Source organism: Paenibacillus sp. FSL H8-0537, assembly GCF_038051995.1.
Lineage (GTDB): Bacteria > Bacillota > Bacilli > Paenibacillales > Paenibacillaceae > Pristimantibacillus.
This window is the reverse complement of the sequence record NZ_CP150290.1, coordinates 1,104,897-1,162,567: the sequence shown is the minus strand read 5'-3', so window position 1 is coordinate 1,162,567 and position 57,671 is coordinate 1,104,897. Positions and strand designations below refer to the sequence as shown.

Below are 57,671 nucleotides of genomic sequence, written 5' to 3'. Positions count from 1 at the left end.
TTTTCAAGCATTACCGTATTCACGCTTTACAGAACAGAAGAGAAAATGGGGGACATCTGCCGTTATTTTTCTGCAAGACCCGTGACATTCGTCCAATCCTTACGTTTGCCTATGCCATAGACTAATACCAAGTGTACACCACTTCACCGCCGCTCTGGCGGAGGAGCCCGCGCTTCACTAAGACCGCTTTGCACAACGCGCCTCGTCTCCCACGAGCAGAGCATTCCACCATGAAGCACGGCGATTCGACTATAAAAAATAAAAGGGTGATCAGCGTGAACTATCGCAATAATCCCGGCGGCTATCCCCAATATCCCCGCTACCCGCATGCTCAGCAGCCGCAGCAATTCCAGCATCGCAGCAGCCGTCAAGGGCAAAGCCAGCTCAGCCCCGCCGTTAACCATAAGGCCAGCGTATCCGGCTTACTGAATGAAAATGCGATCCCAGAGTTCCAGCCGCCGCTTCAATCGGTTCAAGCCGTACAGCCGGAATCCCAAACCATAGTCCCAGCTACCGCAGCCGAGCTTGCTGAATCCGTAGCCCCCGCCAAAAGCGGCGCCTTCTCGCTCGCCAATTTAGGAGAGATTAAAGGCTTCGTCGACCGTATAGGCGGCATTGATGGGATTTTGTCCACCGTGACGAAGGTTCAGAAGGTCATGAGCAGCGTCTCCCAGATGGCTCCGCTTGTGAAGGTGATCATGGGCTCCTTTGGGAAAAAAGGGGCCGCGGATGACGCCACCGATGACGTGGAAGAGTTCATCCCTAAACGCAGGCGCCGCAAGTCCGGCAGCGGCTCAGCCACAGGTCCCGCTAACCGCAGACGCAGAAGAAAACGCCGGCGCTAAGCCACAAGCAGCGGAGAGCAGCGCCGCAAACTCTGCCTGCCTCCGCAGCAACTAAAGCGCGGTAACCGGCGCACTTTCCTTCCCTTCTGCCAGCAGCAAGCCTTGCTGGCAGAAGCTTTATTTTTCACCGTCCACCCATCCCCGCGCAATAAAAAAGCCCGCGTCCACTAACGGACCGGGCCTCAAAACGCTATGCAAGCTTAAATGAACAACCAATCTATTGCCCAGTAGACAGCCATTGCCATCAGTACCGTGATCGGAATCGTAATGACCCAAGCGACCAAGATCCGGCCCGCCATCGACCATTTCACGCTGGAGAAGCGCTTCGCGCTGCCTACACCGAGAATCGAAGACGTGATAACATGTGTCGTACTGACTGGCAAATGCAGCACGGTAGCCGTCAAAATAACGACAGCCGAGCCTACATCGGCAGCAAAGCCATTGATCGGTTCGATTTTGAAAATCTTCGTACCCATCGTTTTAATGATTTTGTAGCCCCCGACGGACGTACCAAGCGCCATCGCCAGAGCAGCGGACAACTTAACCCATAGCGGCACATCCAAGTTATCCTGAACTCCCGCAGCAACGAGCGCAAACGTGATAATCCCCATCGCCTTCTGCGCATCATTCGTACCATGCGAGAACGATTGGAAGGCCGCCGTAATGATTTGGCTGAAACGGAAGCCTTTATTCACCTGATGCGGGCTCGATTTGGCGAAAATCCGCTTGAGCAGCCACATAATGATGAAACCAGCCGAGAACGCAATAAGCGGCGATAAAATGAGAGCTTTAACAATATCCGTAAAGCCCGACGCATTAATCGCGCCCATTCCTGAACCTGCAATAACCGCACCAGCCAACGAGCCGATGAGCGCATGAGACGAGGAGGACGGAATTCCGAACCACCACGTAACCAGATTCCAGATTATAGCCGATATGAGCGCAGCGATAACGACTTCGACACCATTCGGCAAATCAGCAGGATTCGCTACGCCGCTTCCGATCGTTTTGGCTACCCCGGTAAACATAATCGCACCGAGGAAGTTCATCACCGCAGCCATCATAATGGCTACGCGAGGCTTGAGCGCACGGGTAGATACCGACGTCGCAATCGCATTCGCGGTATCATGGAAGCCGTTAATAAAATCAAAACCGAGTGCCAGAATGACAACCGTCCATAAAATATATGAATCCATTCGAGTTGACTCCCACTTTCCGCGTTAGCTATTGCGCATAATAATCGATTCCAGCGTATTGGCAACATCTTCGCAATAGTCGGTCGTTTGCTCCAGCATTTCATAAATTTCCTTGCGTTTCATCAGCTCAATCGGATCGCTTACGTTCGCGAACAAGCTTGTAATACATACGCGAAGCAGATCATCGGCTTGATTTTCCAGCTCATTGAGCGCAATGTTCGGCTCACGAATAGCCAGCAGCTTCTTCTGCGTCAGCAAATAAATGGCTTTCTTGATCTGATGCGCGCAGCGCAGCAAAATGTCGCCAAACAGCTGAATGTACTCATCCTTCTCCTTGATGTTGTACATTTCGAAACGCGAAGCGCAAGCTTCAATTCCATCCAGCACATCGTCAAGCGAGCTTGTCAGCGCCATAATATCTTCTCGTTCAATCGGAGTGATGAACGTTTTGTTCAATTCCTTCAAAATCGTGTGCACATACTGGTCGCACTGGCTTTCGTATTCCTTCATCGTCTTGGCAAAAGTAGAGACATCGGACAAATCCGACAATCCGTTCGAGAAATACTCAACAGCAACAACGAGCGCATCGGCCATTTCTTCAAACGTTTTAAAGAAAATATCTTTTTTCTTGAACATCGTAATCCCCTTTACCCGGCTGGATGTTTTGTTTGGGCATTTTGTCGACCTATGGTGACCTTTGGTGGATAAGCCCAGAATATCTTAACACAGTTTACTTTAAAATTGTTAACGGAATATTAACGTTTATGAAAAAAATTTCTTTTTTTCACTCTATGCCGACACTCCGTTCATTTCCTCCGCTTCCAAAACAAAACGCCGCCTCCTAAAGAGACAGCGTCATAGCTAGCTATTATTGCGGACGCGGAAAGCACTCTTCACCTGCTAAAAGTGTTTCCGAACCGCGCTTATTTTACCCATACATCAGATGATCGGCAATCGTTTTTGTATTCGGGACGATGTGGAAAAAGGTTTTGCCCGGCACCAGAGCAAGCTCCTTGCCATCCTTCACGATCCGAATCATATGGTCCGGCGCCCGTACCCATGACGCCTCCGTCATCCGGCCCTGCTGAAACAGCATCGCATCTCCACCCGATTGCAAATCGACCGCGAGCCGGCCTTCATTGTCCAGCGTCTTATGGCTTGCAGCGAGTACAACCAAATTGGTTGCTGCTAGCTGCTCATTATTGTTGAGATCAATATGCGCTTCATCGTTGATGGAACGCTTATATAGCTTGCTCGCCTCATCATAGGCGTAAGATACCTTATAATCCTTCAGCGTAAAATGAATCGTGACCGCCGTCGCAGGCGTCGTTGCCTCCGCTGCGCCGTTCTCGGCAAACACATAGGCCGGCACCGCTGTATCCTGCTTGTAATTTTTCTTCTCCGCTCCGGAACGAAGCTTCTCCAGATCGGAATACAGATTATGCGGCGCCTTGCGCTCCTTGCTGCGCCAGAAGTATGCGCCCGCATTCGAAATTTCATCCAAATACGGCTTCTTCTGCTGCTGCAAAATCGCATATGCGTCATTGCTGCCGCCCGCATGGGCTAGCACAGCGCCGTAGCTTTCGCCAATATTAATTAAATAAGGCCGAATGCTGCGAATCGGGCCAATCGAATCGGTCAAGGCGTCCGTGCTTTGGAACAGCGCAACGAGCCTCGTAATGCCGCCTTCGGCAAGCACCTCCCACACGACGTCGGCATTCGACAATCCCGATTGCGGGCGAGCCGGCTTCAGGTTGTTGATCATGACGGCAATCGGCCGCTCTAAGGCTTCTGTCTGCCGTCCAACTCCCGTTAGTGGTGCTTGATACGGCAATGCCTCCGGTGACACGCTAGGGCTTGGCAAAGCGCTTGGCTCTGGTGATGCGGTTGGAACCGCTTCCCCTTTAGTGCCTCCCGCACAAGCTGCAAGCAGCACAAGCAGCAGCAGAATGCTGGACGATAAACCGATTCTTTTTCCCAATTTCATGAATGATACCCGCCTTTATCTGAATGATCCAAGGTGAAACGGCTGTGGCCATCCTTTTGAGGCGCGGCGCGTTTCAATCCGAGAAATATACGCATTTATAAGTTGAAACTTATACATGCGTATATTTTTATAATTTCAAATCTATCCTCTAGCATGATAGATAACATGACAATTTACGCAGCAAAAAGCTCGCAAAAGCAGCTTTGCTACCTTTTCTACCTTTCTACTATACCACAGGATGATAGAAGGAGTAACAGATTAAGCAAAAACAGGACCTGCTCACGCGTGAGTCCCGCGTAACAGGTCCTGCCATAAAGCCGGATGCCGCCGTAAGCGGCACTCCCTTTTTTCCAGTTTAAATGCTCCAATGATGCCATTCCTGCTGCTTCTTATCCAGACCCTCCAGCCATTCAGAGCTGATGCGAATCGCTTCCTCCTGATGCTGGCGGTTGGAATACGTATGCATCGCCTGAAAAATAATCTCCTTGTCGCACAGCCCCTCGCTGCGGGTCCAGAATACCTTCTGATAAAGGAAGCTGTAATCGACCGGTATAAGCTCATCACTCGTGCCATGGACGAGCAGAACGTCGCCGGAGAAGCGCGTAGCTGCCTGGAAAGGCTGATGCTCCAGCAGCGAGTCGAAGAAGGCGGGCTTCAGCGTAAAGCCGGAATAATCAACACTGCCGGATTGGACTGCTTCATCATAGCCCTTCCTGCCGACAATTCGGACAATGTCATTGAAGGGATAAGCAACTGGCGACCATAAAAGAAGGCGCTTGACCCGTTTATCCTTAACGGCTGTCATAATCGATACCGCTCCGCCCAGACTATGACCGAGCAATACAATCTTGCGCGGATCTACGCATTCCATGCTCGTGATGTAATCAAGTGCTGTGCGCGTCTGATCGACCATGCTGTCGAAGCCGAGCGAGCCATAATCGCCATTGCTCTCGCCGCAGCCGCCATAATCGAAGCGCAGCACATACGAGCCTTTGGCAGCAAGAGCGCGGGCTGCTTTCACAAACAAGCGGTCCACCCCGATGCGGCTGCCAACAAATCCATGGCAAATAATGATCGCCTGCCGTTTGCAGTCGTCGTTCTTCTTCTCATCCGTCGGATAATGCAGCGTAGCTGCCAGCTCCAAGCCTTCATGGCGCAATACCAGATGCTTCTCCATGTCCAAAACCTCCTGCCGTTTCCATACAGCGTCTTAATTATATTAATTCCTACCCGAATACTTTGAATTTGTTAAAGTCATAATAGCACCCGCAGATGCCGCTGTCAATCCGTTATTTTATACAAGATCGCAAGCTTCAACCGGCATCCAGTGCTCATCCTGTCCATCCCACTTCACGTTGCAGCCAATCGGGTTGGTATAAGGCACCGAAATCTCCTTGCCCAGCGTATGCTCGGTAAGTGCGCGCTCCAAATCATAAACCGTCACTTTGCCTGCGTCCCTCGGCTGGTCAACTCCCCGGCCCGTATAAACGAGCTTGCGCTCTTTATCAAAAACATAAAAATGCGGCGTACGCAGCGCCCCATAAGCTTTCGCTACCTCCTGCGTATCATCGCGCAAATACGTCCAAGGGAACTTCAGCTCATTCATTCGCTCCACCATATGCTCAAAGGAATCATCCGGCTTCGTATGGATGCTGTTCGCATTAATGCCGACGAAAGCAACGCCCTTCTCCTTGAACTTGATGGCAGTCTTGCGCGTGAGCTCGTCCGATCCGACGACATAAGGACAATGATTACAGGTGAAAAATACAACCAGCGTGTCCGCTTCGGCAAAATCCTGCAGCGAATAGCTCTTGCCATCCGTCGCCGGAAGCGTGAAATCCGGTGCTTGCTGACCAATCTGAACAGTGAAAGACATTATAAATCCCTCCCAGTATGAAATGACCATCACCTATAATTATACCACAATTAGGCAAAGCTTTTTTTGATGGCCCGGGAGTGCTTCGGACATATTAATTAAAGCCGCTAATCATGATTCAACTTATATAGGCTGCTTATGATGCCGCCAAGAAAGGAGTGGAGCTTATATGCCTCCATGGATCGTATGGCTTACCGATCACTGGCTTTCCGTTATGCTTACGTTTGGTGTCGTCGTTGCTGTCGTCTGGGTATTTTTCAACCGCAATCTGCTGTTCAATAAAAATTAGCCGCCCTCTCGGGCGGCTGATTTCGTTCCTCTGCGCATATGCCATACATTCATCTGCCTTCATACATACAGGTTAAGTTGTTGGTTTATCCTGATGGCTGATCGGCAGCTTGATCGTAATCACTGTTCCAGCTCCACGCTCGCTGTCTATTTTCATCTCGCCAGCATGCAGCTCGGTAATTTCCCTGCAGATCGCGAGCCCTAGCCCGCTTCCGCCCTGCCCTGTATTTCCCTTATAGAACTTCTCCGTCACATGGGGAATGTCCTCGGCTTCGATGCCGCAGCCGGTATCGGCAACGGTCAGCAGCGCATAGTCTTCGTCAGGCGTAATGGAGATCGATACTCGAATCGTGCCACCTGCTGGCGTGAACTTGAACGCATTGTCAATCAAATTAATGATGACCTGCTTCAAGCGGTTCGCATCTGCATACACCATCACTGGTGACTTGCCTAGCGTCACAAGCAGCTTTACGCCTGTCTGATCCTGCCGGACACCAAGCTGGGCGACCGTCTCTTTCACCGGGCTGTTGAGATCCAGCAGCTCGGCATGAAGCTCCATGCTTCCTGCCGACAGCTTGGAGAAATCGAGCAAATCCTCTACAAGCCCCGACAGGCGCAGCGTTTCGTGGCTAATAATTTGCAGCCCCAGCTTCATTTCCTCATTGTCGGCCGGGTCGCCTTCCTTCAACGTCTCGCTCCAGCCTCTGATCGACGTAAGCGGGGTTCGCAGCTCATGGGAAATGGAGGAGATAAAATCATTTTTGAGCTTCTCGCGGTGATTCAGCTCCACAACCATCGTGTTGAACGTTTCCGCCAGCTGGCCAATTTCATCATTGCTTCGCTTCGTCGCCCGCCTTGTCCAATCGCCATCAGCCATATACCTCGCTGCACGCGTCAGCTCGCGAATGGGGCGGACAATACGCTGCGCCAGCCATAGGCTTAACCCAAGGAACAGCAAAATGACCGCCAGCCCCACAAACGCCGTCATGCGCAGCAGTTGACTAACCATATCATCCACGGCACTGATGGAGGCCGAATAACGCAGCAGAGATACCACATGCGTATCGTTCCAGACCGGTATCGTAATTGACGTAACCCGCTCCTTATAATAAGGATCATTGCCCTGCCAAATGTCCGTCTGCCCGTTCATCGCGGCCTGCACGTCCAGCGTGTTGTACTGTACATTTTCGACCAGCCCGTCCGAGTCCATGCGCACCTTTCCGTACACATCAAGCAGTTGGAGCCGCGTATCGCCCTCCACCATATATTGCAGCATATAATCAGCTTGATCATGCATTTTCAGGGAGGCCATCGTCCGATTATGCGTGGCAAGGGCTGATACAGCCCGCTGTTTAACCGAGCTTTGTGCGCTGCCATAATAATAGTTGGTAATCAGCGTGGCAAAAAGTCCACCGAGCACGACGACAACGAGCGCAATCAGGAGCAAATAGCTCCACACGATTCTCGTCTTGAGACTGTTCATCCGCTGCTGCCCCTTCTCCAGCGGTAGCCGAAGCCCCACACCGTTTCGATGAAAGCAGGCTCAGAGGAATTGTCTTCGATTTTTTGGCGCACCCGCCTAATGTTAACGTCAACAACCTTAAGGTCGCCCACATAATAACGGCCCCAAACCTCGCTCAAAATATCATCGCGGCTGACACTTTTGCCCTCCCGCTCCATTAAAAGCCGCACCAGCGTCCATTCGGTTGGGGTCAAAATAATTTCCTCATCGTTTTTCCAAAGCTTGCGCGCTGATACCGACAGGCGGAATGGCCCAATTTTCAGCTCATCATCCGCTTGTGCTGCTTGTGCAGCCTGCGTCATAAGACCAGCCGCTGCCTCTTGGGCTGCCGCCGCCTGAAGCAGCGCAGCACTCGGCTGCATTCTCCGGTAGAGCGACTTGATTCGGGCAATCAGCTCGCCGGGGCTGAACGGCTTCTGCACATAATCGTCTGCTCCAAGCTCCAGCCCGTGAATTTTATCCTCTTCCTGCGACTTCGCAGTCAGCATAATAATGCCCATGCTCGGAAATTTGCTGCGCAGCTGCTCGCATACTTCAAATCCGCTAATTGTCGGCAGCATGACATCAAGCAGCGCAATATCGAACGGCCCCTCCGAATCAGCCAGAGCGAGCGCCGTTTCACCGTCGCCTGCTTCCGTCACTTCCATCTCGTTGCGTTTTAAATTAATGCGGACAAAGCCGCGAATCGCTTCTTCATCTTCCAGCAGCAAAATACGCATAGATCCACCCACTTTTTCCATTAGTCCGGCTTCGGCACCAGCAATTCCTGCAGTTGCTCCTTGTTCAGCTGCATCGCATAAAACGGCTGGCGATCACTGATATCCATCGTCCCTGGAGGAGTAAGCTGCTGCGCATAAATGTACACCAAGCCCGCATAGTTGAGCACGACATTGTAAGCGCGGTCTGATTCCTTCCACTCTTCCTGAACACTGCCCCACTTGGTTGCTGGAATAGCATATAACGTGCCCAGCTCAGACTTGTAGCCGGTATCTTCATTCCAATACTCAAAGGTGACGACGCCATATTCTTGATCGACGTCCGGGCTTCTCAGCGTATAGCGGCCCTTCCACTGATCCGGAATCGTAAAGCTGATCTGGTAGCTGTAATTCGAATACTCTTCCTTGACCAGCTTAAACGCCTTATCGCCATCCCACTGCAGCCACTCATTTACCCAGAGCATTCCGGCATAAGGCAGATCCGGATAGCCTGCAGGCTCTTTGGGCCGAGATAGCTCGATTATGCCATCTCCGTTAATATCCTCATTTTGCGTCGGCGTTCCAGACACGAGCGCATTTTCATACTCGCCCTGCTCGGATAACGCAACTGGCCGCAGTTTACCTTTCTCCCACACATACATAAACGTATACATCGAATGGGCGCCTACCGCAGCCTCCAATACGACACCTGTCTGCCGCTCGGAAACTTTGCCAATCAACAGCCGGTCGTAGTTAATGACATCATTGCTAAGATCGAGCTGCTGCAGCGCATGAAACTTGCCCTTTGTCCACTCATATACCGTCAGCTTATAGTTCGGCAGCTGTACCTCCTGATTCGCCCAATCCCCCGTGACGACCGCCAGCTCCAGCTTGCCATCTCCGTTCAGATCGCCCGCTTCCGCATACAAATAAGGCAGGGAATCCTCCGGCTCAAGCACAAGCTTTCCATCCTCATTGCGTACTGGCGTTTTTCCAAGCGAATACAGCTCGACCATATTGGAGCCATCATAGGAGCCAATCCAGCCGACTGCCAGATCCAGCTTGCCATCCTTGTCAAAGTCGCTTACCTTCATCCAGTCCATTCGCATGGATAAAGGCTGCTGAATCGTATAATAGGGCTTCCAGGTGTTGCCCCGATACCGGAGCAGCATCAGCTCAGGAGAGTTGTATTCATTGTTAAAAGAAACGAGCGCCTCGTCTACACCGTCGCCATCTACATCGAGCAGACGCACGGCGCCAAGCTTGTCATCGCGCATCGGAAGCGCCAGCTGCGCATGAGGCGGCAAAGCTTTCTGCACGGCCTGAACGAGCGCCTGCTTGTCCGAGGCGATAGTAGGCTTTTCAAGCAAATCCGCAGGAGCCGCTGTATAGCGGCAGCCGGTTGCTAATAAACAAAGCAAGGCGGCTGCAAGCAGCGCCCCGCTTATTTTTGATATAAACAATCGCTTAAGCCCCCTTACTTACGGTTCGAAAGCAGACCGGAATCAAGGCATTTCGTCAATCGTGACGAACGTATAGCCCTTCTTATGCAAGCTATCAATGACGTCTGGCAGCATGTCTACCGTGTTTTTAATACCTTTGCCTCCAAAAGAATGCATCAATATTATACCACCCGGCTTCGTATGCTCGCTAATGTTCTGCTTCATCACAGCTATAGACGTTCCAGCCCAGTCACGGGTATCCACATTCCAGCTTACCAATTCTCTTCCTTTTTCCTTCATTAGCTGCTTAACCGTACTGTTCACAGCTCCATATGGTGCACGCACCAGGTTGGGAGTAAAGCCGACTGCATCTTTAATCAACTTATCCGTTGTGGTGATTTCTTCCCAAATTTGGCTCTTGGTCAGCTTCGTCAAATCTTTATGATGGGTCGTATGATTGCCGATCTCATGGCCTTCGTCCACGATGCGCTTAAGCACATCCGGGTCCTTCTTCACCTGAACGCCGACTACGAAGAAAGTCGCTTTAACGCCCTTCTTTTTCAGGATATCCAAAATAGCTGGTGTATAACGGCTATCCGGTCCATCATCAAAGGTTAACGCGACAAGCTTCTGCTCCTTATCCGGCTTGCTCGCACCATTCTCTCCTTTCGGAGATGCCGAAGGCGTTGCTGTGGGAGCCGGCTTGCTTGTTGGTGTTGGTGAGCTTGCAGGTTTATTTGTATAAGTGCTGTTCGTTACGCTCGTTCCTATTTTGGAACCTCCGCTTTGTGTTTTCCCGCCAGTTCCACCGTTTGTACCGGATGCACCGGAGGTACTAGAACCATTTGCCGAACCGGATGCACCATCCGTTCCTTTCTGAGGGGAATGGGAAGCATCGGTGCTCGCTGGGTGACTTGCCGTGTCCGTACCGCTGTTTGTCCCTTCCGACAATGCCGGATGGTTAATATGGATAGTGTCCTCGGATGAAGCTCCCTGCTGGATGTTTGCGATTCCCTCTTTGCCTGGCATAAGCGCCTCAAGGCTCGAAGAAGCCTTAGTCCCGCAGCCACCAAGCCATAAGGCTAGTGCCACAAGTAGAAAGCTTGCTACTGCTAGTTTTCGTTTTGTTCTTTTGCGCGTCTTCATGCTGCTAACTCTAGTTCGTGTGTTATACTTCATCCGATTCACCCTTCTATTCCCTGCTGATAGATTTATCTTATCGCATTCATAGACGGAGTGCGTTACAAATTAGTTACACCTTTCGCCGGCATTTGACAGCGAAAACGAGGCGCTTAATCGTCACTACTTAATTAATATGAAAACTAATTCCCCCTTTTTAATTTTGAGTTTTTTAAGAATAAGACTGTATCACTCAAACCAATATTCTGTTTCTATAACACCTTTTTATGTAATTATTCCATTTAAAATCTTTCAAAATAAAACTATTGATCACCATTTAATATTATGGTAATTTTTAATAGTATCATAACTTGGAAGGGGAGTAGTAAAATTGAGGAAAAGTTATTAACAAAAGCTATTGTGCTATCTGTTCTGTCTGCTTCACAAATACAGACTTAGCAAATAGAGTACAAACAAAAATAGATAATAACGAAATGATTATTTCGGTTAAATGATTACTTACATTTATTTTAAAATTAATTAATGTAAATATTTTAAACGATTTTCACAATCATATACTACACTTAAATACCAAATACCCAAATGGAGGAGTATATGAAAAAGAAAATAATTATAGCACTAACCGCAGTCCTGATAATTGCTATAGCAGCTTTGGCATTTTTCCTCATTACTTTTGAGACCATTCCGGAAAACACAAAAATTATAAATCAAAATATGTTGAAGCTAAAGGGCGAAAACCGTTCTACTCCGTTTTCTGATGTCACTCCATTTGTTTGGGATAGAGCCTACATCCTTGAAGATCCTTACTATGATGGGGGAGCCATAGATAAAATTGTCGGGGCTGAAACCAATCTGAAAAGACTAGAGACGGAAGTTAGACGCCGAATTGTTTTTGTGAATCAAGGGAAGTTTGTATACGATTATATTTATAACATTAGTGAGTTCACCTTCAGACCTTTTGGGACACTAGAGCTGACGACAAGTGACACGATTCGTATAGCAGTTGGAACATCGAAAGCTTTAATCGTACAAGTAGAGCCGTAGAGCCACCATGTTGATTAACAAAGTCGTCTATAGATGGCTTCCAGCATTAAAAAATAGATGATAGACTGACTGACGGTATGATTCCTCGCTTTCAAAAGGAATCATACCTGTTTTGGTATGCTTAAAGAGTATAAAGATCACTTTAAAGTAAAGCGATGCCTCTTACACAGGTACCTTAGCTGTCTCAAACACAGACTTAGCAAATAGGAGGAGCATATGAAAAATAACATAAAAAGTAGATGGATAGCAGTTGGTCTAATCGCTATAGCGGTTATAGCAGTTTTAGTGTTCTTCCTTATTACGTATGAAAGACTCCCTGAAAATACTCATATTATTAATCAGAATATGATGAAGTTGAAGGAAGACAATCGCTCTGTCCCATTCACTGAGTTGACTCCGTTTGTTTGGGATAAGGCTTATGTACTTGATAATCCTTTCTACAATGGGCAAGCAATAGATGAAATTGTCGGGGTCACCACTCACTTAGATAGGTTAGAAACGGATCATAGACGCAGAATTGTTTTCGTTAATCAAGGTAAGTTTGTATATGATTACATTTATGATTTCAGTGCTTTCACCTATAAACCCTTTGGCATAATCGAACTTACACCAAGCAGCACGATTCGTGTACTAAAAGGAACTTCTAAAGCTCTCATTATAGAAGTAAAGTCATGATGTTAATAAACGCAGTAAAGCCGCACATTGGCGGCTTTACTGCGTTTATCAATACATTTGATAGACTAACAGGTATGATCTCTCGCTATTAAAGAGAAATCATACCTGTTTTTTTCATACTCTGATCAAATAAAGATCGCTTTCTAGCTAAAAGATACTTCTTACACCAGTGCTTTCGCCGCAATATCCGAACGGCTCTGCATACCATCGAAATGGATAACGCCTACCGCATCATAAGCACGAGCACGTGCCTGCGCGATGTCACGGCCGCGGCCGACAACACCTAGCACACGTCCGCCACTTGTTACGAACTGGCCGTCCTTCTCAGCTGTTCCCGCATGGAACACAAGCGCGCCTTGCGCTTCGGCTTTCGCCAGCCCTTCAATGACGCGGCCCTTCGGATACGAGGCCGGATAACCCTCGGAAGCCATAATGACGCAGACCGCTGCCTCATCACTCCAAGTAATATCAAGCTGCTCCAGCCTGCCGTTCAGCGAGGCCAATACGATGTCGACAAGATCGGTTTCCAGACGCGGAAGCACAACCTGTGTTTCCGGATCGCCCATACGCGCATTGAACTCAATCGTTTTCGGGCCATCCTTCGTAATCATCAGACCTGCGAACAATACGCCGCGGAACGGGCGGCCTTCGCTAACCATCGCTTTTGCCGTTGGAATAATGATGTTCGCAATCGACTCGTCGATAATCGCCTGATCAATATGCGGCAGCGGCGTATACGTGCCCATACCGCCCGTATTCGGACCTTTATCGCCGTCGAAAATCGGCTTGTGATCCTGTGCCGGCACCATGGCCCGCACCGTCTCGCCATCTACGAACGCAAGGATGGACATTTCCTGTCCTTCCAAAAACTCCTCAATTACGATTTGGTTGCCCGCATCGCCAAACACTTTATCCAGCATCGCTTCTTTCAGCGCCTGCTGTGCTTCTTCCATCGTAAAGGCCACGGTTACACCCTTGCCTGCCGCAAGTCCATCCGCTTTAATGACGATAGGCGTCTGCTGTGCCTGCAAATAAGCGGAAGCCGCCTCATATTCGGTAAACGTCTCATATTTAGCCGTCGGAATATTGTATTTCTTGAGCAAATTTTTCATAAAAATTTTGCTGCCTTCAATTTCCGCTGCCGCTTTATTCGGACCGTATACCGGAATTTGATGTGCTTCGAACGCATCAACGATGCCGTCCGCCAGCGGATCATCTGGGCCGATAAATACGAGATCGATAGCCGCATCTTTAGCGAACTCTACCAGCTCGTCAAATTGATTGACAGCCAGCGGCACGCATTCTGCCAGCTGCGCGATGCCTGCATTGCCCGGCGCACAATAGATGCTGCGGACCTTCTCGCTTTTTTTCAGCGCCCATACGATCGCATGCTCGCGGCCACCGCCGCCTACTACTAAAATTCGCATCTTGTCAGCTCCCTCTTAATGCTTGAAATGACGAACGCCAGTCAGTACCATGGCAATGTTGTTGGCATTTGCTGCGGCAATCGATTCGGCATCCTTAATGGAGCCGCCCGTTTGGATAATCGCCGTAATGCCAGCTTTAGCTGCCAGCTCAACCGTATCGCCCATTGGGAAAAAGGCATCCGACGCCAGTACAGCGCCAGCGGACTGCGCACCAGCCTGCTCGATTGCGATGCGAGCAGCGCCTACACGGTTCATTTGGCCTGCGCCTACGCCAATCGTCATATTATTTTTCGCCAGCAAAATCGCATTCGATTTCACATGCTTCACGACTTTCCAGCCAAACAGCAATTGCTTCAGCTCTTCCTCAGTCGGCTTGCGGTCAGTTACGAATTGCAGGTCTGCTTCCGTCAGGCTGCGAACATCGCTTTCCTGTACGAGCATGCCGCCGTCAACCGTCGTCACGAGCAGCTCAGGCTTGCGGTCAGCCGCAGCAACGGAAAGCTCGCCGAGCTTCATGAGGCGAATGTTTTTCTTTTTCGTCAAAATATCCAGCGCTTCCGGCGTAAAGTCCGGCGCAATAATAATTTCAAGGAAAATTTGGCCCAGCAGCTCAGCTGTGTCTGCGCCGATTACGCGGTTCGCCGCAACGATGCCGCCAAAGATCGAGGTCGGATCAGCCGCATACGCTTTTTGATACGCTTCATGAATGTCAGCGCCCGTGCCTACGCCGCAAGGATTCATATGCTTAACGGCAACAACCGCTGGCTCATCAAATTCCTTAACAATCGCAAGCGCTGCGTTTGCATCATTAATGTTATTGTAGGACAGCTCTTTGCCGTGCAATTGCTCAGCTGTCGTAATGTTGCCTGTCGAAGCAAGCGGCTTGCTGTAGAAAGCAGCCTTCTGATGCGGGTTCTCGCCATAGCGGAGATCCTGTACTTTTTCATAAGTAACGGTGTAGCTTTCTGGAAGCTCTTCGCCTGTCTGCTTGGACAAATATTCAGCAATCAGCGTATCGTAAGCTGCTGTATGACGGAATACTTTCGCCGTCAAGCGCTTGCGTGTTTCAAGCGTCGTGTCGCCGCCCGCTTTTACTTCCTCCAGCACAGCCGCGTAATCCGCAGCGTCTACGACAACCGTAACGAATGCATGGTTCTTCGCAGCAGAGCGCAGCATCGTTGGACCGCCGATATCGATGTTTTCAATCGCATCTGCGTATTCCACATCCGGCTTAGCAATCGTCTGCTTGAACGGATACAGATTTACGACAACGAGGTCGATGTAGCTGAGGCCCAGCTCTTCCATCACCTTCTGGTGCTCTGCATCGTCGCGCACAGCGAGCAGGCCGCTATGTACAGCAGGGTGCAGCGTTTTGACGCGTCCATCCAAAATTTCCGGGAAGCCCGTTACATCGGAAATGCCGATAACCGGAATGCCCTCTTTTTCCAATAAGCTGAATGTTCCGCCTGTCGAAATAATTTCCACGCCTTGGCTTGCCAGCTCACGCGAAAACTCCACAATACCCGTCTTATCGGATACGCTGATTAATGCTCTACGAATAGCCATTCCACAAAGCCCTCCTTATTTGTCTTAACCCTGTTACGCTCTAACCGCTTTATCGTTATGAATGCCCAATCATTCAGCTTGCTTGCTCACATCAATCTGCACCAAGCGTCCGTCCAGCTGTACCCGTCCACCAGCAATTTGCCGCACGACCTGCGGAAGCAGCAGCTGCTCCGCCGCTTGGATGCGTACCGCAAGCTCATCCTCCGTCTCGCCGTCTGCAACCCCGACCGCCTGCTGGGCAATAATCGGGCCGCTGTCGAGACCGCCGTCCACATAATGCACGGTGACACCCGTCAGCTTCACGCCGTAATCAAGTGCCTGGCGAATCGCATTTATGCCGGGAAACGCTGGCAGCAGTGAAGGATGGATATTGATCATTCGACCATAGAAAGGCTCCACCAGCACCGGCGTAATGATGCGCATATAGCCTGCCAGCACAATCAGCTCAATGCCGCGGCGCTCAAGCTCCGCCAAAATAACGCTGTCATGCGCTTCGCGGGACGGATAGTCCTTCGGTTTAAAAATAAACGTTTCTACGCCAGCCTTGCGCGCCCGCTCGATAACCGGAGCAGACGGCTTATCACAAACAAGAAGCTCGATAGTTGCATCGAGCTCCCCCTGCCATGCCGCATCGGCCAAGGCTTGAAAATTGGTGCCTTGACCTGATGCAAATACGGCTATACGCTTCGCTGCCATTACACCGTCGCTCCTGTAAACGTGACGATGCGGCTGCCTTCCGTTACTGTTCCAATGCGGTAAGCTTTCTCGCCAAGCCCACTTGCTACGCGAAGCGCTTCTTCCGCTTCATCAGCCGGTACAACGACTACGAGGCCAATACCCATATTAAACGTCGTGAACATATCACGATTCGTAATCGAACCTTTTTCCTGCATGAGGCCAAAAATGTTGTGGATCGGCCAAGAGCCGTATTCCACATTCACGTTCACGCCTTCCGGCAATACGCGCGGAATGTTCTCAATGAAGCCGCCGCCTGTAATATGCGCCATGCCTTTCACCTTCACTTGCTCAATCAGCTTAAGCGCTGATTTCACATAAATACGCGTTGGCTCGATCAATACATCGCCAAGCTTCGCGCCATCAAGCTCTGCCAGCTCCTGATCCAGCGCATAGCCGCTCTCTTCCAGAAGCAATCTGCGAACGAGCGAATAGCCATTGCTGTGAATGCCGCTTGACGCAAGTCCAATTACTGCGTCTCCGGGCGCAATGGTCGTGCCATCGATGATTTTTTTCTTATCGACAACGCCGACCGTAAAGCCCGCGATATCGTATTCGTCGCCTTGGTACATACCTGGCATTTCCGCTGTCTCGCCGCCAATCAGTGCACAGCCAGCTTGAACGCAGCCGTCTGCGATGCCTTTAACGACCGCTTCGATTTTCTCAGGCACGACTTTGCCGCAAGCGAGGTAATCGAGGAAGAACAAAGGCTCAGCGCCTTGTACAATGATGTCATTGACACACATGGCAACCGCATCGATACCGATCGTGTCATGCTTATCCATTGCAAAAGCCAGCTTCAGCTTCGTGCCAACGCCGTCTGTACCCGATACGAGCACCGGCTCATCATATTTATCCTTGTTTAGGCCGAACAGGCCGCCAAAGCCGCCAAGATCTGTCAGTACCTCAGGACGGAACGTTTTCTTGACATGCTTCTTCATTCTTTCGACCGCTTCGTTGCCAGCCGCTATATCGACGCCAGCTTTTTTATACGCTTCTGCCACATCGTTCAACCCCTTTATCGTAGCCGCCAAGCTGGCGCGCCTGAATCAGGCGCGCAAATGGCAGGCAGCACTATTATTTCTAACTTGCACTATTACAGCTTCATGCTGCAGCCAGACTGCTAAAGTCTAGCAGCTGCAGCTTTTGTCCGATTCCTCATCAACAGGCGTCGGGTAATCATTATCAAAGCAGCCGAGGCACATGCCCCGGTTATAAGCGCCGTCATTGCCGCCAACCGAATCAATAAAGCCGCTGTCGCTAAGGAAGGTCAGCGAATCCGCATTAATCAGCTCGCAAATTTCCTGCACCGTGCGGGAAGATGCAATAAGCTCATCGCGGCTCGGCGTATCAATGCCGTAGTAGCAAGGGTTTTTGAAAGGCGGCGATGTAATCCGCACATGCACTTCCGTTGCTCCCGCTTCACGCAGCATATTGACGATCCGGCGCGACGTTGTGCCGCGAACGATCGAGTCGTCAATCATGACGACGCGTTTGCCTTCTACGACTTTGCGCACGGCGGACAGCTTCATCTTTACGCCCTGCTCACGCAGCTCCTGCGAAGGCTGGATGAACGTACGGCCGGTGTATTTATTTTTGATAAGTCCAAGCTCATACGGAATACCCGTCTGCTCCGCGTAACCGATTGCCGCGGATATACTGGAGTCCGGCACACCCGTTACGATATCAGCATCGACGAACGATTCCATCGCGAGCTGCTTGCCCATCCGCTTGCGCGCGGAATGAATGTTGATCTCATGAATGTCACTGTCGGGACGGGCAAAATAAATGTATTCCATCGCGCAGGTCGCCCGGCGCGTTACTTCCGCATAACGATCCTCTTTCATGCCATCCTGATCGAAAATAAGCAGCTCGCCCGGCTGAACGTCACGCAAATACTGGGCACCAATCGATTCAAACGCGCACGACTCGGAAGAAAAAACATAGCCCTCGCCGATGCGGCCCACCACGAGCGGACGAAGTCCGTTCGGATCGGAAGCGACCAGCAGCTTGTCGTTTGTCATAATCAGGAAAGCGAAGCCTCCAACGATACGCTGAAGCGCTTCTTTCGCTGCCGTCACAAAATCCTTCGGCGAACGGGCGATCAAATGCGCAATAACCTCGGTATCGCTCGTCGTCTGGAAAATAGAGCCCAGGTTCTCCAGCTCCTTGCGGATTTCCGGCGCATTTACGATATTGCCGTTCGTCGCTACCGCAAGATCGCCATCCCGATAGCGGAAGATCAGCGGCTGCGCATTTGCCAGCTTGCTCTCTCCTGCTGTCGAATAGCGCACATGCCCGATAGAGCGATCGCCAGGGAGCCCCGCTAGGCGCTCCTTGTCGAAAACTTCCTTGACGAGTCCCATGCCGCGGTGATAGCTGAAACGATTGCGGTCCGTCGTGTCGACGGTGCAAATGCCCGCAGATTCCTCGCCGCGATGCTGCAACGCATGAAGGCCATAGTAGGAAAGCGATGCTGCGTCTGCATGATTGAAGACGCCGAACACGCCGCATTCCTCGCGCAGCTTGTCGAAGAAATCCTCCCGACCGCCGCCTTGATTATAATAATCGCCTGACCAAAGCTTAGGCTGCTTTATTTCATCAGACATGGAATCGCATCCTTCCAGACCTTCTCCAGTTGTTGTACCGGCGCCTGAATGCCGGATTTGCCATTGATGCTGATCGAAAGAGCAGCTCCTTTAACCGAACCAATTGCCGCATGGGCAACGCCTTGCTCAGCCAGCAATGCTTGCAGCGCTGCTGCTTGCTCCGGCTTCGCTGATAGCAAAATACGCGATTGCGACTCGCTGAACAATGCATGATCGGCGCGCAGCTCTGTATTTACATTAACTTCTGCACCAAGCTTGCCGCTTATGCAGGATTCTGCCAGTGCAACCGCAATACCGCCTTCGGACAAGTCATGCGCCGAAGCGACCAGGCCGCTTTGAATCGCGCTCAGCACAGCGCCAAGCATCTTTTTCTCAACAGCTAGATCAATAACCGGAGGACGGCCTTCATTCACGCCTTGCAGCACGTATTGCAGCTCGCTTCCGCCCATTTCGGCTTTCGTTTCGCCGACGAGAATGATGACGTCGCCTTCGTTTTTGAAGCCTTGAGTCGTAATATGATCGATATCATGAACGAGACCTACCATGCCGATAACCGGCGTCGGGTAAATCGCACCTTTTGCATTTTCATTGTACAAGCTGACGTTGCCGCCGATAACGGGCGTTTCCAGTACGCGGCAAGCCTCGGACATGCCGTCTGCCGATTTCTCGATCTGCCAGAATACATCCGGCTTCTCTGGGCTGCCGAAGTTCAGGTTGTCCGTAATGGCCAGCGGCTCTGCGCCGGAACAAACGATGTTGCGCGCAGCTTCCGCTACAGCAATGCGTCCGCCCACTTCTGGATCAAGGTATACATAACGGCTGTTGCAGTCCGTTGTCATCGCGAGTGCCTTGCGTGTACCGTTAATAGTAACGACTGCTGCGTCCGAACCCGGTTGTACCGCTGTCGACGTACGCACCATATAGTCGTACTGATTGTAAACCCACTCTTTGCTGGCCACCGTTGGCGAAGCGAGTACTTTCTCAAGCGCAGCCGTCAAATCCGTTACTTCCGGATAAGCCGTTGTGTCGATTGCCGCATTCGCACTGTAATATGCAGGCTCCTGCGAGGGCTTGTCATAAACCGGACACTCGTCAACGAGTGCTGTTACCGGCATATCGGCCACTTGCTCGCCTTGGTGGAACAAGCGGAGACGTCCGTCATCCGTTACTTTGCCGACTTTGGCGCAAATAATGCCCCAACGCTCGAAAATTTCTTTCGCCTGCGCTTCATGCTGCGGCTCTACAACGAAGAGCATGCGCTCTTGCGATTCAGACAGCATCATTTCGTAAGGCGTCATGCCTGTTTCGCGCTGCGGTACTTCATCGAGATATAGCTCAAGACCGTTGCCGGCTTTCGATGCCATCTCGGCGCTGGAGCAAGTCAGGCCAGCTGCGCCCATATCCTGAATCCCAAGCACAATGCCGGAATCGATCAGCTCAAGCGTCGCTTCCATAACCAGCTTCTCCATAAATGGATCGCCGACTTGAACCGCCGTACGCTTCTCTTCGGATTCCTCAGACAGCTCGACCGAAGCGAAGGTTGCGCCGTGGATGCCGTCGCGGCCAGTTGCCGGACCGACATAAAATACCGGGTTGCCTACGCCTTTAGCGACGCCGCGTTGGATTTTATCATGGTCGATGAGGCCTACGCACATCGCGTTAACGAGCGGATTGCCCTCGTAGCTCTCGTCGAACATAACTTCACCGCCGACAGTCGGGATGCCGATACAGTTGCCGTAGCCAGCGATGCCGCTAACGACATTTTCAAACAAATATTTAACGCGATCATTTTCAAGACGGCCAAAACGCAAGCTGTTCATCAAAGCAACAGGACGTGCGCCCATCGAGAAAATATCGCGGATAATGCCGCCTACACCTGTAGCTGCGCCTTGGTAAGGCTCAACCGCGGAGGGATGGTTATGCGATTCGATTTTGAATACGACCGCTTGATTGTCGCCAATATCTACGATACCTGCGCCTTCGCCTGGTCCCATTAGAACTTTAGGTCCAGTGATCGGGAATTTTTTCAAAATCGGCTTGGAGTTTTTGTAGGAGCAATGCTCCGACCACATGACGCTGAATACGCCAATCTCCGTATAGTTTGGCTGGCGGCCAAGAAATCCGCAAATCAGCTCATATTCATAATCCGTTACGCCGAACTGCGTATAAATCCGCTGATCCGCGATTTGTTCCGCTGTCGGTTCCTTAGCTGTTAACTGCTGCGCCATGCTGTTCCCTCCATGCATTCAAAATCGATGTAAACATTTTTTTGCCGTCCTCTGAGCCGAACAATTGGTTAATTGCACGCTCTGGATGCGGCATCATGCCGACTACGTTGCCACGCTCGTTGCTCACGCCCGCGATGTTCGATACCGATCCGTTCGGATTGGTGTCGCCCGCATAGCGGAAAATAATTTGCTTGTTCGCTTCCAGCTGTGCCAGCGTCGCGTCGTCGCAATAGTAGTTGCCTTCGCCGTGGGCGATCGGAATGTTGATGATATCGCCTTCCGCATACTGGTTCGTGAACGGATTGCCGTTGTTCACGACCTCCAGCGGCGTCTGATGGCAGCGGAATTTGAGGCCGCTGTTGCGAATCAAAGCGCCTGGCAGCAGGCCCGCTTCCGTAAGAATTTGGAACCCGTTGCAAATGCCGAGGATGAACTTGCCTTCCTCCGCTGCTTTCTTCACTTCATTCATAACAGGAGCGAAACGGGAAATCGCGCCGCAGCGCAGGTAATCGCCATAGGAGAAGCCTCCTGGCACCAAAATCGCGTCATAACCGGAAAGATCCGTCGATGTATGCCATACATACTCTACCTTTTGGCCAATCGCTTCCTCTACCGCCTTGTAACAATCAATATCACAGTTGGAACCTGGAAAAACCAGAACCGCAAACTTCATCGCCTATCCCTCCAGCTCAAAACGGTAATCTTCTACGACCGTGTTCGCAAGCAGCTTCTCGCACATTTCCTTGATGCGCTTCTCTGCCTCGCTGCGGTCAATATCGCCCAGCTCAAGCTCCAAATATTTGCCGATCCGAACCTTTTCCACTTCGGCAAAGCCCATCGAGTGCAAAGCTCCTTGTACAGCTGTTCCTTGTGGATCAAGTACATTTTCCTTGATTGTTACGTAGACGGTTGCTTTCATTGTTGGCCTCCTGATAATGAAAATAATAGTGTAGCGTTAACGCTGCTTCGCTTTTCTTCTGCTTTTGGCGAGCACCCCACAGGCTCCCTCCAGCAAAATCGCTTTGCTTTTATCGTTGTGCTTGAATCGTTGATCTATATCTCTAAGTGCACGAAATAGCTAGTAGCTTTCCGAACCGGTCAAGCGGCGGTAAATATCCTGATACCGCTTCGTCGTCTCTGCAACAACCGCTTCCGGCAGCGGGTCCGGCTTGCTGTTTTTGTCCCAATCTGAGCCGAGCAAATAGGTGCGCACCGGCTCCTTGTCCATGCTGTCGATCTCAATGTCATAGGCGAAATTGCCCTCTGCCCAGAAACGCGAGGAATCCGGCGTGAAAATCTCGTCAATGAGAATAACCTTGCCATCAATCAGGCCAAATTCAAATTTGCAATCGGCGAGAATGATGCCGCGCTCGGCGCAATAAGCGTGAGCGAACTCATAAAGCTTAATGCTGCGGTCGCGCAGCTCTTCGGAAAGCTCAGCGCCAACCAGCTCCTGCATCCGCTCGAACGGGATATCCTCATCATGGCCGACGTCGTTTTTCGCCGCTGGCGTAAAGATCGGCTGCGGAAAACGTTCATTTTTGCGCAGGCCTGCCGGCAGCTCAATGCCATTGATCGCAGACGTCTGCTGATATTGTCTCCAGCCGCCGCCTGTGATATAGCCGCGCACGACGCATTCAATGTCAATACGCTCTGCTTTAAGAGTCACCATAATTCGGTTCCGCAGCAGCTCAGGCTCGGTAATGAGCTCGCCCAGCTTGTCCACATCGGTATGCACGACGTGGTTCGTCTGGATCGAAGCCGTCTGCTCAAACCAGAACGCCGACAGGCGGTTAAGCACATTGCCCTTCTCCGGCACAGCCGGATCAAGCACATAATCGAACGCCGAGATGCGATCCGTTACAACGATGAGAAAATGCTCGCCCAGATCATAAAGCTCTCTAACCTTCCCCTTGTATAGAAGGGGCGCTTTTACATATGGAGCAGCAGTAGACAAGCTTTGAGATGATGCAGTCATTCGCCAGTAAGCCTCCTTAGTTCAATCCAAGACGGGTGAAAATCGTATCCACATGCTTCAGATGCCATGTTGGGTTAAAGCAATCGTCGATGTCTTCCGTCGACAGAAGCTCGGTAATTTCCTTCGTCGATTCAATAATGTCGCGGAATTGGCGCTGCTCTTCCCAAGCTTGCATGGCGCGCGGCTGAACAGTGTCATAAGCCTGCTCGCGGCTGAAGCCTTTGTCGATCAGCTTCGTCATGACGCGGCCGGAGAACGGCACGCCGAACGTACGCTGCATGTTACGCTTCATATTTTCAGGGAATACTTGCAGATTATTAATGATGTTGCCCAGACGGTTCAGCATGTAGTTCAGCAGCATCGTTGCATCTGGCAAAATGACGCGCTCTGCGGACGAGTGGCTAATATCGCGCTCATGCCACAGCGGAATGTTCTCATAAGCCGTCAGCATATGTCCACGAATGACGCGTGACAGACCTGAAATGTTCTCGCAGCCGATTGGGTTGCGCTTGTGCGGCATAGCCGATGAACCTTTTTGACCTTTAGCGAAAGGCTCTTCCACCTCGCGGAATTCGCTCTTCTGCAAAGCGCGGATTTCCGTAGCGAACTTGTCCAGCGACGAAGCAACGAGTGCCAGTGTGCCCATGTATTCAGCATGGCGGTCACGCTGCAGCGTTTGCGTCGAGATTGGCGCAGCCTTCGTGCCGAGCTTGTTGCAGACAAATTCTTCTACGAATGGGTCGATATTCGCGTAAGTGCCGACAGCACCGGAAATTTTGCCGTATTGCACGCCGTCAGCTGCATGCAGGAAACGCTCCAGGTTGCGCTTCATCTCTTCATGCCACAGTGCCATTTTGAGGCCGAAAGTAGTTGGCTCAGCATGAACGCCATGCGTACGTCCCATCATCGGCGTATCCTTGTACTGAATCGCTTTCTCGCGCAAAATCGAGATGAAACGCTCAATATCCTTTTGCAAAATCGCATTGGCTTGCAGCAGCAGGTAGCCCGTTGCCGTATCTACAACATCCGTCGATGTCAGGCCGTAGTGCACCCATTTGCGCTCAGGGCCAACTGTCTCGGATACAGCGCGCGTAAAGGCGATTACGTCATGGCGTGTATCCTGCTCGATTTCATAAATGCGGTCGATGTTGAAGCTGGCGTTTTTACGAAGCTCTTCTACGTCTTCCTTCGGAATAATGCCCAGCTCCGACCAAGCCTCGCATGCGCAAAGCTCAACCTCCAGCCATGCTTGGAACTTATTCTCCTCGGTCCAAATTGCTCTCATTTCCGGTCTGCTGTAACGCTCTAACATGTAGCTACTCCACCTTCCAAATTGTTGTTTCATCTATCCATTGCAGCGCTGCTTCCACATCGGGAGCAAGCACGTTAATGTGGCCCATTTTTCTTTTGTGAACGGCGTCCTTCTTGCCGTACAGATGCAGCTTCGGTGTTACGCCGAGGCGCACTGCCGCTTCATCCCGGGTTCCAAAACGCTGAATGACCGGCTCTACATGCTGGCCGAGCACATTCACCATCACGACTGGCGTCAGCAGCTCCGTACGACCAAGCGGCAAATTGCATACCGCCCGCACATGCTGCTCGAACTGCGACGTATGTGCCGCTTCCATCGTGTAATGCCCGCTGTTATGCGGCCTTGGTGCCAGCTCATTCACATACAGCTCTCCGTCAGCCGTCAAAAACAGCTCAACGGCGATTAATCCGACCGCGCCCAGCCCTTCGGCGATTTGCATCGCCAGCTGCTCCGCTCGGCGCTGAATGCCTTCCTCGATCCGGGCCGGCACAATCGACAAATGAAGAATATTGTCAATATGGATATTTTCCGCCGCCGGGAATGCTTTGACCTCGCCCTGCGGGCTGCGCGCCGCAATGACCGACAGCTCTTTTTCAAAGGAGATGAATTTCTCCAGCACAAGCTCGGTTCCAGCCCGGCTCAGCGTTTCGTACGCCTCGTCGATCTCCTCCGCGGCGCGGATGACCCATTGCCCTTTGCCGTCGTAGCCGCCAGTCGCTGTTTTTAATACGCATGGCAGGCCTAAACGTTCTGCTTCTATATGAAGCTCCGCGCTGCTGCGAATTTCGCTGTAAGGCGCAACCTTCACGCCAGCCGCCTCAATCGCCCGCTTCTCCCGCAGCCGATGCTGCGTCGTATAAAGCAGCTTGCTGCCTTGCGGCACGTAGGATTCCTTCATCAGCATCGCGGCAACTTCGGCATTCACATTTTCAAATTCATACGTAATGATATCTGAACGCTGCGCCAGCTCGCGCGCTGCCTCATGATTGTCATAGGCGCCGACCACTTGATCTGCGACTTGTCCGCAAGGCGAATCCACCGCTGGATCAAGCGCGACGAATTTGTAGCCCATCGCGCTGCCTGCGAGCGCCATCATCCGGCCCAATTGCCCGCCGCCGAGCACGCCGATTGTGCTGCCTGGCAGCAGCGTCCGGATATTATCCGGCCGCTGCTTGTCCGCTTCGACCATCATAGCGTCTCACTGCTTTCCAGCACTTCCTGCTTGACGCGCTCGCGCCTTGCGATCACGCGTGCCTGAATGTCCGGATCGAACGCGCCCAGCATCTGTGCCGCCAGCAGTCCAGCATTCGTGCCGCCAGCATTGCCGATTGCTACTGTAGCTACAGGAATGCCGCCCGGCATTTGAACGATAGACAGCAGCGAGTCGAGACCGCTTAGATTCGAAGATTTGACAGGAACGCCAATAACCGGCAGCACCGTTTTGGCGGCGACCATGCCGGGAAGATGTGCAGCTCCGCCAGCCCCCGCGATAATGACCTTAAGTCCGCGCTCCACTGCCGTTTCCGCATATTCAAACATTAAATCGGGCGTTCTGTGCGCCGACACAACCTTTTTCTCATAAGGAATTTGAAGCTCTTCCAGCACATCGCAAGCCAGTTTCATTGTATCCCAATCCGACTTGCTGCCCATGATGACGCCTACCTTCGCAGACATGCGTTCAAACCTTCTTTCATCTATATAATAGGTAAACCATATAAAACCGTAACTTGATGCTTTCCTTACCCTCTAAACTGCCCGATTTCAACAGAAAAATCCCGACAGCTACCGTAAGAGTATTAATCATACGTATGCTGCGGGACCCGAGCCGAGCGCACAGCGCAGCCTCCCGACTTCCGGGAACCGCTTGGCGCTCTTTATGCCTGAAGTAAGCCGCCACTTCCGCAACCTTGCAAAATACAAGGCACAAAGTAGCACAAGGCTGCCCTAAGGTGAAACGGCAGACGCCATCCTTGGCGGCGCGGCGCGTTTCATTCCGAGAAATATAGAGAAAGGATAACGAAATGATATCCCTGCCTATATTTTAAGGTGAAACGGCTGTCGCCGTCCTTGAACGGCAAGCTTCGTTTCGCGGAGAACCAGAAGCCGAATATAAGTGTAATACTTATACTACTTATATTTGCTTCTTGTTCAAAAAAGGCAGCTCAAGCATACCAGCTTCAAGCTTGCTCGTAGTCCGAAAATTGTGGTTTTCGGGTAGAAACTTTCGGGCCAATCCCCGAGATTATACGAGACCAACACTATAATAAACGGATTGCTCCGCTACTGACCTCTTCCAGTTTATCTAATCCCCACGGGGCTGTCAACAAAATACGAACGTTGAAAAGAGTAGCTTTTATTAAAGTTCGTTTTTGGCAGGTAAAATATCATAATATGACAGGAATCTACTCGGGATTACGCGCAGACAGCTATAAGTGAAGTGGATTTATGGGAGGAATATTCGCAGGGCCCTGCTTATTTGTAGAGAGGGTTTTCAAGGCCTCCGCAGAATAACACAGTACGAATGTAAATTTCATTAATTTATGAAAAAGGAAGCGGAGGAAATAGAGCTACCTTTACCCGTCCCCTTATAGGAAACCAAAAAACAGATCAAACATGGCAAGCAATACCTGACCATATTCAACCTGTTTTTTAATTTATAAACTGATGCTATATTTTATTCGGTTAACATTGCTAGAAACTCTTCGAAACTCGCACTAGTAAAATATGTGACCGGTTCTAAGTCTGCTGATTCTTCATGATTCCAAACACATACAGAAGGCTCCTTAGCATTATCACGATAGTCTAAACATACAAAATCACCTGCAAATAAAACCGCAATCGGCAACAACTCGGTACCTACTAAATCCTCATCTGAAACAATTCGTTCATCCAACTGGGTTCTAACTACACCAATATCATAAAACTCATCATCTCTATCCCCGGTTACCTTTAGTATGCACAAAAACCTATCAATCGTATAACTATGACCATTACATACAAAGCTATCTTTTATTGGAGAAGAACCATTATATTTTGAAATAAATTGTTTATATGCTTCTGGTAATTCAATTCTCCATTTACGCTCTTTTTCAGCTAGTAAAGTATTATCTGGCAATGGATAAATGATAAACCCATCCTTAAATTCCATACCTATACCTCCCGAAATTATTTACCTTGGGGCATCTGCCCACATGCCTGCTGTTCTTCCACCATAACTGCTCTTTGTCAGATAGCTTCCAAAAACTTTCTGGCATATGGACTGTTTTTTCAACAACGCCTGCTCCTGCAAAATCAGCAAATCCATATCTCATTCCATCTACTTTATTTACTTTAATATCAGGTATAAGGCCTTTTGACACTGCCAATTCCTTTATTTTTCTTTTTTGAGAAGCAGATAAGCTATCTCCATTTGGGATGGTATCATCCCAAGACCAAGGCTTATTGGAGTCAATGCATTCTTTGTAGATTTTGGCATAGTCTTCAATGACCTCATCAAATTTCTTTATGCCATTAATAAAATCATCTATATTTTTATGATTGACTGTATTGCCAATATGCCCCGTCCCCTCAGCCTCTCGCTTCAGTCGATCCATCTCTTCCAAATATCGCTTCTGCACGTCTGTTTTAGGAACTTCGATAGGCGACTTATCGTTGGGGAAAGAGTCCATGAAATGTATTCCATCAGGGGTCACAAGCTGATTGTCAAATCCTAGTCCACGTCCACTTCCTGCACCCTCCGGTTTGACCTCTGGGCTTTTCGGAACCGTCGGTTCCATTCCTCCTGACCCCTTTATTTTAACCGAGAACAATAAGCCGAGCACTCCGATTACATCCTGCATATGCTCCTTGGAATTCGGATCTTCTGGGGCAAAGGCTCCCTGTACCATCCCCGTTAGACCCAAGCTCAAATAATCCAAATATGCAGACACTGACTCATTCCGATTCGCCGTTCGATCAACATGTTCCTCCCATAGCGCTCCGGGTACACTGATCAAGCCCATCGTCGCATTGTTAAAAAAATCATAGACCGAGTCGTTGCTCTTCGCTGCTCTATCCGCATGGGCATTGTATAAATCCGTTGCCACTTCAGCTATGCTATTTCCCGTCTTCTTGATCGCAGCCCATTCCACTGCCGCTTGGTTTTTCAATACACTCCAGTTGATCTCAAGGGTTCGCATGGCATCCTGCCCAAACTTCTCCAGCACGCCCGGCTTTTCCTCGACGACGACTTCCTTTGCCGGGGGATCATACTTACTTAATGCCTGCATGCTCTGCAAAATCGTCAGCACGTTCAGCAGCCCGCTTTTTACTTGCCCCTGCTGTACATCCGTTACTAATCCTCCCGCCGCTGTTCGAATCGTTTGCTGCAGCGCATGAATCATCAACTTGATGATTGCAGATTTTACTTGATTGTAAGTTCAACATATAAACACGCTCCGCTATTTATTTACCTTTTATCCGGCTTAGAACGTCTATCTTCTTTACAATGGTTTTCTTCTCTGTTTGATTTTGAGTATACAAAGAAGCTCGTTCCTAACTTGTGGTTCAAGTTGGAACAAGCTTTTAAAAGTTTATTAAGTATCTTTAAAGTTGATTTATTGTTGAGTTGTAAACGACGGACTGTAATATGAAGTGCGACAAATAAAAGAACAGCTCGTGCCTGATTCGTACAAAATGAAGCTACCACCCACCACTTACACAGGAGAATCAGTCCGAACATGTTTATGGCTTTTTTTGACGCTGCTTTCGATTCGTTTATGGCTCAAATAGGTTTGCGTACAGGCCCTAGTAATCCCCATGTACTTTTGAAAATCCTTACATTTTATGATGATGCGTGTTCTCTTCTTGATTGTATGATGAGTTCATTCGACACTGGGCAGCCCACCAAAAGTAGAAGTCTGAGAGTTACTTAGGAGGTTTCATCTATTATGGACTTAAAAGGAGCGTGTCCAGTTTCTACATTCCTCAATAAAGTTGGCTTTCTAAACCTTAGACTAGATCGCAACTTAAAAATAGCTGTATTTTCATTCATCTCGACAAAAAGTACATCTATCCATATTGGTACTAATGGTTGCAATCCACAAAGTATATTTACAGTGTTATTCAATGTTAGTTGCTTGTTTCCTATATTATCTTCGCTTAAAATGTTTAGTCTCATCATATCATCTGCACCGTTTAAAGGCTTGTCTTTTTCTTTCACAGGCTCTATAACAAATCTGCAATCGGTAAAAGTCACTCCCCCCTTTTTCGAAAACTCCTCAATAGTTTTCAACAAATTCCCTCTAAAAATTTCTTTATTCATCTGTTTTAATTCTTCCAAGATATTCACCTACTTTATCTTAATACTAGAAACCTTAACAAGTTCGTTAGTGTTAACGTAACCCGAAGGAGTGGTCTCTATGGTGTAAATTTCAAGCCAAGCGTTCTTAGTTTTTATCCCTGCTTGCTCAAGAACTTGTGGAAAAAGTTTTGCTTGGTCAACTGTAGGAGTATAGTGACCGGATAAATTAGATATACTTCTGACCTGTCCTTGGCCATTAATCTTTAGCTTTCCTGCCGCTTGAACAGACTCACCGTTTGCTAAAAAGGAATGTCCTCTCCCAATATGAAGTTTTCCATTCAAGTCTACAACAAAATCCACCTCGGTAAGACCATTGGTATTTTTCAAGTATCCATTTTCGATATTGAAAGAAAACTCTTTTCCAGTTTGAATATCCTCAGGAAACCTATTGTTGATTTGTTGAACAGGTTTAACATGTCCCGTCCCCTCAGTCTCTCGCTTCAGCCGATCCATCTCTTCCAGATATCGTTTCTGCACGTCTGTTTTAGGAACTTCGATAGGCGACTTATCGTTGGGGAAAGAGTCCATGAAATGTATCCCATCAGGGGTCACAAGTTGATTACCAAATCCTAGTCCACGGCCACTTCCTGCACCCTCCGGTTTGACCTCTGGACTTTTCGGAACCGTCGGTTCTATTCCTCCTGGCCCCTTTATCTTAACCGAGAACAATAAGCCGAGCACTCCGATTACATCCTGCACATGCTCTTTGGAATTCGGATTTTCTGGGGCAAAGGCTCCCTGCACCATCCCCGTTAAACCCAAGCTCAAATAATCCAAATACGCAGACACCGACTCATTCCGATTCGCCGTCCGATCAACATGTTCCTCCCATAGCGCTCCGGGTACACTGATCAAGCCCATCGTCGCGTTGTTAAAAAAATCATAGACCGAGTCGTTGCTCTTGTTCGCTCGATCAACGTGAGCATTGTATAAATCCGTTGCAATTTCAGCTATGCTATTTCCCGTCTTCTTGATCGCAGCCCATTCTACTGCCGCTTGGTTTTTCAATACACTCCAGTTGATCTCAAGGGTTCGCATCGCATCCTGCCCAAACTTCTCCAGCATACCCGGCTTTTCCTCGACGACGACTTCCTTTGGTGGAGGATCGTATTTGCTTAATGCCTGCATGCTATGTAAAATCGTCAGCACGTTCAGCAGCCCGCTTTTCACTTGCCCCTGCTGCACATCCGAGACTAATCCTCCCGCAGCGGTTCGAATCGTTTGCTGCAGCGCATGAATTTCCTTCAATTGCACCCTCGCCAGTTCTCCCATTGGACCCTGTGTTTGCGCCATCATCACCATAAATAAGTAACGAGCGTTGTCCGGCAGCGGCACCCGCGTCGTCATATCCCCTTCCAGCGCAAACGATGGATCATAGTCACACGCCAGCAGCGGCACCTGCTTGAAATAGCTCGTCATATTCACGTTGGGGGCAAAATAGCTCTCTGCTACACCAAGCTCCTTCAGCTTCTCTCGGCTGATTTCCGCCTGTTTTTGCATCTCCGTCATCAGCAGATGATTGCCAAACTGCTTATACACCGCATACGCCGTTTGCGCCTTCGCAATCAGATCCCTCTCGGCGAATATCGCCTCCAGCTTCATTTCCGCATCCAGCTTTTCCGCCGCCGTCGCGCCTTGCAGACCAGCGACCCTCCGCAGCTCCTTCACCAACGGATCGCTCGACCAGCGGTCCCGGCTGGCCTGCGGCAAAATCCGGTCGATTAGGTTTGTTACCATCGGACGGAAGGTGACGGGTACGGGCGTGTAGCTGCCACCGCCTGTCGTCCCTACCCGCTTCAACAGATCAAAACGCTCCAGTCCGCTGAGCCCCTTCGCCAGTTGCTTCGCTTCCTGCGCCGCTTCCGCCTGCACCCGCTCGATGCCCTTCAGCGCTTTGCTGATCACTTCCGTCATCTGCTCCGCTTCCTGCGTCAAACTCGTCAACTGCCTTTGGATTTGCTCCATGCTCCCAAGCACTGGCAAGGGGCGATCCCAACTCGCTATCTTCCCGCTCACCCGCCGCCGTAGTTCATCCGTGTCTGCTCCGATTCGAACCATCTGCTGCTGCAGGCGCCTCACTTCATCCGGTTTAAAGACAACCTGCTTTCCAGCCATTGTACACCTCCTCGCTTATCCGCTCTATCTCCCCGTGCCTTGGAAGTCATTGCGCACCGAGAAGCTTGATTCAAACATCGCGATATCCCCGTATTGAAAGCGGTACGTCTGACCGCTATAGCTCACACTGCTGAGCGGCTGTCCTTCAATTTCCCACATATTCGCCATTGGCGCGTCATACCGGATTTCCGGATTCGCCTTCCGCTCCTGCTGGTACGCACTCAGGTCAAAATGAACCATCAGGTAGCCATTTTTCAAAAACGCTGCCTCACTGCCATTCAGTGCCCCGCCGTTTTGCCTTGCCACCTCTAAAATATTCGTGCCCTTCGGCAGCACATACGGCGCGATCGGCAGACTGTACTCCCCATACCATCGCTGCACACTCCGCAGCGCTTGCACCGTATTCACACTTGCCGGTACCTGCGAGCCGCTTGGGCCCACTAACGTGCGGGACGCATACGATAGCTCTTCCAAGCTGTAACCTGCACTGATGACCGTTTTCCGCGTAATGTAGTGCTTCCAGAACTTCTCCCACGAAGCACCAAATCGATTCGCTGGGGATAACAGATAATCATATTCATAGCTCGCCGTTTGGCTCAGCGAGGTCGTCGTCACCCCGCGTAGCAGATCAGCAAGCTGATACGTTCGGCTGTACAGCTCCTGATCGCGCGCCGAGCCGACTTTAATCAGCTTATTCCGTGGACCGGATACATCATAGTACAAGTCCACCTCCTGCGCGTTTCCTCCCTGCTTGCTCACAAACCAGAAGCTTGGCTGGATTTGGATGCCTGCGTCTTTGCCACTATAGCTCCCGATGGTTTCAAAGTAGAACGAGATGGGATAGCCATTATGCGGCACCGTAGCCGCTTCTCTTGGATGCGAGCCTGGCCGAATCGGCAATAGCCGTGAGGGCTGGCTCGCTAGATTCGTTTCTTCTCGGTCCTTCGTCCGTCCACCGGATTCATAGACATAACCCGAATGCTGCTTCGAGCCTTTCGCAGTGCGAAACACCGATTCATAGCGCAGGTCGCCAATGTCCGTGATGGTGAAATCCGAAATCCGGCCTTGCACTGTGAAGAGCAGCGTCCGGCTCGCTCCGTAGTTCGCGAGATCCCCATTGAAGTCGGTCTGATACGCCGATGAGCCCTCTGGCGTATTAATCGCCCACGCCTGCGTCACCGCATCGTAGTTCCCTTCCGGTACCCAGACCGGAATCCGGTACGTTTGTTTGGCTGCTCCGACGGGATAATCGATCCACGTTTGCGCCGGGTAGAAGGTGCTGCCGTGATAGACATCAAATGGGAATACAATCCGTTTGTTTCGCGTATATCTCGCATAGTCCCGGTTGCCGTATCCGAGTTGGTTCAAATGCGGCGCCGTCTCGTCAAAGTCGACGGAAAACTCCCGCCCCAGTACAAGCACCGTTCGCGCCATATTCGGGATGACGCTCTGGTCAAAGCCGCGGTTTTCATCCGGTGCTTCGGAATCATTAACCACTGGGGTATGGACGGTCACTGTATTGAGCCCTTCAATCGGAAACGTTTGAACATCCCCTTCGCCATTGATGCTCAGCAGGCTCTCGTACGACAGGATGCCATCACTTGGCTCATCCCGGCTGTTCGCCCGGGTGCCGGGTATGATCAAGCCGCTCTCGTAGAGCACATCTTCCCCGATCTCCTCGGCTTCTACGATGTCGATCGGCTCTGGGGTTTCATCGTCCTGCTGCACGTCGTCCATGATCACGGAGCCGTCGAAATCCAGACGATCGTTCCATACTTTAATTCGTCCAACCTGTCCTTCTGCCTCTTCGGTCCAGTCCTCCGACGGCACGCTCGGACGCTCGCTGCCGCCATCAAGCGTTTCGCCCGCCAACACTTTCGCACTGTATGGCGGCTTCTCCATATGCTCAGCCGTCACGCCCCCTTGTACATCCGGCGCGGTATAGCCGTTAGGCAAAAGCGTAATCGCCCCATAAGGCAGTGCATATTGATTCAGCGTCGCTTGCTTCAGTCCCCACGCATCGAACGTCGTGATTTCCCAGTAGGCAAACGGCCGTTCCACGTCATATATATTCGTTACCGTTTCGGTTTCCTGATGACGGACCGTTCTCGTTCTCGGATTGCCGTCCGCATCTTCACCATCCGATTCCTCGGTTTCCCACTTCAACGTATATGTTTTGGACACGGGTATTTTAAACGTACAGGTGCCGATTTCTTGATCAAACGTATAGTCAAAGAGATACGCTTTGCCGAATACATTGGCATACAGCGCATCACTGCTCGGAATCCCCTTGCTTACATCGAATTGCTCCGCTCCTCGCGCATCTGCCCGAATCTCGCCTCGAGCATCCGGCGTAATGGAGGTTTGGCTAAGGCTTTGGCCTGGCTGCGGAACGCACATGTCAGAAGCCTCGCAGCTATCTCCGGCGCAGCCCACTCTAATGACACGACTGGCAATGAGGTCATATCCATCCTTTTGCCAGCGTACGGTTATTTTTGCTGTCCCCTCACGATGTGCTTCAATCGTTCCGCTTGGGGTCACACTAACAACAGCGGAACGATCTGAACTCCAGACCGCCGCAGGGGGATTAACTGCATACCACGTATCTGAGCCCTCGAAGCCTTGCGTCAACACTTCTCCTCGCAGCAAGGTACTTTCACCGACCTGGGTAATTTCATCCCCTACGATTCGTATTTCTTTCGTTTGCTTGTCCTCGCCTCGCCATGTTATTTTTGCTCTAAATTCATATTCGACGGTATATTTAGTTGGTGTGCCTGGCGTAGTCACCGCAAAAGGGATCTGCCTCGTATAGCTAGGTCCACCCGTTTTTACCTTATACACTAGTTTTTTGCTCAAATCTCCATTTGGGTACAAGCTTATCCCCTCATAAGCATCATCATTTTCATCATTCACAAAAACATGCTCGTCTCTATTTCCTGATATATACCATTTCTCCAAATCATTTTGAGCATGTTGATTATCATTGGCATCTCTAAAGACAGTAGGAGCATATGGTTCCATATCCGTTACTCCTGTAAAGCTGGTGATGGCGGGATAAGGATTATTGGTTGATCCAATATTTCTAGCATCCACATAGGGTGCATAACCAGCCCTTCCCGCCTCCTCAGATTCCGCCCTGAAAAAGCCATTATCCAATTGAGACCATGCCACTTTAGGATGGACATCTTGAAAATTGATGACAGGATAAGTTTTGGTCTGTTTGCGAACTGGGCCAGCCGGGCTTACCGTAGGAGGTCCAGCTGTAGGAGCTACTGAACTAGCAGTGATTTGAGCTTCTGCTGCTGCAGCCCTCCATTCCTGCAGTACCCATACCCCAGTAATTAGAAAACTAAAAAGAAACAAAACCTGAATAGTCTTTTTTAAATTCATAGTTTTCATCCTTCATTACCGATTAAGACGTATAATGCCCCATGTGCCGTCTGCCGCCTTAATATCAATAGCTCCGTCTGGATAACTCGATTTCTGCCAAAATCTCACTGGTTCACCTATTGGTAAAAAATCTGCAAACGTTTGATGTTTCTGTAAAGGCCCGAATCGATTTGGCACTGTTGTATAACCATATAAATCAAACAAATCTTCCTTACTATGAATTCGGGATCCTCCTATCCAGTCAAATGAGTTCGAATAGGAGGTAGGATCAGCAAACTCTACTTTTGCCGTGACTGTAACTTCCGTATAAATACTAAATGAGGTCCCTTGTACACGCGTAAACATATCTGCAAAAATACTCCGATCCTCACTGCCTAACGGCTGCAAGTTATCCACAACAATAAAACGATTCATAACCATCGTGCCTCTGTTATATTTCAACGCCAAATCTTTCCCCATGACATCATAGATGGTAGCAGGCTTCTTACTTAGCGATATCCCGCCTGTGGCTTTACCCAAGCTGATCGCATTCGTCCCGTACACACCCACTTCTCTTAGCTCATTTAAACCTTTATAACTCTCAGCCTTGCTTCCCTCTATTTTCAAATATCGATAGATCATTACAGCCACTTCCGCACGTGTGGTCGTATCATTTAGCCCGAAGCTATCATCCGGTTTTCCTTTCATCAGACCCGTTCCGCGTGCTATCGCTATGTAAGGTACTTGAGTCTTGCTAATCCCAACTTTATACGTTTCCGTAAATGGCAAAAGCGTACCTTCCACTTCCTTTAGTGCTGTTGCAAAGCTTTCCTCACTGCGAACTAGACCTTGCGTGAACCACTTCGCCATATCATATCTAGTCATCGCTTGATTGGGATTAAATTTCCCGCCCGTTGCATCACCGGCTTTAATAAAGCCCGCTCCAACTGCACTATTAATCGCACTGGCTGCCCAGTAGCTGCTTGGCACATCCGTAAAGCTAACCTTGTTGCCGTCATTTTTATTGTTCGTTATACGCACCAATACGCTAGCTAATTCTGCTCGTGTAATCAGTCCATTAGGCTTAAACGTTCCATTTGCATACCCTTTTAAGTAGCCATCTGCTACCGCCTGCTTAATCGTCGCTTCTGCCCAATGCCCCTTTATATCTGTAAAAACAGGAGTGACAGACGCACTTGCATACGTTTGTCTTAAACCTGACTGACTTGAATCGCTAATTGCTTGTTCTTTAGCTTGGACGCCTCCACTTGAGACAAGCATTCCTGCTACTAGCAGCCCTGCTGCTATGTTTAATTTGTATTTATACATTGTTATGTTCTCTCCTTTTGAGCTCTAATGAAATGTCCCATACAAAATAAAAAACGAGCCTATACCATCAAATCTTTTTCCAGCATGCTCTATTGGGCCATACTGACTTAAGTTTGTGAGTAGGCTCTAGTTGATGAAAAATCTTTTAATGGCTGGACAGTCTGATCATAAACAATTCAGTCATTTGCTCTGCTTTTTTATGGTTAAAGTTCTGACAACCAGAATTCCGTAAAAAAGGCTTCTGTAGCCACTGGAAGAAAAAAGTGCTTTTCAAAATCATCTCGCGGATCAAGAATGATTACACCAACCGACATTTGCAATCCACCTTTTTTTTCGAGGGGTTACAACTTACACGCGTGGTTATGTACGACTCTTGGGCCTGATTGTCACCGTTAGATTCTTCTATTCCTTAGCATTAGAGCTCGCTGGATAGACTGGAAGGATGACTCCCGAGCTTACGTGCAATGGCTCTAGCGAACCATCCCCAGTGTAGAGGTAGTTTGATAACTTCATTCAAAACACGAATCTGACATGGGTCATTTTTATGTGTCTCACTTAATATTACAATTCGTCACTTACAATTCCTTATAAATAAATGGAGTTTTGAGGTAATTAATTAACTTGCTTGAAAGATACTTTTTCTGGTACTGATCCAAGTCTGTATTTATGATTACATTATCATTCTCTTTTCTGAATAATTGATCCGTACCATTTTCCACAAACACCATATCAGGGTTAAATTCAATCAAAATATTTCCGAAAATTTGAAATAAAACATCTAATCCTTCCTCTAATGTTTTCCCAAACAGTTGTATTCCTATTTCCGCATTTATTTCCATTTTATACTCTTCTCTTATGTAATCAATGCTAGTAATATCATCAATTTCAATATCCATTGTGAAGTATTTACAGCTAAGACGAGAAAAATTTTCGTGGTTAGTTACTGTTACTTTATCTTTAATTATCTCGCATACAATATTATAAATTGTTCTTTTTAATGTTTCGATGTCCAAATTTGAAACTAAAAATAATGCACAGTCCATCTCATCTACCCGCCTATTCATATCAGAGGTCGAAAAAGACCACAACACTGATTACTCGTTTTTAAAAACAGCCCCCATTTGTTCCAAACTTATATCTTTAGACCAAATAGTTTTATGATTGTAAATAGCTCCTTGAAAAATAACATTGTTTATCTCTACGTCCGATAAATCTACTTCAGATAGATCAGCACCAGTAAAATCTACATCTTTAAGGATGGATTTTCTAAAAGATGCTCTCGATAAATCACAATTAATAAATTTTACATTTTTGAGGGTAGAATACATAAAACCCGCCTTCATCATACTAGAGTTAGAAAAGTTCACTTCCTCTATTACGGATTCATAAAACGTAGCTTTTATAACTTTAGAGTAAGATGCATCACATTTCTTAAATATTGAGTAATCCAAATTTGACTTTGTCAAATTCACACTATTCATACTGACCTCAGAAAAATTAATTGATGCCAAATTAGAAAAATAGAAGTCAGTATTGGTTAATAAACATTTCTGTAATGTTGAGTTTACCAGTACCACATTCGTTAAGTCTCTATCAACAAAATCTAATTCTATTAAAGTAGCATCCTCTAAATGCAGTTGTGCGCCCTTAGATTTTGATTCAGTGATCCATAATTGGTGATCCTCAATTATTTTATTTAGTTCCTGTTGAGTTAACATGCATGATCTCCTTTCTTTCTATTCAGGGCCACCAACGTATTTTCCCCTTCCATTCCATCATACTTATAGCATTTCTTAATTGCTCAATGTGATCTTGGGATAACTTGGTGGTATCAAGAATAACATTTTCTCCTTTACGTAATTCATCCTCAATGTCTGCCATTGCCCTATCTAATCTAAAGCCGCCTTTCTTTGGAGGGTAATTTGAATTGAATCCCTTTACATCCCATACTTGTCCATTTCTATCGATGAACTCACCCCGACCCTTAACTGGATCACGTATAATTGGTCCCGTAAGTTCTCCTCTAACTTCTAATTCAATCCCAGCCTGACGTTCAATTCTAGTTTTGTCATCAATGTTAAAGTTATGATCGGGGTCTCTTGCCAAATCTTCATAATCATCTGGTGTTCTAGCATGATAAGTACCCTTATCACCATACTTATCCATTAATACCTGGTAGTAATCTGGGGCATCCTTCCTGATTATATCTAAATCACCTTTCCCCGTCTCCTCAGCCTCTCGCTTCAGTCGATCCATTTCTTCCAAATATCGCTTCTGCACGTCTGTTTTAGGAACTTGGATAGGCGACTTATCGTTGGGGAAAGAGTCCATGAAATGTATCCCCTCAGGGGTCACAAGCTGATTGCCAAAGCCTAATCCACGGCCACTTCCTGCATCCTCCGGTTTGACCGCTGGACTTTTCGGTACCGTTGGTTCCATCCCTCCTGGTGCCTTTATTTTAACCGAGAACAATAAGCCGAGCACTCCGATTACATCCTGCACATGCTCCTTGGAATTCGGATTTTCCGGTGCAAACGCTCCCTGCACCATCCCCGTTAGACCCAGGCTCAAATAATCCAAATAGGCAGACACCGACTCATTCCGATTCGCCGTTCGATCTTCATGTTCCTTCCATAGCGCCCCAGGTACACTGATCAAGCCCATTGTCGCGTTGTTAAAAAAATCATAGACCGAGTCGTTGCTCTTGTTCGCTCGATCAACGTGAGCATTGTATAAATCCGTTCCCACTTCAGCTATGCTATTTCCGGTTTGCTTAATCGCAGCCCATTCCACTGACGCTTGGTTTTTTAGCACGCTCCAGTAGATCTCAAGGCTTCGCATCGAATCCTGCCCAAACTTCTCCAGCATGCCCGGCTTTTCCTTGACGATAACTTCCTTTGGTGGGGGATCGTATTTGCTTAATGCCTGCATGCTCTGCAAAATCGTCAGCACGTTCAGCAGCCCGCTTTTTACTTGCCCCTGCTGTACATCCGTTACTAATCCTCCAGCCGCTGTTCGAATCGTTTGCTGCAGCGCATGAATTTCCTTTAGCTGCACCCTCGCCAGTTCACCCATTGGACCCTGCGTTTGCGCCATCATTACCATAAACAAATAGCGCGCGTTGTCCGGCAGCGGCACCCGTGTCGTCAGATCCCCTTCCAGCGCAAAGGACGGATCATAGTCACACGCCAGCAGCGGCACCTGCTTGAAATAACTCGTCATATTCACGTTGGGTGCAAAATAGCTTTCCGCTACCCCAAGTGCCTTCAGCTTCTCTCGGCTGATCTCCGCCTGTTTATGTATCTCCGTCATCAGCAGATGATTGCCAAACTGCTTGTACACCGCATACGCCGTTTGCGCCTTCGCAATCAAATCCCGCTCGGCGAATATCGCCTCCAGCTTCATTTCCGCATCCAGCTTCTCCGCCGCGGTCGCGCCTTGCAGGCCTGCGACCCGCCGCAGCTCCTTCACCAGCGGATCGCTTGACCAGCGGTCCCGGCTGGCCTGCGGCAATATTCGGTCGATAAGATTCGTCACCATCGGGCGGAAGGTGACCGGCACGGGCGTGTAGCTGCCGCCACCTGTCGTCCCCACCCGCTTCAACAGGTCAAAACGCTCCAGTCCGCTGAGTCCCTTCGCCAATTGCTTCGCTTCCTGCGCTGCTTCCGCCTGCACCCGCTCGATGCCCTTCAGCGCTTTGCTGATCACTTCCGTCATCTGCTCCGCTTCCTGCGTCAAACTCGTCAGTTGACGCTGAATCTGCTCCAGACTCCCCAGCACCGGCAAGGGACGATCCCAGCTCGCTATCTTTCCGCTTACCCGCCGTCGCAGCTCATCCGTATCTGCCCCGATCTGTATCATCCGGCGCTGTAAATTTCTCACTTCATCCGGTTTAAATACGACCTGTTTACCAGCCATCTTCCCCCTCCTTATAGCAAATTAAGTATAAAAATAGCTATGCAAATTTTGCATAGCTATTTTTATATAATCTGCATGAGTTGTCTAAACACTATTTTTAAAAAACTAGTATTTAGAATTTTTGAGAGCTGATGACGTTATTGGAAAGCTCTTCGTATTTATTCGAAACGTTAATCATATGCTTGGACAGTCCTTCAAGAGCTTCACCAAACTTTTTAAACGTTGGCTCCATGCCGCGAACCTGATCCATAAAATCTTTAGCCGCTTTATCGCTCCATACGGATTCCAATTGATTGATCGTGCCCATAACACTTGCCAGAAGAGCATCGAATTGCTCTTTTTGACCATGTACCTTTTGGCCTTGACCTTTCAAACCGTCATAACTCAATCTAACCTCTGCCATTATGAACACTTCCTTTTCATATAATTACTTATTTTACTTCTTTTGTATTATAATACATAAACACATTTTTATCTACACTTTTATTATATTTAATTGAAATATTTTCTTTATGTTTTAGCATTCATTTAAAAAATAACCCTTTCTAACTGCTTCTTCCGCATCGTATATCGTTTCAATTACCGTTATTCCAGTTGACGGCACGCATTGCTCAGGATACGCATTATGCCTGCCGCTTGAAGCAATTGTGCCTACCCATGCCTTACGTTGAACGACCGCACTGCCTGCGAATGAATAAGCATCCAAACGCTCCCCACCCGGCAGAGGATACCCTTGAATAAACGCCATAAATCCCATATCTTTGATTGACTGCTGATCAATGCCTTTAGGCAAAGTAAACTGCACAGAAAGCCCTAGCCGCTTAGCAATCTCCATATGCCTGTTAATCGCCGTCGCCATATCTTGTTCAATCAAGGATGTAATCGTGCTTTGCCTGATCTCTTTAAACTGCTCAATGGTAAGAAGCGGGGCCAGATTCGTCTGCGCACTAAGAGACTCATAGTCGCCCTGATAAAAACGATTTTGGCCCTTGTCGTAGACAAGCGCGTTGTTGTCCATGGTGAAATAAATGGTATTGCCATTTCGCAGCTGATATAGAAAGGAGCGTGCAGGCCAGAAAACCGAAGTTAGCTCCTGTCCCCCTTCATAGCTAGCCGTATCATCCAGCGTCACCATGACATAGCCGTTATAACGAATCATGACTAGGGCAGGAATATGCAGCTTTAGGTTTTGAATAGCTACGGCATTATTTTCAATGCCAAACTTTAATGCCAAATTTTCATAAAAAACATTGATCATCTCTTGATCCAGATCTAATTGCTTTTCCTGCTGATATCTGACCGATACCGTCGTTTGCTGTGATTCCAGACGGGATAAATAAGCACCCGTGTCATCAACCGCAGCTTGAAAATCGCTCGTATATCGCCTATGCATTTCCTTGTTAAAGCTCTCTAAATCTTGCTTGGCATCATTTAATACAACTAGAGGAATTGCAAGCACAAGAAATAGAAGCAGCACGCTAAGGGGCCTCATTTCTTACCATCCCCCCATACTTGATGTTGATGGGTACATTTTGACTCTTAAATAAGAAGGTTCGAAAATTAGATGCTAGCGTCGTCCCTTTAAGGGACAGACGCACATTAAATAAATCTCCGACGAACATATTAAAGCGGCGATTCGGATCGTCCTCGGCCAAAGCGGCGTTGCCGTATAGCTGATTCAAGATTTCTTTTGTGTAATATCCGTCATACCGAACGTTAAAGCTGTTTTGAAACGTTGAAAAGTCATTCGGGTCTGTATAGTTTGGCTGCAGATTTTTTTTGTAATATTCAAGCTGAACCTCAAATACGCCATAGGATGCGTCCAGTGAAGAGAGGAATAATTTATAATCATACAAGTCCACATAGCCCTTCGAGCGTACCGTGTCCACAAATTCAATGGCCGCCGCATTCGCACGCTGCTTAATTTCCTCTTCAACGTTTTCCGACTGACGATAGGCAGGATATATAATGAAAGCAAATACAAGTAAAATGACGACCACGATTCCCTTTAATGCGTCAGCCACACTTGTCCCTCCTTTCCATCAGTGACTGGCGCGAACTGCTGTAATTTTGCCATTCGTTCTCGTTACTGATAAGGTATAGCTTAAACCTGACACCCCTCGAAGATCGATTTCCTCAATATCCGTATCAGCATCCACCCTAATGCCATCAATCGATAAAGTGTACTCGCCATTCAGAGCAAAAGGCACCATGCCTATCACCTGGTCTCCGCTAATTTGATTCAGGTTTCCTGTACCTTTATATAAAGCTGAAGATACATAAGGTGTTGTGGAGTCAAGAATTGGCAGCTGCTCCAGCTGGCTGCTCTCATTTTTCAAAAAGATAAAGCCGCCAATCATAAAGAGAATCCAAGCAAACAAGGTAAATAAAAATTGACGTGTTGTATTCATGGATCAACCTACTTCTTTTGATCAAAATATATTAGCCTAACTTCTCCATTGTTATCCCTATATGTTTTCGAAGTAAACACCGCTGTAGTATTAATATAGTTAGTACTTTTAGTTTGATCTTGCATTGTAGATACATCTATTTGTTCTCCAGCTGCACACTTCACTTCTCCCGAAACTTTTACAGTAAAATCAGTCGTCGTGCTATAAGGAGCATCATAACAAATATCATAGTTATTTTTAGCATAAAATCCTGTTGTATTTTCACCCGTTTTAATAAAAATAGAAAATTGCGGGCGGCCGCCATAGCGAGTAGAAGCATTAATAACATCCTGACCAGATACGTCTTTATTATCATAACCGCTGAATTCTGCCTGATTAATCAGCTTCGTCTGGGCGAGCGTCTGCTCTTGTGCCCGGTTGAAATATCCATTAATGACAAGATAAATACTGACAGCCGCAGCTATAATGAGAATCGTAACGATAACTCCAATAACCCACTTTAACCCTGTTGAAATATTTTCCATTTCACTCATCCTTTATAAATATAGTGGCCTTGACCTACTCTTTCATTTAAGCGATTGTTGCATAAGCACTATTGCGATCGAAAATAAATAGCCTGAATCGTGTTGTTCGCATCCTTAATCAGCGTCGCCCGGAACCGAGACTGGGGAGAGATATAATACGAGCTGTAACTGCTCGTCAAATCATCCTCATCGGCATAACAATTATAGGAGGTGCCTTCCGTAACTTGCCCAGACGAATAATTAAAATTTCTGCAGGCACTCGATACTTCATCTGGCCTCATACCGAAATTGGTGTATGCCCCATTTTTATAAAACTGAACATACAGGACAAGCCCCTCATGCGTTGCATATCGTCGATAGGCGGTTACAATTTGCGAACCGCTGACGAGTTGATTGTCATACGCTGAGTATTGCTGCTCTGTTAACTCTCTCGCCTGAGCAGCAGCTTGTCCATTGGCAAGCTGCAGCACCGGCTGCGAGGCACTCCATAAAAACATGCCGGATGTAATAATCGCCAGCGTAATAAGTATGGATATCGTTGTTTTCAGGAATACCGATATATTTTCCATCGAATTCCCTCCTCTACATCTTGCTTGTTAGTATCGTTAAATCACTAAGCTGTTGGAATGCCATATAAGCAAAAGGAAGCAATAAATATAAAGCAAATGTCGCCTGAATAGGCAGGAAGCCAAACATTTTCCCCAATGTGCTCTTCGTACTAATCGTTTTCTCATAATGTTCCTTGCGCTGATCCATAGCAAAGGCTCTTTCTGCTTCCATATCATCGAAGGCCTCTTTCACAGGAATCAAATCTGCTGCAACCTGCAAACGATCTGCCAGCCGTTCCAATGGCACAAAGCGCGCATCGTCTTTCAGCTGCTCTATTGCTCCCCATGCTCCGGCCTCGTAATCAAGCATGCAGCGCAGCAATTGTCTTTCGAAAATATAACTATAGCGATGAAGCCACTCAATGATTTCGTACACGCTAATATTCGGGAAATTGGATAGCATCATAGACAGCGTATTAAATCCATCCACCTCATTTTGCATTTCCCACTTCCTAATTTGCTTCCGAATAACCAAGTAGACGTCAGGAGCGTAGAAAAAGGCCAGCGCTATGCAAAAGGCAATAATTAACTCATACCATTTATAATATTCACTCTTGTATGCCTCTACCCGTTCCATAAGGCCAGCGGCGTATTTAGCTTCATCCAAGCCCTCCGGCAAGTAGTTTTTATTTTGAAGATTTTTATAAATATAGGCTGATGCTTCATCCGTAGAAACATCTTTAGCTACCAGCTCGCCAACAAGCGAATTTTCAAACCGGTAACGTTCCTCGCTTAGCAATCTTTGCGATTCAGGCTGGTTTCCCCCTGTAGTAATGGCTATATTGGGCTCCAGCACGTTATGCTTAATCGTCTGATGAATGGAAACCTGGAATACGATAATGACCAAAAAGGCGACTACAGAGACGATTATTTTTTGCAGATAATAGGCGTGAATCGTAAGCGATGAGTTTGCTTCTTTCAGTCTATTCAGCGCCTTTAGATGGAGAGAATCGTGTTCGGCGGGCGTAATCCGTCCAACAAACTGCTTTACTCCCTTGATCTTCAGTAAACGATTCAGCCATTTCCCCTCGTCTTTAACAGCCTGCGCATCTCCATCTACCCCTTTCAAAATTCGCAAGGCAATAAAGGAGGTTGCAAAAATAATGTAGAGCAGAATTAGCGAATACAAGCCCCAGGCAGAATTATAATAATCCGATACAATCGGAAACATGCTTTCGGCCCAGTTCCGGATTGGATCTAGCATAAAAATAGGCGAAACGGCCACAAAGACAATCCCAGCCAATAAACGGTCAATTCGCTCTCTGCGATTAATATCCAGATGAATTTCTTCACGAATATTTCCGAGCATCGCTAAATAAATGGATTTCTCGCCTTTATGTATATCTACATCGCCATACTCGCCAATTTTGTAGCTGACACCCGCTAGCTGCTTCATGTACCGATTTGGCGCCGTATCATAATATTTCTGCAGCTCGTCTTGGGGATCGACAGCACTTAATATGCTGGCGATTCGCCTCGCATGCTCCGCAACAAGCGGCTTCGAACGCTCAGCCGAATTTTCTAAGCTTACCAACACCATATGGGTTTGATGGTACTGATGCCTGATATCCAAAATCATTGAAGACTGATCATATAAAATTTGCTTGCTTAAGCGCCCAATAAAAATATCGCTCAGCACACCGCTTAAATAAACGGAGACCAGCACAATCGACATTCGGCTGAACCAAGAGGAGGTCCATAAAAAAGAAACAATACTAAGTAAAAGCACACAAGCCATTATGCCTATAGTCAGAGCAGCCGCTTGGCTTCTTATGACCGTGTCATTGCCTGCATGAATAACTGTCAATCTCACTCTCATGCGATGAAGCACATTACGCACAAAAGGAATTTCGTCCAATATAGGATAAGCAGCAAGCGCAAGCTCCAGCCATTTGCGTTCTTTGGGCTTAGAAGGGAGCAATGCTTTTAATCTTCTCTGTTCCTTATATTGCGAGCCCTTCAGCTTGTTTTGAACCCATACATAAACAGCTAATAAGGCTAAAAGCAAACCAACTGAAATCAAAATGATGATCAGCAATATGGATTGCAAACTCATGCCGCTTCCCCCCAATGGGCCAATAAAAAGGCTTTAAAGCTTTCGGCATCATCATGATCCATATTTTTGAGCATTTCTTCCGCTTTACGCGCTGTTATTCTGTCCTTCACCACATACTTATCATTTTCCCAAACAATCACGTCTCTATATTGATAGGATTGTCGATCCGTAACGCGGCCAAAATATTCGGTCATCGTATCCATAAAAGCATCCAGCTTATCGGTTACATTTTCAGCCTCTTTATACGTTTTAGGATATTCATATTGGGTATCGACAGGAATGATTTCCGTGACTCGCTCAACGAACCGTTTCCCCGAACGAAGGACCAAATGAACATTAAAGCCCAATGCCTCAACGACCTGACTTTCAGCTATTTTCTCATTGGAAAATGCGCCCGAAGCAATCAAGCTGTTACGAAGGGCATTAATCAAATTCGCTAATGTTTTGCCATGATGCGTGAATAAGGTATATTCGGAAGCAACCTGTGCTGCCTGAATGACATAACTAACGACAGAATGTGTAGCCGCCTCACCGACAATGTTAACCGCACCATCCGTCTTTTTCTGAACATCCAGCCCATCTTGCCCACTAACGGTTGGCGTTTCTCTGAAGGACAAAATATTTTTGTGAGGATACATTTTTCGCGCCCAAATTTCAAACGATGTCTCCTGAATCCGAATGTTTTTAGCATAAATATATTTGATTAACGCCTTAAGCAGTGTGGTTTTACCGGAACCCTGCCGACCGGTTATAGCTGTGACCTGATGCCCCAAAATAAGATAAATGAGCATATTAATAACGAGCTCAGATCCTTCATCCTTAATCTGTTCTTCCAAATCAGTAAGCGAATCATTGAATTTACGAACGAAAAAGGCCCAGCTTTCCGCCATTTTCGGTCTGACGACAACGACCCGGCTGCCATCCGCCATATCGTTAATAATGTAGCCTCTAGCCTCATTGAGCTGTCCCGGATTACCAAATCCATAAATATTTTGACAAACACGCTTTAATTCTTGCTCGGAGCCGAAGCTGAGAAACTCCAGCTGCAAGGATTTCCCCCGATAAAATATCCATATGGCATCATAAGATCGAGCAATAAATCTTTGCTGATTTACATAATGATTAATATCAATATTTTGTACGACATCTGGAGGCATACCGCTTGTCCCGCCATTAATACCGTCTATATTCTGATCACGGAGCTCATCAATAGCACCCAAGCCTTTATAAATTTGATAGGCTCTCTGTACGATAATGTCGACTTTATCCTGAAAGGTAAGCCTCGGTTTTTCCGCCAGATAAATGCTGCGAATTTGTTCTTCCGTTATACGATAACCTTTAGAGCCATCCTCCAGCTTTACGAGCTGGTCTAGATTATATTTATCGATGATTTTATTAAAAGCCTCTTGGCGATGGTCTTTTTGATAAACATGCAATAAAATCTCAAAGCAATCCTGAGAGCTAAGCTTGTCCATATAATCAAATCTAATGACGGTATTCACATTAGTCTCATTTAAACCATACGTATTCAATAGCAGGTCGCGCATATAAAGCTTTACAAATTTCTTCGCTGACAGGTCACCATGCATACAGGAACGCAGCGCCTTCTGCAATTCCCTCCTGCGCGCCTTCCTACGGTTGTATTCTTCTACTCCTGGACTGCCTTCATATAAAGATGAAGCGATAATTTCTTCGAAAGCTTTTCTAATGAACACCACAATTTCATTCATGTCATATTTCAAATAGTTAGCCGACTCTTCCTTTGAGTTCCGCCTCGTCATCCAGAAATATATAAATCCGATAATAGCTACAATCACAATGACAATCAGAATAAAATTAATCATTGCCGTCATCCTCCACAGTTGTATACATATTTAAAGCGCCAAGAATCTGCGTCCCTACATGACGTATAGAACTAGTGAAATAAGCATCCTCATTAAACTCAAGAAACCTTTTTTTGGCTATCCTTGCTTTCAACAAATAATTAATAATATTTTGATCGTTTTGCGCATCCATATAACGCACATTATGCGGCACGTAACCAATCTGCTTCTTGTTAATGCCATACTCTCTTGCTATGCGTTCTATTGTCATTTTGGAGTTTCGCTCGTAGGAGCCAATACAATACACGACCGGTTTTTCGTTCAACACAGAGGGCCAATCTTCTTTTCCAAAAAAGGAATCAAGCACTGAGCGATTTTGACTCAAGTTAATAACAATTAGGTCGGCATGCTGCATCACTAACGTTGACATTTCATTGCGTGTGCCCGAAGAAACATCCATAAATAACAATTCATAAAACTGTTTATAGGTCTCAAAAATATGAGGAAGCACCTGCCGCAAGGAATCCTCATCTCGATTAGAGGGACCTGCTATTAAATCCAGCCTATCCTTCAAAATAGACTCCGAATTGTCCCTAACTCCTTCAGCCGTCAGCATCCCACATTGTACGAGCCGCTCAATCGCCCCCATTCCAACAGCGGATATGGAGGAGGTGCTCGTTTGTCTCAAATTGCTATACGCCTTCTCCAAGGTTGAACGCTCAAAGTGCGTATGTGTCATTAAAATTCTTAAATGATGATCAAGCGCTATAGTGGTAGCAGCAGCAATCATGTTAGAGGTAGTTCGAACCTGTCCATGGACAGGTCCCCAGAAAGCTACAAGCATTTATTTCCCCCATTTCCGTGCAAACTTCCAAAGCTTCTTTATGTCTTCTTTTGGAACGTTACAAAATCCAATTAAAAACTCATTAATAGCATCCGCAAAATCCGAGTCAACCTTCATCGTAATATGTCCGTCATGCACCCAATCAATCTTTCGCTTGGAGCTTGCAATATAACTAATAATGGACATGATCATTGGAAAGGACTTTTCAATAAATCTCACATCTAAGACGCTATCTTCTTCTATAACGAGCAAGGCGCTCGGAATCAATTGCTTACTTAAAAGCATCTCCACATGCTCGATAGACTTCCGTTCGTAAGTAGTGGCGAAGATAATCGTGGCATCCGAAGCCTCTTCCGGGATATCCCTATGCCAATCATATAAAATAATATCTGCCTGTATCGGCTGCCCCACCGTTCCAATCATCACTCCAGATACTTCACCTTCAAAATAATCATAGTTTCTGGAGTTATCCGTAATAATTGCAACTTGCTTCTCCGTATGCAGCTTTAACATCACAGCTGCTGCTAGAATAAAGTCATGCTTAAGACAATCACCAGTCACAACAACATTCATTCTTTTTATTGTCCTCCTAATACATCTGAGTCTATCCCTGAAGAAGTTTGATCATCTAGAGTAGGTTTCCCGACATTTGGATCGATAGAATGGCCATTTTCGAACGATTCTGCCTGTCCATTGCCCGTGTCAACTCTTTCAACAATGCCATTAACGGATTGCGAATCATCCGTTTGCACTTCAACGGCCCCTTCTTGCACAATTCGCGATGTTACACCACTTCCGATTGGTGCGTTAGCCCCTATTCTAAATCGGTCGTCTGGCTTGATGAGTACCAGTCGTTTCTCCAAATCCAGTCGGATGCTTTCGGTTAGATCCCATTTTGCTTGATCCACTATCATTGGATTCGTTCTAATTAACTGAATAACGTCAATATTCGGAATATAAGTAGCAATCGGTTTCGGTTGGAGCTCAGGCTCCACATATTGCTTCATATATAATTCAGCATCATTAATATAAGCATCAACTAGTGCAGCTTGCAGCATGACTGCTTCTTCTTCCGTATCATTAAAGAAAGCATATTGCTTGTTTAAATCAATTTCTTCCAATTTCTTTTTCGCTACAATGATATAATCCTCACCGTTCGGAAACACAATTCGGATATCAACAACATCATGTTTCTTCGCCTTTAGAGGAAGCTTAATATATTGGGTCTCCTCTTTGCGCTCTGAAGGGTCGAGCTCCGCAGCATCCCTAACCATTTCCAATGTAACAGCCGTCCCATATTCCGCGTCTATTTTCAAATGCTTACCTACAATATCCTCTTTCTTTACAATTAAATTACTCGGTGTAGCAAACCCAGGAAGAAAATCTTCTATAAAATCATCTTCCTCAATGACCTCGCCTGCATATTTCATAGTAGCTAGAATAAACGCCTTATTTGAGGGATCGCGATACCTGTCCAAAACTTCATTCTGCTCAGCAAGCTGTTGTTCATAAGCGAATCTTTCATCAATTAGCTTGGCATTGTAATAACGAGAGCTCATAAACCACACACCGGATGTTAATAGAGCAGCTAGTCCTCCCGAAATGATGATATTTTTCATCATCTTCTTATTTCTACGTACAGCCAATTTACAACCTCCATCTATATAGTCTGACAACTATTTATGTATAGGATGAATCACCTAGTCTTTACAGTTGTTGTTTTCGCAGCATTTCTTGCAGCAGCTTCTTGCTCACGCTGCCTTGCTGCCTCACGTTCTTTAGCAAGCTCCTCTTGCCTCAATTGGCTAGAATACTGATTAAGGCTTGTCTGCACTTGCGAAAGCTGCCGCTGAACCTCATTCATAGCTTTAATCCAGCCTTGACATTCTGCTGCGAATTGAGCTTGACCCATTTCGTTCCAGTAGGAGGTCATGCCTTTAATCGATTGGCTCATTTCACTGCTGCATGCTTGAGCGCTTCTTATTAGCTCCGTACATTGGGTACTATAGCCACTAACCTGCATCGAAGTAACCATTGTTCATCCTCCCCCTTATTTTATGAATACACGAATCGAGTAATTGCAGCCTTTACTGACTTTCAGGAACAATCGCTATTCCCATAAACACTAGGAGTAAGGTAATAAAAATAACGGATCCGATAATAATCCAATTAATAACCGGCTTACGGAATAGCTTCTTTTGACTGCCGAGCAATCCACTTGCCCATTCTACTGCTTTTTCACTTGGGTAAAGCGGATCATCATGATCAGGAAGCAACGTCGCCTGAATTTCCGCAAAATCCTTCTTCAGCTTTCGCAGCACATCCTGATGTCCCTTTTCCAAAAGCAATCTGCATCTTTTGCGTTCATGCGGCGTCAGCGTGTTGAGCTTTTCCTTCAAAAGCTCATATTTCCACATCGCCCCATTTCCCACCATAATAGGGATTTGAGAATTCCACCATAACTCTAGGGCACTTATGCCTCTACGTTCCTTATGAATATCCACCCACAAAATAATATGAGTAAAGCCACTAGTCATTAGCTCTGATATATCCCAAATGTAACCTCTTCTGTAGAAGGTAACCCCTTCATACTCAAACATATTTGAAGAGGAATCTTCCTTCTCACCATCAAAAGCCACTTCCTCTAGCGAGCTTATTTCAGGTCGATCATCCCCACAAACTAAAGGCTTCCAACCCAGCTTTGCCAAACTTGATGCCATTAGAAAGGCCGCCGCACCAACATCCTCTTCACCACCAACTCCACACACCCCTATAATGAGAGGCAGGTGACTCCCTGTCATTATTCTTTCTGCAGAGGATATAGGAGCAGCATCTATATCTTCATCTTGCTCCACCTCTGGCTGTGGCAAAGGGTTTTCTGTTCTAGGCCTTATATTTGAATTCGCTCTGCTCTGTTCATTTCTTATACCGCCTGACGGAGTTGGTGACGGAGACGGAGACGGATTCACTCTCCCTCCAGACGCAGGCGCACTTGAAGGCTGAGGCCTTGTTAAAGATTGTAAAGTGCCGTTATCTGGGGGCGGATTAGCACTGCCTCCCCCTCCTTGACCAGCCTGATCTTGATTAGCTGAACGAATAAAGGGGATTCGCCATTTCTTTTTCCCTAAAATATTGTAATAATCTCTGGTTGTTTTCTTCTCTTTGATCCAATTTAGAATATCATCGCTTTTAAATTCAATTGTAAATTGAAGATCATGCACACCCATGTTAACCATGGACCTTATAAATTCAACCTCATTTTGCAAGGCAGTATCCAATTGAACAATAAGTCTAGTGTATTTAAGCCGCTTTCGAACAGCTTGCATTAATGCTACAACCTCATCTGGGTTAACAGGAATTCTCAGCCCTGCTCCTCCCTGAATAATGATGGTCGCCGATGAATCTACTTCCTTTGAGCGCAACCCCTGAATAAGCTGACTCAAGCTATCATGATTGCCTGAAATAACGAACCCTTCATTTTCTAGCGTTCGCGAGAGCAGCATGGTGAGCTCAGGAGCGCAGACTAAATGTATCTTTTTAATAAGAAACCCTCATTCCACTACAAAATAAATTCAAATTAAAATAATACGGATAAGCGATCCATCTCCGAAAATAACATTGGACAGTCGTTCATCCTCTTCAAGGCTATTCCATTCTTCACCCGTAGAGCTAAATTCACATTTAAACTGATGCTGATCCGGCAACAAATAAGCCGTTTGTAAAATGACAAGCAATTGCTTTAGTGTTATGCCAAGCGAAACTTCTAAGTCTTGCACGGTTTCAGCTTGACCCGAATTAATAATAAAAGTGATGATTGCACTTTGCATATGTTTTACCACCTAACGGTTTCAACTTTAAGCTGTTAGAACCATGAATAAATTTCGTTAATGGCTGCTGGCAAGCTCAATAATGAACGATCATAATTTTCATGCTCATCCTTCTCAATTCTCCAAAGTTGTTTTCCCTCTTTTAAAATAGCAAACCAGCTTACAAGCTCGCTGTTTTCACCTGAAACCTCAAACAAGCAGAGTTTTGTTAAAAACGCATCTTTTTCTATCGCCTCGACAAGCCACTCCTGTACTTCCTCAGAGCTCTTCGATTCACTCACGAGCGCTTCTCCCTCATCCAGTGAGAAGCGCTCGGTTATTTCCACTTGTATTTCTTGCAAACTATAAAACTTTCTAACGATATAACATTGTGTTTCCTCATCATAATGCATACCAAAAACAGAGGGCTCCTCTGCAAAATAAAACACTTCCCGCTCGGTCCGCCTACCAAGCTCAATAGACTGGCTGTAATAATTTACTGAAGAGGTCGCCAGCTCTATGAACTCATGCAAGGTAGCATTAACTTTAGCAACGCCATCAAAATCAATTTCGATGAGTTGCTTATTTTCCAAGGAGCGCTGTTGCGCGTTCATCGCATTGCGTATATCTCCATCTGACGCAAATTCAAGCTTCATGCTAACCCCTGGAATACCCGCTCCCCCGATTAAAGAGGTTAGATAAACAAGTTCATACTCACTTAATTGAAAAGTCTCTCTAATGATATCCATGATTCTCCACCTATAAAATCGATTGGCCCCACTCAGCAATCCTGCTTCTACAATGCGGTCGGCATTTTCAATCTTCTAATTTCATTTCCCAATACGAACCTTGCTTCCCCATCTTGCATCTTGCGATTTAATTCTTGGAAATCACCTTTATAACTGTCTCCAATAAGCGTTGTATGCTCGAAGGGCTTACCTCCAGCCAGCATCTTAGACTTCCCTTCAGCCAGCAAAGGCACCAATGATGTCACCAACTGCAATTGATCTATGTCATCCGCAAGCCCGCCAATTAATAAGTGGACTCCCAAGCCCCCACCAAAACGAGCTATCCTCTCCATATGCTGCAGTGAGTCACCATCCATCAGCTCGATCGAAGCCTTAAGATCTGGAAGGCAGATAATGAACAGCGGATATCGACTGAGGATATAGTCGCTTTCATTAAACTGATCAGGATCATCCATATTCGCAACATATTCACGGGAATCATTTTTTCGAATTTGCAATTGTTCTATAACAGAGTGGGTTAATAATGAAAACTCGCTTTCCGTTCGCATATAATGAACATTTTCCATATGGGCATTTTCACTTGACTTAAGAACGGTCGAACTATCGAAAACATTGATTTTCACCCGTTCAGCATCCAGAAAAGCGCTCATGGAGTGAAGCAAGGAAGCAAACAGCAGTTCCGCATTTACCGTTGGAGCATAAGAAATGAGAAGACTATTCGTGCTGCTTACATCCACCTCGAACGGAAGAGTATTGTCCCAATCCAGCCCGATTGGAAATGTATAATTCTTCCCTTCCCGATCACTGGCGTTTATTTTTGCATTCGCAATAAACTCCTTAATGCTAAGCTCATCCGGAATAATAGCAATTGTTTTTACCTGTTTCTTTTTCCACTTATCCTTCATATGCCCCGATAGTACACGAATGCCTTCCGCAATCTGATCATCACTTCCCCCTTCAACAGGGGTAGCTCCTTGGAATTCTAAAGGCATTTGATCTTTCACAAGTCCCCGTCCAACAACCTTAGCCGGCTCCAATCCCTCTGTACGTCCAACAATGCTTGAGTAATCGGAAGAATCCACCATCTGAAATACAATGGATTGTTTTATATTTTGGGCAATTCGGTAAGGGAAAGTATTTATGGCATTTCCTGTAAAAACAAAATAAATGCCATAATTTCCGCCTTCCCTTACTAGCTTCCCTAATTCCAACACTTGTTCCACATAACTTTCCGCGAACCCCGTATAGTTATCTAGAGCAACAACGATAGAAGGAATCTCTTCTTTTGTATAAGAACGGTAAGCTACCAGATTGCTAATCCCCAGCTTAGAAAACTTCCGCTTGCGATCTTCCAATTCGTTTAATAGCAGTTGTAGTAATTTATCTACTTTCTGCTCATCTTCCGGATAAATAACGTCGCCCAGATGAGGAATATCATTAAAAACACCTAACGTTCTCGTACCAAAATCCAAAATATAAAAGTGCACATAGTCTGGATTATATTTCAGCGCAAGCGACATCAAAATGGTTTTTAACATCGTTGTTTTCCCACTGCTTGGCGCACCATAGATAAGCAGATGTCCATCTCTTCCAAAATCAATTTTGAGCTGGTATTGCGCTTGCTGTGAAGGGTTATCAATTAATCCAACAGGAGCTACTAGATAATCACTCGGCTCCGTCCATTGCTGTCCATCCCAGCCTTCCTCGTTGACCAATAGTTCCTGTAGGCTCAATAATTCCGGCAGTGGCGGCAGCCATAATTGGAATGCTTCTCGAATATTTCTCTCCTCAGATACCTGATTAATATATTTCACTACTGATTCCAGCTGATTTAAGCGTTTAGACTCATTATTATTACTGATTTTTGGCAAAAGGCGCTTACGCTCACCATTGAAACCAAGAGCATTGGCTTTAATTTCAATTTCTTGCTCACTATCCGTATTATTATAAGGAGCACCACTCCACGAGGATTGGAATAGGGTGAACACTTCATTATTCCCTACCTGCAAATAACCTCTGCCTTTTTCCTTTATCTCAGCAGCATCAGGACGCTTTAACATTTCCTGGCTATCAGATGGCGTTTGAACCTTCAAACATAATTTAAATCTGGAGTTACTCCATATTTGATCATCAACAACACCTGAAGGCTTTTGAGTCGCTAAAATAAGATGAATGCCTAAGCTTCGGCCAACCCTAGCCGCACTAACAAGCTCCTTCATAAACTCAGGCTGATCAGATTTAAGCTCAGCAAACTCGTCCACAACGATTATTAAATGAGGCAATGGCAATTGAACCTTTTGCTCGCGATACAACACAATGTAATCGTCAATGCTTGTTACTCCCGCTTCACCAAACAAACGCTGTCTACGCAAAAGCTCACTTTTGATCGAGGCCAGCGCTCTATTAATTTGGTTACCGCCTAAATTCGTAATCGTTCCGACCAGATGAGGCAAACCAGCAAAGGCATTTGCCATTCCGCCGCCTTTATAATCAATGAGAACGAAAGCAATTTCATGCGGATGGTAATTAACAGCTAAAGCCAGCAATAAGGATTGCAAAAGCTCACTTTTCCCCGAGCCCGTTGTGCCTGCTACTAGACCATGGGGCCCATAATTTTTCTCATGCATATCAAACAGCAAGGTTTTGCCTGCACTAGCCTGTCCAAGTGGTACAGCGAGCGTTCGATTAGCCTGATTTGTGCCCCAACGATTGGCAATGTTCAATTCCTCGACAAGCTTGACATTAAAGCTATCTAGAAAAGTAACCATTGGAGGAATAAAGCTATTATTTTTTGTCTCTTTAATCGTTAAAGGAGCCAGCATTCTCGCAAAAACTTCTGCATTTTTGCTGCTTACGCTATCAGATAAAAAATGATAGGTGCTTTGCCCCATACAATGATTTAAATCTTTCTTAGTCATGCCTTGGCCGTTCTTCACTTCGATAATGACCTGGGAATTCAAAGGAAGCGCCACATCAATTCTCTCCGAAATAAAGATGCTCGTTATCCCCAACGAATCATTGTTTGAAACGATATATTTCATTAGATCGGAATCTTCCCACAATGTGGGAGCAAGCATGAGAAAAACGTAGTGCGGCAGCTTAATCGTCTTTGTTCCATAGGAGGGCTTGTCCTCTTCCCGCCTCTTCATTTCGGGTAATAGAACGTCTGCAAGGATAGAAGCTTCATACTCATTGCTAGCTAAAAAACGAATTTCACGATCTTTATCCCAAGTGTGCGGCAGCCACTTTGTCCATCCCCACATCTCCATCTCAGCCTGATCAAACAGACCTACAATTTTGACATCATCGAAACCGTGATGAGTAGTCAAGTGTACAAGCATAGCATTCAAAAACTCGCTAACTTCTGCCCTTTTCCCGAAGAGCCCCAATGTGCTAATCGACTGTAAAGGAATTTGCACGGGCACATCCTGAACAAAGGCCAATTCTTCACAAATGGTACTCGCTATTTTTTCTAATGGGTTATCTTCATCTACCGCTTTTGTATTAGACGTGTATGTAGGATTAAGAGCTAAGGGCTGCATCCCATTCCCTATTCTTATCGTTAAAAAGTCCGTCTCCATTGCCGTTCGTTCCCACAATTGCTTCTGTCTTTGTCTAACAATGGAGATACATTCATCTATCGAGGGAGATATAACGCGGAGTGCTTCCCGTTGCTGATTAGATGCTTCCAACAATTCATAACGGATATTAAATAGATAATCGAGGTACTTCTTCTCCTGCTTTTTCGTTTGCTCTTCATGCTTCTTAACTGTTGATCTGTAATTTAGTATGGATACAACTACCGTCACAGTCGTCATTCCAATTGTAGAAATTAACATAATATGTGATTTAGTTAGAGTTGACATAAATATAGCAACAACAAGCATCGCAAGCGGAGGAACTAAAATCGTAAGCCATGCAAATGTTGGCTTGCCCAGTGGTTTTGCAGGATCCTGAAGAACTAGCTCACCTTCTGGGTAATAAGGCATAATTCTAGGTGTTCTTTGAATTTGCGTGTCATTATCATTTTTTACATCCATATTATTTACCACCATTTATCAGATTTTTTTATTGGGAATAAAATAAAAATCATATTTATTAATGTTAATATACGATTATTATAATTATTTTTATCGATTCATTAAATTTTATGAGATCAATTAAAAACACTTTTTCTCATAAAACCCTCTTTTAGTTCATTACATTTTTCGAT

At 47.1% G+C, this 57,671-nt stretch carries 49 protein-coding genes and 1 riboswitch; of the genes, 3 read left to right on the top strand and 46 right to left on the bottom strand.

The genetic code is table 11. From position 1 onward, the window contains the following. The first annotated feature begins 275 nt into the window (after positions 1-275). On the top strand, positions 276-845 hold the full coding sequence (locus tag MHB80_RS04805; RefSeq protein WP_341281106.1) for a tyrosine protein kinase: 570 nt from the start codon (positions 276-278) through the stop codon (positions 843-845). Positions 846-1,045: 200 nt separating this feature from the next. On the opposite strand, the gene MHB80_RS04800 is transcribed toward MHB80_RS04805, so the two are convergent. From MHB80_RS04800 to MHB80_RS04760, 9 genes are all read right to left on the bottom strand, one after another. Beyond that, positions 1,046-2,041, bottom strand: a complete 996-nt coding sequence (locus tag MHB80_RS04800; protein ID WP_341281105.1) for an inorganic phosphate transporter — start codon at positions 2,039-2,041, stop codon at positions 1,046-1,048. A gap of 24 nt (positions 2,042-2,065) precedes the next feature. After that, positions 2,066-2,677, bottom strand: coding sequence for a DUF47 family protein (locus MHB80_RS04795; protein WP_341281104.1), 612 nt, complete (start codon positions 2,675-2,677; stop codon positions 2,066-2,068). Positions 2,678-2,969: 292 nt separating this feature from the next. After that, positions 2,970-4,028, bottom strand: a complete 1,059-nt coding sequence (locus tag MHB80_RS04790; RefSeq protein WP_341281103.1) for a DUF3048 domain-containing protein — start codon at positions 4,026-4,028, stop codon at positions 2,970-2,972. Between the two features lie 355 nt (positions 4,029-4,383). Then, complete coding sequence (locus MHB80_RS04785; protein ID WP_341281102.1) at positions 4,384-5,205, bottom strand: alpha/beta fold hydrolase; 822 nt, start codon at positions 5,203-5,205, stop codon at positions 4,384-4,386. Between the two features lie 117 nt (positions 5,206-5,322). Further along, the gene (locus tag MHB80_RS04780) at positions 5,323-5,904 is read right to left on the bottom strand and encodes a thioredoxin family protein (RefSeq protein ID WP_341281101.1); all 582 of its coding nucleotides are present in this window, start codon (positions 5,902-5,904) and stop codon (positions 5,323-5,325) included. A 361-nt stretch (positions 5,905-6,265) separates the two neighbouring features. Then, entirely contained in the window at positions 6,266-7,675 is a 1,410-nt protein-coding gene (locus MHB80_RS04775; RefSeq protein ID WP_341281100.1) for a HAMP domain-containing sensor histidine kinase, read from the bottom strand. Continuing rightward, entirely contained in the window at positions 7,672-8,433 is a 762-nt protein-coding gene (locus tag MHB80_RS04770) for a response regulator transcription factor (protein ID WP_341282864.1), read from the bottom strand. Before MHB80_RS04770 ends, MHB80_RS04775 begins: the two co-directional genes overlap by 4 nt. A gap of 20 nt (positions 8,434-8,453) precedes the next feature. After that, a complete protein-coding gene (locus MHB80_RS04765) occupies positions 8,454-9,872 on the bottom strand; it encodes a VCBS repeat-containing protein (protein WP_341281099.1) in 1,419 nt (472 codons plus the stop codon). A gap of 42 nt (positions 9,873-9,914) precedes the next feature. Next, positions 9,915-11,030 carry a polysaccharide deacetylase family protein gene (locus MHB80_RS04760; protein WP_341281098.1) on the bottom strand — a complete coding sequence of 372 codons (1,116 nt, stop codon included), beginning with the start codon at positions 11,028-11,030 and terminating at the stop codon, positions 9,915-9,917. Positions 11,031-11,585: 555 nt separating this feature from the next. Between MHB80_RS04760 and MHB80_RS04755 the strand changes: the two genes are divergently transcribed. Together MHB80_RS04755 and MHB80_RS04750 are read left to right on the top strand one after the other, a co-directional pair. Then, on the top strand, positions 11,586-12,035 hold the full coding sequence (locus tag MHB80_RS04755; RefSeq protein ID WP_341281097.1) for a hypothetical protein: 450 nt from the start codon (positions 11,586-11,588) through the stop codon (positions 12,033-12,035). Between the two features lie 216 nt (positions 12,036-12,251). Then, positions 12,252-12,710, top strand: a complete 459-nt coding sequence (locus tag MHB80_RS04750) for a hypothetical protein (protein ID WP_341281096.1) — start codon at positions 12,252-12,254, stop codon at positions 12,708-12,710. 161 nt (positions 12,711-12,871) lie between these two features. On the opposite strand, the gene purD is transcribed toward MHB80_RS04750, so the two are convergent. From purD to essC, 37 genes are all read right to left on the bottom strand, one after another. After that, entirely contained in the window at positions 12,872-14,137 is a 1,266-nt protein-coding gene (purD, locus tag MHB80_RS04745; RefSeq protein ID WP_341281095.1) for a phosphoribosylamine--glycine ligase, read from the bottom strand. A gap of 15 nt (positions 14,138-14,152) precedes the next feature. Further along, positions 14,153-15,703, bottom strand: coding sequence for a bifunctional phosphoribosylaminoimidazolecarboxamide formyltransferase/IMP cyclohydrolase (gene purH / locus MHB80_RS04740; RefSeq protein WP_341281094.1), 1,551 nt, complete (start codon positions 15,701-15,703; stop codon positions 14,153-14,155). Between the two features lie 69 nt (positions 15,704-15,772). Continuing rightward, positions 15,773-16,399 carry a phosphoribosylglycinamide formyltransferase gene (gene purN, locus MHB80_RS04735; RefSeq protein ID WP_341281093.1) on the bottom strand — a complete coding sequence of 209 codons (627 nt, stop codon included), beginning with the start codon at positions 16,397-16,399 and terminating at the stop codon, positions 15,773-15,775. Next, positions 16,399-17,442, bottom strand: coding sequence for a phosphoribosylformylglycinamidine cyclo-ligase (gene purM, locus MHB80_RS04730; RefSeq protein WP_341282863.1), 1,044 nt, complete (start codon positions 17,440-17,442; stop codon positions 16,399-16,401). The genes purN and purM overlap by 1 nt, the downstream gene beginning before the upstream one ends. Before the next feature lie 126 nt (positions 17,443-17,568). Beyond that, positions 17,569-19,047, bottom strand: a complete 1,479-nt coding sequence (gene purF / locus MHB80_RS04725; protein WP_341281092.1) for an amidophosphoribosyltransferase — start codon at positions 19,045-19,047, stop codon at positions 17,569-17,571. Beyond that, the gene (purL, locus tag MHB80_RS04720) at positions 19,032-21,275 is read right to left on the bottom strand and encodes a phosphoribosylformylglycinamidine synthase subunit PurL (RefSeq protein ID WP_341281091.1); all 2,244 of its coding nucleotides are present in this window, start codon (positions 21,273-21,275) and stop codon (positions 19,032-19,034) included. The genes purF and purL overlap by 16 nt, the downstream gene beginning before the upstream one ends. Then, entirely contained in the window at positions 21,253-21,948 is a 696-nt protein-coding gene (gene purQ, locus MHB80_RS04715; RefSeq protein ID WP_046231573.1) for a phosphoribosylformylglycinamidine synthase subunit PurQ, read from the bottom strand. Before purQ ends, purL begins: the two co-directional genes overlap by 23 nt. 3 nt (positions 21,949-21,951) lie before the next feature. Continuing rightward, positions 21,952-22,194: a phosphoribosylformylglycinamidine synthase subunit PurS gene (gene purS, locus MHB80_RS04710; RefSeq protein WP_046231574.1), complete on the bottom strand. Its 243-nt coding sequence runs from the start codon at positions 22,192-22,194 to the stop codon at positions 21,952-21,954. Positions 22,195-22,353: 159 nt separating this feature from the next. Then, on the bottom strand, positions 22,354-23,253 hold the full coding sequence (locus MHB80_RS04705) for a phosphoribosylaminoimidazolesuccinocarboxamide synthase (protein WP_341281090.1): 900 nt from the start codon (positions 23,251-23,253) through the stop codon (positions 22,354-22,356). Between the two features lie 16 nt (positions 23,254-23,269). After that, a complete protein-coding gene (purB, locus tag MHB80_RS04700; protein WP_341281089.1) occupies positions 23,270-24,565 on the bottom strand; it encodes an adenylosuccinate lyase in 1,296 nt (431 codons plus the stop codon). 4 nt (positions 24,566-24,569) lie between these two features. Further along, the gene (gene purK, locus MHB80_RS04695; protein WP_341281088.1) at positions 24,570-25,757 is read right to left on the bottom strand and encodes a 5-(carboxyamino)imidazole ribonucleotide synthase; all 1,188 of its coding nucleotides are present in this window, start codon (positions 25,755-25,757) and stop codon (positions 24,570-24,572) included. After that, complete coding sequence (gene purE, locus MHB80_RS04690; RefSeq protein ID WP_341281087.1) at positions 25,754-26,239, bottom strand: 5-(carboxyamino)imidazole ribonucleotide mutase; 486 nt, start codon at positions 26,237-26,239, stop codon at positions 25,754-25,756. Before purE ends, purK begins: the two co-directional genes overlap by 4 nt. Positions 26,240-26,735: 496 nt before the next feature. Continuing rightward, positions 26,736-26,835: riboswitch (purine riboswitch) on the bottom strand. A 404-nt stretch (positions 26,836-27,239) separates the two neighbouring features. Continuing rightward, positions 27,240-27,713 carry an SMI1/KNR4 family protein gene (locus tag MHB80_RS04685; RefSeq protein WP_341281086.1) on the bottom strand — a complete coding sequence of 158 codons (474 nt, stop codon included), beginning with the start codon at positions 27,711-27,713 and terminating at the stop codon, positions 27,240-27,242. Next, the gene (locus tag MHB80_RS04680; RefSeq protein WP_341281085.1) at positions 27,703-28,950 is read right to left on the bottom strand and encodes a hypothetical protein; all 1,248 of its coding nucleotides are present in this window, start codon (positions 28,948-28,950) and stop codon (positions 27,703-27,705) included. The genes MHB80_RS04685 and MHB80_RS04680 overlap by 11 nt, the downstream gene beginning before the upstream one ends. A gap of 524 nt (positions 28,951-29,474) precedes the next feature. Continuing rightward, positions 29,475-29,885: a hypothetical protein gene (locus tag MHB80_RS04675; RefSeq protein ID WP_341281084.1), complete on the bottom strand. Its 411-nt coding sequence runs from the start codon at positions 29,883-29,885 to the stop codon at positions 29,475-29,477. Positions 29,886-29,894: 9 nt separating this feature from the next. Next, positions 29,895-32,021: a hypothetical protein gene (locus MHB80_RS04670; protein ID WP_341281083.1), complete on the bottom strand. Its 2,127-nt coding sequence runs from the start codon at positions 32,019-32,021 to the stop codon at positions 29,895-29,897. 24 nt (positions 32,022-32,045) lie between these two features. Continuing rightward, the gene (locus MHB80_RS04665) at positions 32,046-35,411 is read right to left on the bottom strand and encodes a DUF5704 domain-containing protein (RefSeq protein ID WP_341281082.1); all 3,366 of its coding nucleotides are present in this window, start codon (positions 35,409-35,411) and stop codon (positions 32,046-32,048) included. A 15-nt stretch (positions 35,412-35,426) separates the two neighbouring features. Next, positions 35,427-36,719, bottom strand: coding sequence for an S-layer homology domain-containing protein (locus tag MHB80_RS04660; RefSeq protein WP_341281081.1), 1,293 nt, complete (start codon positions 36,717-36,719; stop codon positions 35,427-35,429). A gap of 575 nt (positions 36,720-37,294) precedes the next feature. Then, entirely contained in the window at positions 37,295-37,762 is a 468-nt protein-coding gene (locus tag MHB80_RS04655; protein WP_341281080.1) for a hypothetical protein, read from the bottom strand. Positions 37,763-37,813: 51 nt separating this feature from the next. Beyond that, complete coding sequence (locus MHB80_RS04650; protein ID WP_341281079.1) at positions 37,814-38,437, bottom strand: pentapeptide repeat-containing protein; 624 nt, start codon at positions 38,435-38,437, stop codon at positions 37,814-37,816. 22 nt (positions 38,438-38,459) lie between these two features. Next, positions 38,460-40,637 carry a hypothetical protein gene (locus tag MHB80_RS04645; RefSeq protein ID WP_341281078.1) on the bottom strand — a complete coding sequence of 726 codons (2,178 nt, stop codon included), beginning with the start codon at positions 40,635-40,637 and terminating at the stop codon, positions 38,460-38,462. A 112-nt stretch (positions 40,638-40,749) separates the two neighbouring features. Beyond that, positions 40,750-41,040: a WXG100 family type VII secretion target gene (locus tag MHB80_RS04640; protein ID WP_099517092.1), complete on the bottom strand. Its 291-nt coding sequence runs from the start codon at positions 41,038-41,040 to the stop codon at positions 40,750-40,752. A gap of 114 nt (positions 41,041-41,154) precedes the next feature. Continuing rightward, positions 41,155-42,129, bottom strand: coding sequence for a hypothetical protein (locus MHB80_RS04635; protein WP_341281077.1), 975 nt, complete (start codon positions 42,127-42,129; stop codon positions 41,155-41,157). Next, positions 42,116-42,661: a hypothetical protein gene (locus MHB80_RS04630; RefSeq protein ID WP_341281076.1), complete on the bottom strand. Its 546-nt coding sequence runs from the start codon at positions 42,659-42,661 to the stop codon at positions 42,116-42,118. Before MHB80_RS04630 ends, MHB80_RS04635 begins: the two co-directional genes overlap by 14 nt. Before the next feature lie 18 nt (positions 42,662-42,679). Continuing rightward, the gene (locus tag MHB80_RS04625) at positions 42,680-43,048 is read right to left on the bottom strand and encodes a hypothetical protein (protein ID WP_341281075.1); all 369 of its coding nucleotides are present in this window, start codon (positions 43,046-43,048) and stop codon (positions 42,680-42,682) included. 8 nt (positions 43,049-43,056) lie between these two features. Then, a complete protein-coding gene (locus tag MHB80_RS04620; protein ID WP_341281074.1) occupies positions 43,057-43,572 on the bottom strand; it encodes a hypothetical protein in 516 nt (171 codons plus the stop codon). Between the two features lie 68 nt (positions 43,573-43,640). Beyond that, on the bottom strand, positions 43,641-44,141 hold the full coding sequence (locus MHB80_RS04615; protein WP_341281073.1) for a hypothetical protein: 501 nt from the start codon (positions 44,139-44,141) through the stop codon (positions 43,641-43,643). A 13-nt stretch (positions 44,142-44,154) separates the two neighbouring features. After that, the gene (locus MHB80_RS04610; protein ID WP_341281072.1) at positions 44,155-46,236 is read right to left on the bottom strand and encodes a hypothetical protein; all 2,082 of its coding nucleotides are present in this window, start codon (positions 46,234-46,236) and stop codon (positions 44,155-44,157) included. Then, on the bottom strand, positions 46,233-48,080 hold the full coding sequence (locus MHB80_RS04605) for a pilus assembly protein CpaF (protein WP_341281071.1): 1,848 nt from the start codon (positions 48,078-48,080) through the stop codon (positions 46,233-46,235). The genes MHB80_RS04610 and MHB80_RS04605 overlap by 4 nt, the downstream gene beginning before the upstream one ends. Next, positions 48,073-48,903, bottom strand: a complete 831-nt coding sequence (locus MHB80_RS04600; RefSeq protein WP_341281070.1) for a hypothetical protein — start codon at positions 48,901-48,903, stop codon at positions 48,073-48,075. The genes MHB80_RS04605 and MHB80_RS04600 overlap by 8 nt, the downstream gene beginning before the upstream one ends. Then, the gene (locus tag MHB80_RS04595) at positions 48,904-49,476 is read right to left on the bottom strand and encodes a hypothetical protein (RefSeq protein WP_341281069.1); all 573 of its coding nucleotides are present in this window, start codon (positions 49,474-49,476) and stop codon (positions 48,904-48,906) included. Positions 49,477-49,481: 5 nt separating this feature from the next. Next, complete coding sequence (locus MHB80_RS04590) at positions 49,482-50,525, bottom strand: hypothetical protein (RefSeq protein WP_341281068.1); 1,044 nt, start codon at positions 50,523-50,525, stop codon at positions 49,482-49,484. Between the two features lie 74 nt (positions 50,526-50,599). Beyond that, on the bottom strand, positions 50,600-50,938 hold the full coding sequence (locus MHB80_RS04585; RefSeq protein WP_341281067.1) for a WXG100 family type VII secretion target: 339 nt from the start codon (positions 50,936-50,938) through the stop codon (positions 50,600-50,602). A gap of 52 nt (positions 50,939-50,990) precedes the next feature. Next, the gene (locus tag MHB80_RS04580; RefSeq protein ID WP_341281066.1) at positions 50,991-52,346 is read right to left on the bottom strand and encodes a hypothetical protein; all 1,356 of its coding nucleotides are present in this window, start codon (positions 52,344-52,346) and stop codon (positions 50,991-50,993) included. A gap of 129 nt (positions 52,347-52,475) precedes the next feature. Further along, positions 52,476-52,730, bottom strand: coding sequence for a hypothetical protein (locus tag MHB80_RS04575; protein WP_341281065.1), 255 nt, complete (start codon positions 52,728-52,730; stop codon positions 52,476-52,478). A gap of 35 nt (positions 52,731-52,765) precedes the next feature. Beyond that, positions 52,766-53,458, bottom strand: coding sequence for a hypothetical protein (locus MHB80_RS04570; RefSeq protein WP_341281064.1), 693 nt, complete (start codon positions 53,456-53,458; stop codon positions 52,766-52,768). 47 nt (positions 53,459-53,505) lie between these two features. Further along, the gene (gene essC / locus MHB80_RS04565; RefSeq protein WP_341281063.1) at positions 53,506-57,498 is read right to left on the bottom strand and encodes a type VII secretion protein EssC; all 3,993 of its coding nucleotides are present in this window, start codon (positions 57,496-57,498) and stop codon (positions 53,506-53,508) included. Positions 57,499-57,671: the final 173 nt, after the last annotated feature.

Excerpts from the sequence above, each read along its gene's own strand:
- MHB80_RS04800 (WP_341281105.1), bottom strand. The coding sequence starts at position 2,041 with ATGGATTCATATATTTTATGGACGGTTGTCATTCTGGCACTCGGTTTT.
- MHB80_RS04795 (WP_341281104.1), bottom strand. The coding sequence starts at position 2,677 with ATGTTCAAGAAAAAAGATATTTTCTTTAAAACGTTTGAAGAAATGGCC.
- MHB80_RS04790 (WP_341281103.1), bottom strand. The coding sequence starts at position 4,028 with ATGAAATTGGGAAAAAGAATCGGTTTATCGTCCAGCATTCTGCTGCTG.
- MHB80_RS04785 (WP_341281102.1), bottom strand. The coding sequence starts at position 5,205 with ATGGAGAAGCATCTGGTATTGCGCCATGAAGGCTTGGAGCTGGCAGCT.
- MHB80_RS04780 (WP_341281101.1), bottom strand. The coding sequence starts at position 5,904 with ATGTCTTTCACTGTTCAGATTGGTCAGCAAGCACCGGATTTCACGCTT.
- MHB80_RS04775 (WP_341281100.1), bottom strand. The coding sequence starts at position 7,675 with ATGAACAGTCTCAAGACGAGAATCGTGTGGAGCTATTTGCTCCTGATT.
- MHB80_RS04770 (WP_341282864.1), bottom strand. The coding sequence starts at position 8,433 with ATGCGTATTTTGCTGCTGGAAGATGAAGAAGCGATTCGCGGCTTTGTC.
- MHB80_RS04760 (WP_341281098.1), bottom strand. The coding sequence starts at position 11,030 with ATGAAGTATAACACACGAACTAGAGTTAGCAGCATGAAGACGCGCAAA.
- MHB80_RS04755 (WP_341281097.1), top strand. The coding sequence starts at position 11,586 with ATGAAAAAGAAAATAATTATAGCACTAACCGCAGTCCTGATAATTGCT.
- MHB80_RS04750 (WP_341281096.1), top strand. The coding sequence starts at position 12,252 with ATGAAAAATAACATAAAAAGTAGATGGATAGCAGTTGGTCTAATCGCT.
- purD (WP_341281095.1), bottom strand. The coding sequence starts at position 14,137 with ATGCGAATTTTAGTAGTAGGCGGCGGTGGCCGCGAGCATGCGATCGTA.
- purH (WP_341281094.1), bottom strand. The coding sequence starts at position 15,703 with ATGGCTATTCGTAGAGCATTAATCAGCGTATCCGATAAGACGGGTATT.
- purN (WP_341281093.1), bottom strand. The coding sequence starts at position 16,399 with ATGGCAGCGAAGCGTATAGCCGTATTTGCATCAGGTCAAGGCACCAAT.
- purF (WP_341281092.1), bottom strand. The coding sequence starts at position 19,047 with ATGTCTGATGAAATAAAGCAGCCTAAGCTTTGGTCAGGCGATTATTAT.
- purL (WP_341281091.1), bottom strand. The coding sequence starts at position 21,275 with ATGGCGCAGCAGTTAACAGCTAAGGAACCGACAGCGGAACAAATCGCG.
- purQ (WP_046231573.1), bottom strand. The coding sequence starts at position 21,948 with ATGAAGTTTGCGGTTCTGGTTTTTCCAGGTTCCAACTGTGATATTGAT.
- purS (WP_046231574.1), bottom strand. The coding sequence starts at position 22,194 with ATGAAAGCAACCGTCTACGTAACAATCAAGGAAAATGTACTTGATCCA.
- MHB80_RS04705 (WP_341281090.1), bottom strand. The coding sequence starts at position 23,253 with ATGACTGCATCATCTCAAAGCTTGTCTACTGCTGCTCCATATGTAAAA.
- purB (WP_341281089.1), bottom strand. The coding sequence starts at position 24,565 with ATGTTAGAGCGTTACAGCAGACCGGAAATGAGAGCAATTTGGACCGAG.
- purK (WP_341281088.1), bottom strand. The coding sequence starts at position 25,757 with ATGATGGTCGAAGCGGACAAGCAGCGGCCGGATAATATCCGGACGCTG.
- purE (WP_341281087.1), bottom strand. The coding sequence starts at position 26,239 with ATGTCTGCGAAGGTAGGCGTCATCATGGGCAGCAAGTCGGATTGGGAT.
- MHB80_RS04685 (WP_341281086.1), bottom strand. The coding sequence starts at position 27,713 with ATGGAATTTAAGGATGGGTTTATCATTTATCCATTGCCAGATAATACT.
- MHB80_RS04670 (WP_341281083.1), bottom strand. The coding sequence starts at position 32,021 with ATGGCTGGAAAGCAGGTTGTCTTTAAACCGGATGAAGTGAGGCGCCTG.
- MHB80_RS04665 (WP_341281082.1), bottom strand. The coding sequence starts at position 35,411 with ATGAATTTAAAAAAGACTATTCAGGTTTTGTTTCTTTTTAGTTTTCTA.
- MHB80_RS04660 (WP_341281081.1), bottom strand. The coding sequence starts at position 36,719 with ATGTATAAATACAAATTAAACATAGCAGCAGGGCTGCTAGTAGCAGGA.
- MHB80_RS04655 (WP_341281080.1), bottom strand. The coding sequence starts at position 37,762 with ATGGACTGTGCATTATTTTTAGTTTCAAATTTGGACATCGAAACATTA.
- MHB80_RS04650 (WP_341281079.1), bottom strand. The coding sequence starts at position 38,437 with ATGTTAACTCAACAGGAACTAAATAAAATAATTGAGGATCACCAATTA.
- MHB80_RS04645 (WP_341281078.1), bottom strand. The coding sequence starts at position 40,637 with ATGGCTGGTAAACAGGTCGTATTTAAACCGGATGAAGTGAGAAATTTA.
- MHB80_RS04640 (WP_099517092.1), bottom strand. The coding sequence starts at position 41,040 with ATGGCAGAGGTTAGATTGAGTTATGACGGTTTGAAAGGTCAAGGCCAA.
- MHB80_RS04635 (WP_341281077.1), bottom strand. The coding sequence starts at position 42,129 with ATGAGGCCCCTTAGCGTGCTGCTTCTATTTCTTGTGCTTGCAATTCCT.
- MHB80_RS04625 (WP_341281075.1), bottom strand. The coding sequence starts at position 43,048 with ATGAATACAACACGTCAATTTTTATTTACCTTGTTTGCTTGGATTCTC.
- MHB80_RS04620 (WP_341281074.1), bottom strand. The coding sequence starts at position 43,572 with ATGGAAAATATTTCAACAGGGTTAAAGTGGGTTATTGGAGTTATCGTT.
- MHB80_RS04615 (WP_341281073.1), bottom strand. The coding sequence starts at position 44,141 with ATGGAAAATATATCGGTATTCCTGAAAACAACGATATCCATACTTATT.
- MHB80_RS04610 (WP_341281072.1), bottom strand. The coding sequence starts at position 46,236 with ATGAGTTTGCAATCCATATTGCTGATCATCATTTTGATTTCAGTTGGT.
- MHB80_RS04605 (WP_341281071.1), bottom strand. The coding sequence starts at position 48,080 with ATGATTAATTTTATTCTGATTGTCATTGTGATTGTAGCTATTATCGGA.
- MHB80_RS04600 (WP_341281070.1), bottom strand. The coding sequence starts at position 48,903 with ATGCTTGTAGCTTTCTGGGGACCTGTCCATGGACAGGTTCGAACTACC.
- MHB80_RS04595 (WP_341281069.1), bottom strand. The coding sequence starts at position 49,476 with ATGAATGTTGTTGTGACTGGTGATTGTCTTAAGCATGACTTTATTCTA.
- MHB80_RS04590 (WP_341281068.1), bottom strand. The coding sequence starts at position 50,525 with ATGATGAAAAATATCATCATTTCGGGAGGACTAGCTGCTCTATTAACA.
- MHB80_RS04585 (WP_341281067.1), bottom strand. The coding sequence starts at position 50,938 with ATGGTTACTTCGATGCAGGTTAGTGGCTATAGTACCCAATGTACGGAG.
- MHB80_RS04575 (WP_341281065.1), bottom strand. The coding sequence starts at position 52,730 with ATGCAAAGTGCAATCATCACTTTTATTATTAATTCGGGTCAAGCTGAA.
- MHB80_RS04570 (WP_341281064.1), bottom strand. The coding sequence starts at position 53,458 with ATGGATATCATTAGAGAGACTTTTCAATTAAGTGAGTATGAACTTGTT.
- essC (WP_341281063.1), bottom strand. The coding sequence starts at position 57,498 with ATGGATGTAAAAAATGATAATGACACGCAAATTCAAAGAACACCTAGA.